The sequence below is a fragment of the Pseudomonas baetica genome (assembly GCF_051216495.1).
In the GTDB taxonomy this organism is placed as follows: domain Bacteria; phylum Pseudomonadota; class Gammaproteobacteria; order Pseudomonadales; family Pseudomonadaceae; genus Aquipseudomonas; species Aquipseudomonas baetica_B.
The window spans coordinates 1-56,843 of the sequence record NZ_JBPKAM010000032.1 but is presented as its reverse complement, the minus strand read 5'-3'; the positions used below and the strand labels follow the sequence as shown (position 1 = coordinate 56,843).

47 protein-coding genes (1 of these 47 running past the window's edge) are annotated in these 56,843 nt (G+C 60.6%); 16 read left to right on the top strand and 31 right to left on the bottom strand.

Translation table 11 applies throughout. The annotated features are described in order from the left end of the window. Positions 1–1,540: the 5' portion of an IlvD/Edd family dehydratase gene (locus ACSFE6_RS13855; protein WP_011334608.1), read on the bottom strand. 197 nt of this gene lie to the left of the window's left edge; the window shows 1,540 of its 1,737 coding nt (coding positions 1–1,540); it begins with the start codon at positions 1,538–1,540; its stop codon lies beyond the left edge, outside the window. 196 nt (positions 1,541–1,736) lie between these two features. Here ACSFE6_RS13855 and ACSFE6_RS13850 point away from each other — a divergent pair, with 196 nt between their 5' ends. From ACSFE6_RS13850 to ACSFE6_RS13810, 9 genes are all read left to right on the top strand, one after another. Then, the gene (locus ACSFE6_RS13850; RefSeq protein ID WP_435428140.1) at positions 1,737–3,059 is read left to right on the top strand and encodes an MFS transporter; all 1,323 of its coding nucleotides are present in this window, start codon (positions 1,737–1,739) and stop codon (positions 3,057–3,059) included. Positions 3,060–3,202: 143 nt separating this feature from the next. Then, positions 3,203–4,195, top strand: a complete 993-nt coding sequence (gene araD1 / locus ACSFE6_RS13845) for an AraD1 family protein (protein ID WP_435428139.1) — start codon at positions 3,203–3,205, stop codon at positions 4,193–4,195. 10 nt (positions 4,196–4,205) lie between these two features. Next, positions 4,206–5,786 (top strand): aldehyde dehydrogenase (NADP(+)), encoded by a 1,581-nt coding sequence (locus ACSFE6_RS13840; RefSeq protein ID WP_435428138.1) that lies wholly within the window; start codon positions 4,206–4,208, stop codon positions 5,784–5,786. Between the two features lie 134 nt (positions 5,787–5,920). Continuing rightward, the gene (locus ACSFE6_RS13835) at positions 5,921–6,259 is read left to right on the top strand and encodes a DUF5629 family protein (protein ID WP_435428137.1); all 339 of its coding nucleotides are present in this window, start codon (positions 5,921–5,923) and stop codon (positions 6,257–6,259) included. Continuing rightward, on the top strand, positions 6,252–7,421 hold the full coding sequence (locus ACSFE6_RS13830) for a lactonase family protein (protein ID WP_435428136.1): 1,170 nt from the start codon (positions 6,252–6,254) through the stop codon (positions 7,419–7,421). The genes ACSFE6_RS13835 and ACSFE6_RS13830 overlap by 8 nt, the downstream gene beginning before the upstream one ends. Before the next feature lie 155 nt (positions 7,422–7,576). Then, on the top strand, positions 7,577–7,756 hold the full coding sequence (locus ACSFE6_RS13825) for a hypothetical protein (protein ID WP_435428135.1): 180 nt from the start codon (positions 7,577–7,579) through the stop codon (positions 7,754–7,756). 291 nt (positions 7,757–8,047) lie between these two features. After that, a complete protein-coding gene (locus tag ACSFE6_RS13820; RefSeq protein WP_435428134.1) occupies positions 8,048–8,173 on the top strand; it encodes a hypothetical protein in 126 nt (41 codons plus the stop codon). A 115-nt stretch (positions 8,174–8,288) separates the two neighbouring features. Beyond that, positions 8,289–8,501, top strand: coding sequence for a hypothetical protein (locus tag ACSFE6_RS13815; protein WP_435428133.1), 213 nt, complete (start codon positions 8,289–8,291; stop codon positions 8,499–8,501). Then, positions 8,498–8,755, top strand: coding sequence for a hypothetical protein (locus ACSFE6_RS13810; protein WP_435428132.1), 258 nt, complete (start codon positions 8,498–8,500; stop codon positions 8,753–8,755). Before ACSFE6_RS13815 ends, ACSFE6_RS13810 begins: the two co-directional genes overlap by 4 nt. 126 nt (positions 8,756–8,881) lie before the next feature. On the opposite strand, the gene ACSFE6_RS13805 is transcribed toward ACSFE6_RS13810, so the two are convergent. From ACSFE6_RS13805 to ACSFE6_RS13765, 9 genes are all read right to left on the bottom strand, one after another. After that, complete coding sequence (locus ACSFE6_RS13805) at positions 8,882–9,478, bottom strand: glutathione S-transferase (RefSeq protein WP_435428131.1); 597 nt, start codon at positions 9,476–9,478, stop codon at positions 8,882–8,884. Next, positions 9,475–13,116: an AAA family ATPase gene (locus ACSFE6_RS13800; RefSeq protein WP_435428130.1), complete on the bottom strand. Its 3,642-nt coding sequence runs from the start codon at positions 13,114–13,116 to the stop codon at positions 9,475–9,477. Before ACSFE6_RS13800 ends, ACSFE6_RS13805 begins: the two co-directional genes overlap by 4 nt. Beyond that, positions 13,113–14,357 (bottom strand): exonuclease SbcCD subunit D C-terminal domain-containing protein, encoded by a 1,245-nt coding sequence (locus ACSFE6_RS13795; RefSeq protein ID WP_435428129.1) that lies wholly within the window; start codon positions 14,355–14,357, stop codon positions 13,113–13,115. Before ACSFE6_RS13795 ends, ACSFE6_RS13800 begins: the two co-directional genes overlap by 4 nt. Before the next feature lie 222 nt (positions 14,358–14,579). Next, on the bottom strand, positions 14,580–16,232 hold the full coding sequence (locus ACSFE6_RS13790) for a BatD family protein (RefSeq protein WP_435428128.1): 1,653 nt from the start codon (positions 16,230–16,232) through the stop codon (positions 14,580–14,582). Continuing rightward, positions 16,229–17,968 carry a tetratricopeptide repeat protein gene (locus tag ACSFE6_RS13785; RefSeq protein ID WP_435428127.1) on the bottom strand — a complete coding sequence of 580 codons (1,740 nt, stop codon included), beginning with the start codon at positions 17,966–17,968 and terminating at the stop codon, positions 16,229–16,231. The genes ACSFE6_RS13790 and ACSFE6_RS13785 overlap by 4 nt, the downstream gene beginning before the upstream one ends. Further along, entirely contained in the window at positions 17,965–19,044 is a 1,080-nt protein-coding gene (locus tag ACSFE6_RS13780) for a vWA domain-containing protein (RefSeq protein ID WP_435428126.1), read from the bottom strand. Before ACSFE6_RS13780 ends, ACSFE6_RS13785 begins: the two co-directional genes overlap by 4 nt. Then, the gene (locus tag ACSFE6_RS13775; protein ID WP_435428125.1) at positions 19,037–19,531 is read right to left on the bottom strand and encodes a DUF4381 domain-containing protein; all 495 of its coding nucleotides are present in this window, start codon (positions 19,529–19,531) and stop codon (positions 19,037–19,039) included. Before ACSFE6_RS13775 ends, ACSFE6_RS13780 begins: the two co-directional genes overlap by 8 nt. Then, complete coding sequence (locus ACSFE6_RS13770; RefSeq protein ID WP_435428124.1) at positions 19,528–20,472, bottom strand: DUF58 domain-containing protein; 945 nt, start codon at positions 20,470–20,472, stop codon at positions 19,528–19,530. Before ACSFE6_RS13770 ends, ACSFE6_RS13775 begins: the two co-directional genes overlap by 4 nt. A gap of 5 nt (positions 20,473–20,477) precedes the next feature. Next, positions 20,478–21,437, bottom strand: coding sequence for an AAA family ATPase (locus ACSFE6_RS13765; protein WP_175392177.1), 960 nt, complete (start codon positions 21,435–21,437; stop codon positions 20,478–20,480). A 491-nt stretch (positions 21,438–21,928) separates the two neighbouring features. Between ACSFE6_RS13765 and ACSFE6_RS13760 the strand changes: the two genes are divergently transcribed. After that, on the top strand, positions 21,929–23,320 hold the full coding sequence (locus ACSFE6_RS13760; protein WP_435428123.1) for a hypothetical protein: 1,392 nt from the start codon (positions 21,929–21,931) through the stop codon (positions 23,318–23,320). Positions 23,321–23,518: 198 nt separating this feature from the next. Here the strand turns inward: ACSFE6_RS13760 and ACSFE6_RS13755 are convergent, their stop codons facing one another. Then, positions 23,519–23,872: a hypothetical protein gene (locus tag ACSFE6_RS13755; RefSeq protein WP_435428122.1), complete on the bottom strand. Its 354-nt coding sequence runs from the start codon at positions 23,870–23,872 to the stop codon at positions 23,519–23,521. 505 nt (positions 23,873–24,377) lie between these two features. On the opposite strand from ACSFE6_RS13755, the gene ACSFE6_RS13750 reads away from it, so the two are divergent. Beyond that, entirely contained in the window at positions 24,378–29,264 is a 4,887-nt protein-coding gene (locus ACSFE6_RS13750; RefSeq protein ID WP_435428121.1) for an NAD-glutamate dehydrogenase, read from the top strand. Between the two features lie 170 nt (positions 29,265–29,434). On the opposite strand, the gene ACSFE6_RS13745 is transcribed toward ACSFE6_RS13750, so the two are convergent. From ACSFE6_RS13745 to ACSFE6_RS13730, 4 genes are all read right to left on the bottom strand, one after another. Beyond that, positions 29,435–30,145 carry an ATPase gene (locus ACSFE6_RS13745; RefSeq protein WP_435428120.1) on the bottom strand — a complete coding sequence of 237 codons (711 nt, stop codon included), beginning with the start codon at positions 30,143–30,145 and terminating at the stop codon, positions 29,435–29,437. Between the two features lie 227 nt (positions 30,146–30,372). Further along, complete coding sequence (locus ACSFE6_RS13740; RefSeq protein WP_435428119.1) at positions 30,373–30,792, bottom strand: cupin domain-containing protein; 420 nt, start codon at positions 30,790–30,792, stop codon at positions 30,373–30,375. Positions 30,793–31,009: 217 nt separating this feature from the next. Then, positions 31,010–31,303 (bottom strand): antibiotic biosynthesis monooxygenase family protein, encoded by a 294-nt coding sequence (locus ACSFE6_RS13735; protein ID WP_435428118.1) that lies wholly within the window; start codon positions 31,301–31,303, stop codon positions 31,010–31,012. A 124-nt stretch (positions 31,304–31,427) separates the two neighbouring features. After that, positions 31,428–32,861, bottom strand: a complete 1,434-nt coding sequence (locus ACSFE6_RS13730) for a PLP-dependent aminotransferase family protein (protein ID WP_435428117.1) — start codon at positions 32,859–32,861, stop codon at positions 31,428–31,430. A gap of 209 nt (positions 32,862–33,070) precedes the next feature. On the opposite strand from ACSFE6_RS13730, the gene ACSFE6_RS13725 reads away from it, so the two are divergent. The 3 genes from ACSFE6_RS13725 to ACSFE6_RS13715 all read left to right on the top strand — a co-directional run bounded on the left by ACSFE6_RS13725 (position 33,071) and on the right by ACSFE6_RS13715 (position 35,254). Beyond that, entirely contained in the window at positions 33,071–33,511 is a 441-nt protein-coding gene (locus ACSFE6_RS13725) for a carboxymuconolactone decarboxylase family protein (protein WP_435428116.1), read from the top strand. Between the two features lie 73 nt (positions 33,512–33,584). Then, positions 33,585–34,565 carry a LysR family transcriptional regulator gene (locus ACSFE6_RS13720; protein WP_435428115.1) on the top strand — a complete coding sequence of 327 codons (981 nt, stop codon included), beginning with the start codon at positions 33,585–33,587 and terminating at the stop codon, positions 34,563–34,565. Positions 34,566–34,738: 173 nt separating this feature from the next. Continuing rightward, positions 34,739–35,254, top strand: coding sequence for a GNAT family N-acetyltransferase (locus tag ACSFE6_RS13715; RefSeq protein WP_435428114.1), 516 nt, complete (start codon positions 34,739–34,741; stop codon positions 35,252–35,254). A 25-nt stretch (positions 35,255–35,279) separates the two neighbouring features. On the opposite strand, the gene ACSFE6_RS13710 is transcribed toward ACSFE6_RS13715, so the two are convergent. Together ACSFE6_RS13710 and ccoN are read right to left on the bottom strand one after the other, a co-directional pair. Further along, complete coding sequence (locus ACSFE6_RS13710) at positions 35,280–35,501, bottom strand: cbb3-type cytochrome c oxidase subunit 3 (RefSeq protein ID WP_435428113.1); 222 nt, start codon at positions 35,499–35,501, stop codon at positions 35,280–35,282. Continuing rightward, positions 35,501–36,928, bottom strand: a complete 1,428-nt coding sequence (gene ccoN / locus ACSFE6_RS13705) for a cytochrome-c oxidase, cbb3-type subunit I (protein ID WP_435428112.1) — start codon at positions 36,926–36,928, stop codon at positions 35,501–35,503. Before ccoN ends, ACSFE6_RS13710 begins: the two co-directional genes overlap by 1 nt. A gap of 331 nt (positions 36,929–37,259) precedes the next feature. Between ccoN and ACSFE6_RS13700 the strand changes: the two genes are divergently transcribed. Both ACSFE6_RS13700 and ACSFE6_RS13695 read left to right on the top strand, forming a co-directional pair. Beyond that, the gene (locus tag ACSFE6_RS13700; protein ID WP_435428111.1) at positions 37,260–38,933 is read left to right on the top strand and encodes a nitrite/sulfite reductase; all 1,674 of its coding nucleotides are present in this window, start codon (positions 37,260–37,262) and stop codon (positions 38,931–38,933) included. Then, a complete protein-coding gene (locus tag ACSFE6_RS13695) occupies positions 38,930–39,409 on the top strand; it encodes a DUF934 domain-containing protein (protein ID WP_435428110.1) in 480 nt (159 codons plus the stop codon). Before ACSFE6_RS13700 ends, ACSFE6_RS13695 begins: the two co-directional genes overlap by 4 nt. A gap of 123 nt (positions 39,410–39,532) precedes the next feature. On the opposite strand, the gene ACSFE6_RS13690 is transcribed toward ACSFE6_RS13695, so the two are convergent. The 14 genes from ACSFE6_RS13690 to ACSFE6_RS13625 all read right to left on the bottom strand — a co-directional run bounded on the left by ACSFE6_RS13690 (position 39,533) and on the right by ACSFE6_RS13625 (position 56,618). Then, positions 39,533–41,902 (bottom strand): tetratricopeptide repeat protein, encoded by a 2,370-nt coding sequence (locus ACSFE6_RS13690; RefSeq protein ID WP_435428109.1) that lies wholly within the window; start codon positions 41,900–41,902, stop codon positions 39,533–39,535. 206 nt (positions 41,903–42,108) lie between these two features. Further along, positions 42,109–44,622 (bottom strand): fused MFS/spermidine synthase, encoded by a 2,514-nt coding sequence (locus tag ACSFE6_RS13685; protein ID WP_435428108.1) that lies wholly within the window; start codon positions 44,620–44,622, stop codon positions 42,109–42,111. Positions 44,623–44,815: 193 nt separating this feature from the next. Continuing rightward, positions 44,816–46,390: an arylsulfatase gene (locus ACSFE6_RS13680; protein WP_435428107.1), complete on the bottom strand. Its 1,575-nt coding sequence runs from the start codon at positions 46,388–46,390 to the stop codon at positions 44,816–44,818. Positions 46,391–46,463: 73 nt separating this feature from the next. Then, positions 46,464–47,492, bottom strand: a complete 1,029-nt coding sequence (locus ACSFE6_RS13675; RefSeq protein WP_435428106.1) for an HAD family hydrolase — start codon at positions 47,490–47,492, stop codon at positions 46,464–46,466. Further along, positions 47,489–48,910 carry a hypothetical protein gene (locus tag ACSFE6_RS13670; RefSeq protein ID WP_435428105.1) on the bottom strand — a complete coding sequence of 474 codons (1,422 nt, stop codon included), beginning with the start codon at positions 48,908–48,910 and terminating at the stop codon, positions 47,489–47,491. Before ACSFE6_RS13670 ends, ACSFE6_RS13675 begins: the two co-directional genes overlap by 4 nt. Continuing rightward, a complete protein-coding gene (locus tag ACSFE6_RS13665; RefSeq protein WP_435428104.1) occupies positions 48,907–50,487 on the bottom strand; it encodes a VWA domain-containing protein in 1,581 nt (526 codons plus the stop codon). The genes ACSFE6_RS13670 and ACSFE6_RS13665 overlap by 4 nt, the downstream gene beginning before the upstream one ends. A gap of 1 nt (position 50,488) precedes the next feature. Beyond that, the gene (locus ACSFE6_RS13660; protein WP_435428103.1) at positions 50,489–51,481 is read right to left on the bottom strand and encodes a vWA domain-containing protein; all 993 of its coding nucleotides are present in this window, start codon (positions 51,479–51,481) and stop codon (positions 50,489–50,491) included. Continuing rightward, positions 51,468–52,049, bottom strand: a complete 582-nt coding sequence (locus ACSFE6_RS13655; protein WP_435428102.1) for a DUF4381 domain-containing protein — start codon at positions 52,047–52,049, stop codon at positions 51,468–51,470. Before ACSFE6_RS13655 ends, ACSFE6_RS13660 begins: the two co-directional genes overlap by 14 nt. Continuing rightward, a complete protein-coding gene (locus tag ACSFE6_RS13650) occupies positions 52,046–52,990 on the bottom strand; it encodes a DUF58 domain-containing protein (protein WP_435428101.1) in 945 nt (314 codons plus the stop codon). Before ACSFE6_RS13650 ends, ACSFE6_RS13655 begins: the two co-directional genes overlap by 4 nt. After that, on the bottom strand, positions 52,990–53,970 hold the full coding sequence (locus tag ACSFE6_RS13645; RefSeq protein WP_435428100.1) for an AAA family ATPase: 981 nt from the start codon (positions 53,968–53,970) through the stop codon (positions 52,990–52,992). Before ACSFE6_RS13645 ends, ACSFE6_RS13650 begins: the two co-directional genes overlap by 1 nt. 8 nt (positions 53,971–53,978) lie before the next feature. Continuing rightward, positions 53,979–54,926 carry a SphA family protein gene (locus tag ACSFE6_RS13640; protein WP_435428099.1) on the bottom strand — a complete coding sequence of 316 codons (948 nt, stop codon included), beginning with the start codon at positions 54,924–54,926 and terminating at the stop codon, positions 53,979–53,981. Positions 54,927–54,938: 12 nt separating this feature from the next. Continuing rightward, positions 54,939–55,118 carry a hypothetical protein gene (locus ACSFE6_RS13635; RefSeq protein ID WP_435428098.1) on the bottom strand — a complete coding sequence of 60 codons (180 nt, stop codon included), beginning with the start codon at positions 55,116–55,118 and terminating at the stop codon, positions 54,939–54,941. 10 nt (positions 55,119–55,128) lie between these two features. Then, entirely contained in the window at positions 55,129–55,920 is a 792-nt protein-coding gene (locus tag ACSFE6_RS13630; RefSeq protein ID WP_435428144.1) for a hypothetical protein, read from the bottom strand. Between the two features lie 278 nt (positions 55,921–56,198). Further along, positions 56,199–56,618 carry a YciI family protein gene (locus ACSFE6_RS13625; RefSeq protein WP_435428097.1) on the bottom strand — a complete coding sequence of 140 codons (420 nt, stop codon included), beginning with the start codon at positions 56,616–56,618 and terminating at the stop codon, positions 56,199–56,201. Positions 56,619–56,843: the final 225 nt, after the last annotated feature.

The window sequence follows — 56,843 nt, the reverse complement described above, 5'->3', positions numbered from 1 at the left end:
CGCAGTCGAGCTCGATCCAGTCACCTTCCTTCACCGCAGCCAACGGTCCGCCAGCCGCCGCTTCCGGTGCGACGTGCAGGACCACTGTGCCGTAAGCCGTGCCGCTCATGCGCGCGTCGGAGATGCGCACCATGTCGGTCACACCCTGGGCCAGCAGTTTGGCAGGCAGACCCATGTTGCCGACTTCGGCCATGCCCGGATAACCCTTCGGCCCGCAGTTTTTCATCACCAGGATCGAGTTGGCGTCGACGTCCAGTTCAGGGTCGTTGATCCGTGCCTTGTACATGTCGAAGTTCTCGAACACCACCGCGCGTCCGCGATGCTGCATCAGCTCTGGGGTGGCAGCGGAAGGCTTGAGCACGGCGCCCAGTGGCGCCAGGTTGCCACGCAATACACAGATCCCGCCGTCGGCGCGGATCGGATTGTCGAGGGTGCGAATGACTTCGTCTTCACCGTAAATCGGTGCGTCCTTAGTGTTCTCGCCGATGGATTTGCCGTTGACGGTCAAAGCGTTCGGATTCGGAATCAGATTGGCTTCGCCGAGGCGGCGCAGCACCGCCGGCAAACCGCCGGCGTAGTAGAACTCTTCCATCAGGAAGCGCCCGGACGGTTGCAAGTCGACGATGGTCGGCATACCGCGACCGATGCGGGTCCAGTCGTCCAGATCCAGTTCCACGCCGATGCGCCCGGCGATAGCCTTGAGGTGGATCACCGCGTTGGTCGAGCCGCCAATCGCGGCATTGACCCGGATGGCATTCTCGAAGGCTTCCTTGGTCAGGATCTTCGACAATTTCAAGTCTTCGCGAACCATTTCCACCGCACGCATGCCGGACATGTGCGCCAACACATAGCGACGTGCATCGACTGCCGGAATCGCCGCGTTGTGGGGTAGGGAAGTGCCGAGCGCTTCGGCCATGCAGGCCATGGTCGAGGCAGTGCCCATGGTGTTGCAGGTACCGGCCGAGCGGGACATGCCGCCCTCGGCCGCCAGGAAGTCATCAATGGTGATGGTGCCGGCCTTGACCTGTTCGCTGAGCTGCCACACGACGGTGCCCGAACCTATGTCCTTGCCCTTGTGCTTGCCGTTGAGCATCGGCCCGCCGGTCACGACGATGGCCGGTACGTCGCAACTGGCGGCGCCCATCAACAACGCCGGGGTGGTCTTGTCGCAACCGGTCAGCAGCACCACGCCATCGATCGGGTTGCCGCGAATGGCTTCTTCCACGTCCATGCTCGCCAGGTTGCGGGTGAGCATGGCCGTGGGGCGCAGGTTGGATTCGCCGTTGGAGAACACCGGGAATTCCACCGGAAACCCTCCGGCTTCGATCACCCCGCGTTTGACATGCTCGGCTATCTGGCGGAAATGCGCGTTGCACGGGGTCAGTTCCGACCAGGTATTACAGATGCCGATGATCGGCTTGCCGTGGAACTGATGGTCGGCGATGCCCTGATTCTTCATCCAGCTGCGGTACATGAAGCCGTTCTTGTCGGCGGTGCCAAACCATTGGGCGGAGCGCAGGGTGGGTTTCTTATCAGACATGATCGATTCTCTTATTGTATGACTATATTGTTCGAGCTGAGGCGTAACATAAGCGCAAAATTGCCAGTTTGGAAGAGTTGATTGATTAAATAGTAATACTATATAGTCGTTTTCAGCGGAGGGATGGCCCTCACGGTTTGCCGTGAGAGGCGTCCCCCCCGAGGTTCTATAAAAACAACAATCGGAGACCGATCCCATGAGCCAGGAACTGCGGCTTATTCGTCGCATCACGCTGAAACTGATTCCCTTCCTGATCCTGCTGTACCTGATCGCCTACGTGGATCGCTCCGCAGTGGGCTTCGCCAAATTGCACATGGGCGCTGACATCGGCCTGGGTGATGCGGCCTACGGCCTGGGTGCAGGCTTGTTCTTCATCGGTTACTTCCTGCTGGAGATCCCCAGCAACCTGATGCTCGATCGCTTCGGTGCGCGGCGCTGGTTCGCGCGGATCATGGTCACCTGGGGCGCCATCACCATCGGCATGGCGTTCGTCCAGGGACCGAACAGTTTCTATCTGATGCGTTTTCTGCTCGGCGCGGCGGAAGCGGGGTTCTTCCCGGGCGTTCTGTACTACATCACCCAATGGTTCCCGGTGCGCCATCGCGGCAAGATCCTCGGGCTGTTCATCCTGTCGCAACCGATCGCGATGATGATCACCGGTCCCGTGTCCGGTGGTTTGCTCGGCATGGACGGCGTGCTGGGGCTTCACGGCTGGCAGTGGCTGTTCATCGTCATTGGCACCCCGGCGATCCTGCTGACCTGGCCGGTGCTGCGCTGGTTGCCGGACGGCCCGCAACAGGTGAAATGGATGGACCAGGCTGAAAAGGACTGGCTGACCGGCGAGCTGAAAAAAGACCTTGAACAGTACGGCCAGACTCGCCACGGCAATCCGTTGCATGCGCTCAAGGACAAGCGTGTATTACTGCTGGCGCTGTTCTACCTGCCGGTGACCCTGAGCATTTATGGCTTGGGCCTGTGGTTGCCGACCCTGATCAAACAGTTTGGCGGCAGCGATCTGGTGACCGGGTTCGTGTCATCGGTGCCCTACATTTTCGGGATCGTCGGCCTGTTGATCATCCCGCGCAGCTCCGACCGCCTGAATGATCGCTACGGCCACCTGGCGGTGCTCTATGTGCTGGGCGCCATTGGCCTGTTCCTCAGTGCCTGGCTGTCGTTTCCGGTGCTGCAATTGATGGCGCTGTGCCTGGTGGCGTTCGCACTGTTTTCTTGCACCGCCGTGTTCTGGACCTTGCCTGGTCGGTTCTTTGCCGGCGCCAGTGCGGCGGCGGGGATTGCCCTGATCAATTCGGTGGGCAACCTCGGCGGCTACATCGGCCCGTTCGTGATCGGCGCGCTCAAGGAGTACACCGGCAACCTGGCGTCAGGCCTGTACTTCCTGTCTGGGGTGATGGTGTTCGGGCTGGTGCTGACCGGCGTGGTGTACCGCAAGCTGGAAAAGAAGCATGTGTTACCGGCGGATGAGTTTGCGGCCAGTGCGCGGGGCGCTTCCCGCACCTGATGACATACACCGGCCCATTGTGGGAGCGAGCCTGCTCGCGATGGGGCCGCCACATTCAACATATTGGGTGACTGATACACCGCTATCGCGAGCAGGCTCGCTCCCACAGGGATAGCGGTGTTTGATTAGACAGGAGACATTTCATGCGTTTGGTTCAATTCGAATTGAGTAACGGCGAGCGCCGGGTAGGTGTTGTCGAAGGTGGGCTGGTGCGTGAAGTGCAAGATACACGCACGGTTCGAGATCTGGCGCTGGCGGCGATCGAGGCGGGCGTCAATCTGGAGCAGCAGGTGCGGGCCCTCGGACTGGGCATCAGCCACGATTACGCCGGGCTGCTGGCGCAATTGCGCATTCTACCGCCGCTGGATCACCCGGACCCGGCGCATATGCTGGTCAGCGGTACGGGCCTGACGCACCTGGGCAGCGCTTCGGCCCGGGACAAGATGCATCAGCAGGCCGGCGACGAAGCCGCCATGACCGACACCATGCGCATCTTCAAGTGGGGCGTGGAGGGTGGCAAACCGGCAGCGGGCCAGGCCGGCGTGCAGCCGGAATGGTTCTACAAGGGCGATGGCAGCATCGTCGTGCGTCCGGGCAAGCCATTCCCGTTACCGCCGTTTGCCGAAGATGCCGGCGAGGAGCCGGAGCTGAGCGGCCTGTACGTCATCGGTCATGATGGCAAACCGTATCGCCTCGGCTTTGCCGTCGGCAACGAGTTCTCCGATCACGTGATGGAGCGCAAGAGCTACCTGTACCTGGCTCACTCGAAACTGCGCAGTTGCAGTTACGGTCCGGAACTGCGGGTCGGCGACTTGCCCCAGCATCTGGCGGGCACCAGCCGCATCCTGCGCGACGGCGAGGTGCTGTGGCAGAACGAGTTCCTCAGTGGCGAGGCCAACATGTGCCATAGCCTGGCGAACCTGGAATTCCACCATTTCAAATACAGCCAGTTCCTGCGTCCGGGGGATGTACACATTCATTTCTTCGGCACCGCGACCCTGTCCTTCGCCGATGGCGTACGCACGCAGCCGGGCGATGTGTTCGAGATCAGCCAGGCCGAGTTCGGCGCGCCGCTGGTCAATGGCATCGCACCGGTTGAAGCAGCGTTCGAACCCGGCACTGTCGCCGCACTTTGAGGAGCTATCCATGACCCGGATTCTTGGTCACAACTACATAGGTGGTCAGCGCAGTGCGTTGGGCAGCGTCAAATTGCACAGTGTCGACGCCGAAACCGGCGAGGCGCTGCCCCATGATTTCATCCAGGCCACGCCGGAAGAAGTCGATGCCGCCGCCAAGGCTGCCGCTTTGGCATATTCCGCCTATCGCAGCCTGAGCGCCGAGCGTCGCGCGCAGTTTCTTGATGCGATCGCCAATGAACTGGATGCACTGGGTGATGAGTTCGTGACGCTGGTCTGTCGCGAAACCGCGTTGCCGGCCGCACGGATCATCGGTGAACGCGGGCGTACCAGTGGTCAGATGCGCCTGTTCGCCAATGTGCTGCGCCGTGGCGATTTCTACGGCGCGCGGATTGACCGGGCCTTGCCTGATCGCCAGCCGCTGCCACGACCAGATTTGCGTCAATACCGCATCGGACTCGGCCCGGTGGCGGTGTTCGGCGCCAGTAACTTTCCGCTGGCATTTTCCACCGCCGGTGGCGATACCGCAGCGGCCCTGGCTGCCGGCTGCCCGGTGGTGTTCAAGGCCCACAGCGGCCATATGGCGACCGCCGAATGTGTGGCCGATGCGATCCTGCGCGCCGCGGAGAAGACCGCGATGCCGACCGGTGTGTTCAACATGATCTACGGCGGCGGGGTCGGTGAAGCGCTGGTCAAACACCCGGCGATACAGGCGGTGGGTTTTACCGGTTCGCTCAAGGGCGGTCGGGCGCTGTGCGACATGGCGGCGGCACGTGCGCAACCGATCCCGGTGTTCGCCGAGATGTCGAGCATCAATCCAGTGATCGTGCTGCCCGAGGCTGTGCAAGTGCGCGCGGAAACCATCGCCCGTGGCCTGTCGGCTTCGGTGGTGCAGGGTTGTGGTCAGTTCTGCACCAACCCCGGCCTGGTGATCGGCATTCGTTCGCCGCAATTCACGGCATTCCTGAAACAGCTGGCCGACATGATGGCCGATCAACCGGCGCAAACCATGCTCAACACCGGGACATTGAGCAGCTATGGCCGGGGCGTGCAGAAGCTGCTCCAGCATCCCGGCATCGAGCATCTGGCAGGCCAGCAACAGCACGGTCGTCAGGCGCAGCCTCAGCTGTTCAAGGCCGATGTCAGCCTGTTGATCGAAGGCGATGATGTGCTGCAAGAGGAGGTCTTCGGTCCTGCCACCGTGGTGGTCGAGGTGGCGGATCAGGCACAACTCAGCGCGGCGTTGAACGGATTGCACGGTCAATTGACGGCGACGATCATCGGCGAGCCAGCGGATTTCGAGCAGTTTGGTGAGCTGACGGCGTTACTGGAGCAGAAGGTCGGGCGGATCCTGCTCAACGGCTATCCGACCGGCGTGGAGGTGTGTGATTCGATGGTTCATGGCGGGCCGTATCCGGCGACGTCCGATGCGCGTGGCACGTCGGTGGGGACGCTGGCCATCGATCGTTTCCTGCGCCCGGTGTGCTTCCAGAACTACCCGGACAGCCTGCTGCCGGACGCGCTGAAAAACGCCAATCCGCTGCGTATCCAGCGTCTGGTGGATGGCAAGCCGTCGCGAGATGCGATTTAAAAGTCAGTCATAAAACCTGTGGGAGCGGGCTTGCCCGCGATAGCAGTCTGTCAATCGACATCAATGTTGACTGGGCCGACGCTATCGCGGGCAAGCCCGCTCCCACAGGTTAGTGTGGAACCATCCTATAGTGCATGAGCTATCATTGCGTTTTTACCACTCAAAGACTGATTGCCATGACCGCTGTAACAGACACCTTGCTCAATGCCCTCGAACACTGCGGAATGGTGGAGATCGATGGGCTGCATGCCTTCGAATTCGCCCTCGATGTCGACGATAACCTGCATATCGAATGCATGGATGGGCGTGCGGCCAAGCACTGGGAGTTCACACCGGCGCAGGTCCAGGCCGCGACCTTCGACAGCACACTGCAAAGCTGGTTGATCACCGGTGATTCTGGCGAACACCGTCTGGTCTGCCTCGGCGACGTCATCAGTGGCGATAACGAAGACGACGAACAAGAGGATGCGTAACCTCTGGCCGCTGCTGATCGCCGGCAGCATCGGTGCGATGGGCATTCAGAACGCCTCGGCTGAGGACTATCAACTGTTGGTGGGGTCGTACACCGCAGGACATAGCCAGGGCATTTACCGACTGAACTTCGACAGCGCAACCGGGCAGATCAACGGCAAACCGCTGCAAGTGATCAACAGCGAAAACCCATCGTGGCTGACATTGAGCAAGGATCAGCAGCGCCTGTTCGTGGTCAACGAAAATGGCCCGGGCCAGTCCGATCCGGTTGGGCGGGTCAGCAGTTATGCCATCGATCCCAAGACCCATGAACTGAGCCTGATCAATCGGGTGCAGAGCCTGGGCAACGAGCCGACTCACTCGAGCCTCAGCCTTGATGGCAACCACTTGTTTGTCAGCAACTACTCAGTGGCCGAAGACCCAGGCGGCACTCTGGCGGTGTTGCCGGTGGCCAGCGATGGCGTGCTGAAACCCGTGGTGCAGATGAGCAGCCATCCGGCCAGCCGGGTCAATCCCGAACGGCAGATGTCGGCGCATGTGCATTCGACGATCCCATCGCCCGATGGCCAGTACGTGTTCTCCAACGACCTGGGGGCAGACCGGGTTTTTGTCTACCGTTTCGACCCCAAGGCCAATCCTGAACTGCCATTGACCCCGGCCACGCCGTCATTTGTCCAACTGCCCCCCGGCAGCGGTCCGCGTCATCTGCTGTTCAGCGCCGATGGCAAGCACGCTTGGTTGACCATGGAAATGAGCGCCCAGGTAGCAGTATTCGATTATCGCGATGGCAAGCTTGAGCAGACGCAAATGGTCGACCTGGCCGCCGGTCAGCCAGTATCGGACAAGGCCGCCGCGGCGTTACATGCCTCAGCGGATGGCAAATTCCTCTACGTCAGCAACCGTGGCACCGCCAATCAGTTGCAGGTGTTTACCATCGACCCGTTAAACGGGCATCTCAAGGAACTGCAACGACGTTCGGTAGAGGGGGATCACCCACGGGAGTTTGCGCTCGATCCCAGTGGCAAATTCCTGTTGATCGCCAACCAGAAAAGCAACCAGATTGTCGTCGTCGAGCGCGATGCCAAGACCGGTTTGCTAGGCAAAACCGTACAAAAACTACCGATGGACGCCCCGAGCGACCTGAAGTTTCTGCTGCGACAATAGACCGCAGGCCCCGGTTCGCGGGGCCTGTAGCTTTCTATCAATGAGCCTGATATGTGGTAGTGCTACAAAAGATTTCAAGGCGCCATTCCTCGAAGGTTAAGTTTGCTTCACGGCCCCACCGGGCAAGCAAGCCAACTGACTTCGAGGATTACCCCATGAACTTCAATCTCTTCTCCGTCATCGCCGCATCCGCCATCTCTGCCTCCGTTGCCCTGCCTGCCAGCGCCAACGTTGAAATCAGCGACAAGAAATCCCACACCCAGAGCTACACCCAGAAATACCTGCAACAGAGCGCCAACTTCTACGCCGCGCTGGATCACAAAGCCCAGCACTGAGCGTTTCTCTCCGCAATTGCTGTAGCAGTTGGTGTAGGAGCGAGCTCTGCTCGCGATGGAGGTCCAGGCGCCGCAGGCAATCAGGCTGCCCGCGTCATCGTTGACGACCATCGCGAGCAAAGCTCGCTCCTACACGGACGCAGGCTTCGCCCGCTGTTACACATGTCGCTCCTGCATAACGCATTTGCGACACCTTCACATCGCCATTCATCTACTGCTTGATATCACATGGCCATGAGTTTAACTTTGACGCTGATTTTTTGACTCCTTCTCAAGAAAAGGATCGATAACATGGCGATGCGTCTTGCAGTGGTGCTGCTGTTCCTCTATTCCACCCCCATCCTTTCCGCCGCCGAGCCCATTTCCGGGGAGCCCGATGCTGCCCGCGAGCGTCTGATGAGTTTTATTGAAGGCTGAAATAGCCTGGCTCAATGATCAACGAAGCTGATAGTTGCTATAGACAGGCGTGGTTGGTTATCGGTGCTTTTTTGATCGATTCTGTGGACTCTGAAACATGTCCACGGAGTTCAACATGGCCAGCGCAATCATCACCTCTGCCAAACGCGGCGCCTATGTGGCTATCGGTCTTTACCTGGTCATGGTGCTGGTTGTCAGTCTTTCGCCCCAGTCGCAACAAACCGTCGAACCGCCGATTCATGTGGCACACCCTGGTATCCAGTTTGAACACCGCGCCCAGCAGGCGATGGCGGATCAGATTGAACTCGCGGGAGTGGGCGGAGCATGAACCGTTGCAAACTTCTGGTCATCGCCTTCCTGGCGTTCATCACCAATGGATTTTCCCTGCTGGGGATCGGGCACGGTTCGATAGGTGGGGTTGCTCGTGCCATCGAGGCCAATCACAACATCGCGCGCAATATCGAGATAGCCAAAGCCATGGGGATGCTGGCTGGCAATCCACCAGTCGAACCCGAAAGCGGGTTTTTCGGACCATTCCATGTCGATTGCTCGGTGATTGGCATGTGTGAAGTGTTGGCCTGAAGAAATAAAACACCTCCTGTAGGAGCGAGCATGCTCGCGATGGACTTGAAGTCACCGCTGGGTGTCAGATGCCCAGCGTCATCGTTGACGACCATCGCGAGCATGCTCGCTCCTACAGAAAAGCGGTTATTTCTTCATGATTGAAGTGAACAGGTCAGACTCAAGAAACCGCTGCAACCACTCCTGCAAATGACGATACGGCGTCTGCGCAAACCACTCGCGGTCGACATGGGCGAACTGCCGTACGAACGGCATTAACGCCACGTCAGCCAGGCAGGGGTGATCGGCCAGCAAGTAATCACGACCCTCCAGCAACTCATCCAGCTTGCGCAGGAACATTTCGCCTTCGGCGCGATAAAACGCCATCGGTTGCTCGGGGTAGCGTTCGGCATATTTGTAGCGGTTCAGCTGCACCTTGAAGGTCTGGTCGTTCTCTTCGATCAACGCCGTCATGGCGAGCTGTCCTTGTGGATCGTCCTTGAGCAACCAGTCCTGCGGGTCGTTCTGCGCCAAGGCCCAGCGCATGATGTCCAGGCTTTCATCGATGACCCGGCCTTCGACGCTCAGCACCGGCACCGTGCCTTTGCCCGACAGCGCGAGCATCTCGGCAGGCTTGGCCTTCAGGCTGACTTCGACGATATCCACGGCAACCCCGGCGTAACGCAGGGCCATGCGTGCCCGCATCGCGTACGGGCAACGGCGGAAAGAGTAGAGCGTGATCATTTCACCTCCAGGGTGCTGAGGCCGTTGCCTTGGCGCTGGACCTGAATTTGCACCGGGATCCGCTCATGCATTTCCTGCACGTGGGAAATCACCGCGACCTTGCGCCCTTGAGCCTGCAATCCGTCGAGGGCGTCCATGGCCAGTTGCAGGGATTCCGGGTCCAGGCTGCCGAAGCCTTCGTCGATGAACAGCGATTCGATCTTCAGCGTGCTCGATGCCATGGAGGCCAGGCCCAGGGCCAAGGCCAGCGAGACCAGGAAGGTTTCGCCACCGGACAACGAATGCACCGAACGCAGTTCGTCGCCCATTTCGGTGTCCATCACCAGCAAACCGAGCATGCTGCCGCCCCGTTTGAGGCGATAGCGCCGCACCAGTTGGCGCAATTGCACGTTGGCATGGTGCACCAGCAGGTCGAGGTTGTAGGCCTGGGCGATCTTGCGGAAAGTGTCGCCGGTGGCCGAGCCTATCAATGCACTCAGGCGCGCCCAGCGTTGATATTCGCTGTAGGCCCCGGCCATTTGCTGCGCCAGTGCCTGATTGGCGTTCTGCCGGCGCTGGTCCTCGGCCTGCTCGGCGCGCAGTTCGGCGCAACGCTGTTCGCTGACGCCGCATTGATTGTGCAATTCACTCAGTGCGTTATCGAGTTGCCCGGCGTCGAGGTTTCCGTTGTGCTGCGCCTGGTGATCGAGCAAACGCTTGTCGCGCTCTTGCAGCAGAACGCGGGCCTGCTCGATGGCTTTTTCGCTGCTTTGCAAACGCTGGCGCAGCTCGCTGAGCTGGGCATCATCGACGCGCAGCAAGTCCTCCAAGCCGCCGTCATCCAACTCCGGATGACGGCTGCGCCAATCGTCGATTTTGCCCGCCAGTTCCCGGTTTTCACCTTCCAGCGAGTGCAAGCGCTCATGCAGCGCCTTGAGTTCAGCGGCGATGCGCACCTGTTGCGTGTGCACGCCTTGCAATGTCTGGGCGGTCGTGGATTCGGCGCTGCGTGCCGTTTCCACGGCTTGTTCCAATTGCTGTTGCCAATGCTCGACGCTGCTGTGTTCGCCGAGCAATTGCCCAAGGCTGTGCTGGCTCGTCTGCTGTTGTTCAGAAAGGGTTTTGAAGCGCTGGTCGGCGGCTTGAAATTGCTGCTCGCGCGTCTGCTGCCGATCCTGTTCCTTCTCCAGGTGTTGCTGGCGTTGTTGCTGTTCGGCCAGCTCTTCCTTCTGTTGATCGAGTTGCGCCAGGCGCTCGGTGATTTGCCGGTCGAGCTGCATGAAGGTGGCGGCCGGCTCCAGGCGCAGCGCTTGCAGAGTCTCGGCCGGTAGCAGGTTGGCGAGGGCGGCGAGTTCTTCGTCCAGACGTTGACGGTCGTTGCCTAGCTCGCGCTGTTGATTGTCCAGGTGCTGAGCTGCTTGTTGATGCGCGGTTTCGGCCTGGCGCAGCTGCTGGGTCAGGCGCGCGGCGTCCTGTTGCAGGGTGAGCAGGGCAGTCTGACGTTGCTCGTCCTGGGTGATGCTTTGATTCAATTGGCTGTTTTGCCGGGCGAGCCAGGCGTCGCGTTTGTCAACGTCCTGATCCATCAGCTGCGCTGCCAACGGGTGCGCTTGCAGGCTTGGCGTCAGGGCTTGCTGCTGGGTCGCCAGTTGCTCCTGTTGTTGCAAGAGTTCCTTTTGCCGGGCAATCAGGCCACCGACATCGGCACGCAGGTCGGTGAGCTTTTCCTTGAGCTGGTCGACGGCTTTCTGGGCATTGGCCAGTTCGCCTTCATCAAAGCGGCCGAGGCTTTGCAGCAAAGCTTCAGGCTGATGATATGGATGTTCGTGGCTGCCACAGACCGGGCACGGCTGATCATCCTGCAACTGCGCGCGCAACTCCTCGACACTGGCGCTACGTGCCAGACGCTGGCGCTCCAGCAGTTCGCGAGTGACGTTCAGGGCCTGCTCGGCAACTGTCAGTTCAGCCTTGGCCTGGACCCCGTCCTGGGTCAGGCGTTCGCGCTCCTGCTGCGTAGTGAGCTGGCGTTGTTGCAGCTCGGTGCCGCGTTTATCCAGATCCTGCTGGCTGGCCCATAACCGCGTCAGGTCTTCAACGGCACGCAGTTGTTTGCGGTTGTCCTGCAACAGGCTGCCGAGAATGCCGACCTGCTCGGCGATGGCCTCCGGTTCGGTGTCGGCCTCCTTGAACAGGACGTCCAGTTGCTGTTTCTGCGCGGCCAGTGCTTGCGCGGTACCCGTGGCGTTCTGTTCGAGGCTGGTTAGCTCGGCCTGGCCCTGGTTTAGTCGATTGCCGATCAACACCAACTGTTGCAGGCGTTCGCGGTAAGCATTCCAGGCATCGCTCAATGGTGCCAGATGGGCGCTTTGGTCGAGCTCAGCGGCCATACGCTGCAAGTGTTCGGCGACCTGGGCCTGCCGGTCGAGCAGGGCTTGAATCTCGCTCTGGCCCTGGGCAAAGGCTTGTTCGGCGTTCTGCCTGGCCTCGGCACCGAGGGCGGTGTCCTTGACCAGGCGGGCGAGGGTACTTTGTTCTTCGAAGGCCTGACGCAACAAGGGTGCACTGTCGGTTTGCCACTGTTGCGCTTCGCCAAGCGCCATTCGGGCGGCACCGAGTGCCTGTTCCAGTTGCATCTGGCGCTCACCGAGCTCACCGTTCTGCTGCGTGTGCCCGGCAATTTGCGCCGCCAGTGGCGTCAGCAGCGCATCGATTTCGGCCTTGCGGGCGAACTGGTGCCGCTGCGGCGCCAGTTGCTCCAGGCGAGACAGTTTCAGCTGTTCGCCGGCCAAGCTTTCCCAATGTAATTGCGCCGATTGCAATTGCTCGGTGGCGCTTTGCTGCGCGTCCTGCAACAGCCGCAATTCCTTGAGCCAGGTGTGCTGCAACTCAAGCTGCCTGAGCTGCGCCTGCTGCAATTTCAGCTGTTGTTGTGCCGCGTTGAAACGCTCATCCAGTTCCGCCCGGGCCTCGGGGGCTAGGGGGGTGACACCACTGGCCTGGTCCTGCAGCAGCTTGTGGGCTTCGCGGGCTTCCTTGGTCTTGTCGAAGGCGCGGCGGCCCAGACGGGTGTAAAGCGCGGTGTCGGTGAGTTTTTCCAGCAGCTCGCTGCGCTCGTTGTCATCGGCCTTGAGGAAGGCGCTGAACTCGCTTTGCGCCAACAGCACGGCGCGGGTGAACTGTTCGAAGTTCAGTCCTAAAACGGCTTCGATCCGGTTTTTGAATTCAAGCTTCTGGCTGGCGAGCAGTTGATCCTGGTCGATGTCGCGCAAGCTCTGGCGGCTGGCTTGCAATCGGCCACCTGCTTTGTCCCGGGCGCGGTTGGCTTCCCAGCGCGCACGATAGCGACAGCCGTCGATGCCGACGAAATCGACTTCGGCATAGCCTTCACCGGTGCCACGACGCAACAGCGTGCGGGGGTCGCCGGTGCCGATGTCACCATCGATATCCGGTGCCTTGGCCGATGGCTGGACAGCGTTGAGCCGCGGGACGCTGCCGAACAGCGCCAGGCAAAGTGCATCGAGCAAGGTGCTCTTTCCGGCGCCGGTTGGCCCGGTGATCGCGAACAGACCGGCGCTGGCCAGCGGTTCGGCGGTGAAGTCGATCTCGAAGGGCCCGGCCAGCGAGGCGAGGTTTTTCAGGCGGATGGCGAGGATCTTCATGGCTGTTCGCTCTCCATCTGCACTTCTTGCAACAGCTCGGCAAAGTCCTTGAGGGTTTGCTCGTCAACCTCGCGGCCGTAGCTGTCCTGCCAGGCACGACTGAACAGTTCCTGGGGCGTGAGTTGGTCCAGTTCGATCAACGTCGCTGCGTCATCGGCGCTATCACGGCTGCCGTTGCCGGCGTATTCGGCGGCGATGCGTACCAGGCGCACGGCTTTGCCTTGCAGGGCGGTTTCCACTTGGTGGCGCAAGTCCGGCTGCGGTTCGTCGAGGCGCACCCGCACCTCCAGCCAGGGTTGGCGCTGGTAATCGGCCAGCAGATCGATGTTTGGCAGATCCGCCAGTTGCAGCAGGATGTCTGCCAGGGGCGCAGGACCAAGGCGCTGCAGATTCACCGCGCGGGGAATGAGTTTTGGCACAACGCTGACCAGGGTTTCACCGTCGAGGGTGATGTCGAGAATCTGGTGCTGGTAAGCGATTTCGGAAAACGACAGCGGAATGGGTGAGCCGCTGTAGCGAATGCGCTCCTCGCCGTTGACCTTCTGCGGTTTGTGCAGGTGGCCGAGGGCGACATAGCTGATGCTTGGCCCGAACAGACTGGCGGGCAGGGCTTCCGCGTTACCGATGATCAGGCTGCGTTCGGAGTCTTCCGACACCGAGCCGCCCGCCATGTGCGCGTGGCTGATGGCGATCAGTGCCTGGCCCTTCTTGCGTTTGGCGTTGGCCGCTTCGATCAGCCATTCGTGGACCTGGCCGATGCCGCGCAGGTAGTTGTCACCCAAGTGCGCACCGGTGACTTCGGCCGGGCGCAGGAAGGGCAGCGCCAGGCACCAGGCGACGGTTTTACCCTTGGCGTCTGGCAGCGGCAACAGCAAGCGTTCGGCGTCTAGCTTCCCATCGTCCAGCCACAGCACCCGGCCCAGCGCATGGGTGCGCAAACGGCGCATCAGTGGTGCGGGCAGTTCGATCCGCGAACCGGAGTCGTGGTTGCCGGCGATCATCACGATGGTCAGCTTCGGTTGTTGCTCGTGGGCGCTGACGATGAAGTCGTACAGGCGTTCCTGGGCTTTGACCGGCGGGTTGACCGTGTCGAAGATATCGCCGGCGATCAGCAGCACATCCGGCTGGTCGACTTTGAGTTGGCGCAGCAGCCAGTCGAGAAAACAGCCGTGTTCGAAATCGCGATCCTGGCCGTGCAGGTTCTGCCCCAGGTGCCAGTCGGAGGTGTGAAACAGACGCAAGGCGAACTCCGCTACATGAAAGGTGATGGCCGCAAGAAAAATGACAGCGGCGAAAGGGGAGAGAGTTTACTGGCAAATACACTCGCGGACGTAAACGATTAACTGTGGGAGCGAGCCTGCTCGCGAAGAGGCCCTCATCCTTCAACATCCATGCTGACTGACCCACCGCTTTCGCGAGCAGGCTCGCTCCCACAGGTTTTACGCCTTGGCTGGCTTGGAGTACTACTTGGGATAAAGCGGCGGCAAGCCGCTGTCGCCCGTCGGGTCCTGAACCCGTTCGGCCATCGGAATCGTGCGAATCGCCCGCCACAGTTCTTCGCCTTGCCAGTGCTGGCCGGTTTCGCTGTACAGCGCGCCGTTCAAGCCATCCAGGGCATCCGACAGCGGCACGAAGCGGGCGGCCATGTCGGCCAGGGTTTCCGGTTGCTGGCGAGCCCAGGCATCGAGGGCCTGGCGGGTGGCGTGCGAGTCGTTGGCCTGGCAGGCGCGTTTTAGGTCGTCGAGTACGGTGCGCGGGCTCGGGCCGGTTTGTGCCGCGCGCTGGACTGCCGGTTGCCGGCGCGCTCGCCACCACAGGCCAAAACCCAGCAGGGTGGTGCACGCCAGCATCAGGGTGCTGAGCTTCCAGCGCCACAGGGTTTCGCTGTCGGCTGTCGCATTGATGGGCGCGGTGCCGGCCGGGGTGTCGACCATCAGGCTGGGGTTCGCCGCCACCTGCAAGGATCTGGCCGGCAGGCTGCTGTGTTCCAGGTGATCTTCGAAGGTGTTCCACCAGACCACTTCGACCGACGGCAACTCAATTGAACCGCTACGGGACGGTACCAGCGCTTCGCGGTCCTCGCGATTGCCCACCAGCCCGCGTTCGCTGTTCTGGTTGGCCAGCACCGGCTGATCCGGATAACGGCGCAGGCCATTGACCTCGGTGCCGGGCAGTGGCGGCAGTTGCGTACTGGCCAGGCCTTCGGCTCTCACCGTGAGGCTGCGGGTCAACGAGTCACCGACCTGCACGTGTTCCGGTTCCGGATTCCAGGTCTCGCTGAGGGTCAGGTTGCGCGCCGGCAACCAGGGCACGTCGGCGGGGTAGGTGATGGGTTTGGCCTTGACCGTCAGCAAGATTTCCTTGGAGCTGATACGCATCAGCTTCCCGGACTTGGGTGCCTGTGACGTGGCGTCCTGGGCGGGTTGCGCCTCCACTAGCGCGGCGTTGAATACCTGCCCCGGAATGATCAACTCACCGCTGTGTTGCGGGTAAATTGCGTAGCGCATTTCAATCACGCCGTGACGCACGCCGTTGATGTCTTTTTCGTAGGTGCGCGATTCACCCAGCTGTTCGATACGCGCATCGGGTATCTGCAGCGGCGGCAGGCTGCTGTCGTCGTACAGCGACACGGAATGGTAAATACGCAAGGTCAGGACCGCCTGAGCCTGCACATACACGCTGGTTTGGTCGAGACTGGCGTCGATGAACACCGGGGCCAGCTTGTTCGAATTCTCCTGGGCTTCACTCTCAACCACCTGCACGGTGATTGGTTGGCTCTGAATCTCGCCCAGTTTCAATGACGGGATAACCACTGTGCCGTTTTGTAGAGGCAGCAGGGTGACGATCCAGCGGGTGGTGGCGCGGTTATCGCCGTCGAGGGTGTTCAACTGGTTGACCTGGCGGGTACCGCGTACTTCGAACAGGGGCTCCAGCGGCGTCAGGTCCGGCTTGCCGAACTGTGTCACGTCGTTGGATTCCAGGATCAGCTCGATTGTCTCCCCGGAGTTCAGGCGCGTGCGGTCGACACTGGCGACCAGCTCGGCTGCCTGGGCCTGAACGGTGCACAGCAGCAGGGCGGGCAGCGGGGCGAACATGAAAGCGGTGAAGCGGGTCATCGAGTTTTTTCCTGATCCTGATGTTGTTGCTGTTCGTACCAGAATTTGCGTCTGAGCAGTTCCCCCGGGTCATCAGGGATCTGCCGCAGCCATTGCTCCAGCGCTTGCTGCTGTTCGCCTTCGATGCTGTCGGAGGCCGGGCGCATGGGCGGCGTGGTGTGTTGCTCATCCCCCAATTCGCTGCCAGGGACGTCGTTGGTACCCGGTTTTGGCGGCGTTTTGGGCGATTGTTCGGTGTCAGTGCCAACCTGTTGGTCAACGGTTTCCGGCTCGCCCGTACTCTGCGCCTGGCTTGCAGTCCCCGGTGGCGGTTCTTGCGGCGGTGCCTGCGGTTCTTCGTTGGCAGTTTTATCCGGCTCGGCGGCGGGCGGGTTGGCTTTCTGTTTGAGCAGGCTTTCCACCAAAGCCTTGTTGGTCAGCGCGGGACGCAAGTCCGGTTGACGCTCAAGTGCCTGATCGTAGGCATCCAGCGCAGCCTCCAGCTCACCGCTTTTGGCCAGGGCATTGCCACGATTGTAGTGGGCGTGGGCGTCAGTGCCTTCGGCGAACCGCTGGGCGGCGCCGTTGTAGTCGCCGGCCTCATAGAGGGCCACGCCTTGCCATTGACGGTCCTCGAAATGCTGTGCGGCCTCGGCCGGGCGTTTCTGCTTGAGCAGGTGCAGGCCCTGTTGGTCGGGGCGCAGCCACAAGTCCTGGAATTCGAAGGCATGGCTCGGCTGTGGCAGTGCCAGCAGCAGCGGCAGGCAGAGCAACCAGCCGCGACGACCGGCACAGGCGGCCAACAGTAGAAGTGGCAATAGAAGCCAGTAACCCTGGTCGGCCCAGGTATCCAGGCGCAGGGTCTGGCCGTCGTTGCGCAGGTTGCGCGGGCCATCGAGCAGGCCCAGGCCACGCAGGTCGGCGTCGCTCAGGCGTGCATGGCGATAGCGCCCGTCCAGATCGTTGGCAAAGGCTTTCAGGCCGGCCTCGTCCAGATGCGGCACCAGAATCGCCCCTTGTTCGTCCTTGAGGAAACTACCGTCCTCCTGGGTGATCGGCGCGCCTTCGGCGGTGCCGATACCCAGCATCAGCAATTGCGTTGATTTGCCACTCAGCGCATGACGAATCCCCAGGCGCTCCTGTTCTGTCAGGGATGAGCCGATCAGCAGGATCCGGCCATCGCCGAGAGCAGCTTGCTCCAGCAGCGCCAGGGCCTTGCTTACCGCCAGATCGGCGCGGTGTCCGGGTTCGGGCATCAACGATGGCTTGAGTGCATCGAGCAGGTTGCCGCTGGTGGACAGGTCGTCCGACAGTGGCACCAGCGTATGCGCACTGCCGGCGTAGACGACGATGGCGGTCTGCGCGTCGCTGCGGATTTTCAGCAGGTCGAAGAGCTTGCGCCGGGCCTGTTCCAGGCGGTTGGGCTGAACGTCGGTGGCGAGCATTTCCGGGGTCAGCTCCAGGAGCACCACCAACGGGTCGGCGGGTTTCTGGCTGACTTGCTCGACACGCTCCCAGGCAGGTCCGAGCAGCGCGAAAATCGTCAGTAGCCACGCCACGCCCAGGGCCACCCAAGGCAGCTTGCTGTCGCGTCCACTGCCACCTCTGAGCAAGGTCGAATGGAAAGCGGGCGGCAGGATCATCTGCCAGCGTCCGGCACGCTTTTGTCGGTGCCAGAGCTGCCAGAGCAACCAGCCGAGCAGGGGCAACAACACTAGCCACCAGGGGCGGAACCAGTACGGCCAGAGCGCGCTCATCGGCGCCTCCGCAGACGCAGGCGCTTCAGACGCTGGCGCCAGTCAGGCAGTTGCGTTTGCAAAAACAGTTCCTTGGTAAACAGACGCTGGAACGGGTTGTCCGGCCAGAGCACGCGGGCCACCAGCAGCATGCTCAGCAACAGCGCCATCGCCAGCGGCCAATGATACAGCGCCTGGGCCGGTCGGGCCTGGGTCGGTTGCTGGGTCACCGGCTCCAGCCGGTCGAGGGTCTCCTTGATCGCTTGCAGTTCCTTGCCATCACGCGCGCGAAAGTAACGGCCGCCGGTCACCTGTGCGATCGCTTTCAGGGACGGCTCATCAAGGTCCAGGCTCGGATTGATGCCGAGGAAGCCCAGGGTGCCACTTTCCTCCGGATCGGCACCGATGCCGATCGGGTAGATTTTCACGCTTTCCCTGGCCGCCAGGCGCGCCGCGGTGAGCGGGTCGATTTGGCCACCGTTGTTGGCGCCGTCCGTCACCAATATCAGCACGCGGCTTTGGGCCGGGCGTTGCAGCAGGCGTTTGAGACCCAGGCCGATGGCGTCACCGATGGCCGTGTTTTTGCCGGCGATGCCGATGCGCGCTTCGTCGAGCCACACGCGCACGGTGTGCCGGTCGAAGGTCAGCGGTGCTTGCAGGTAGGCCTGGCTGCCGAACAGGATCAAACCGATTCGATCGCCATCGCGGCTCTCGATGAAGTCACCGAGCAGGTGCTGGACCAGCGCAAGACGGCTGACTTCTTCGTCTTGCCACTGCATGTCGGGGAAGTCCATGGAGCCGGACACATCTACCGCCACCAGCAGGTCGCGGCCGCTGGCCGCAATCGGCAGCGGTTCGCCAAGCCATTGCGGGCGCGCAGCGGCGGTCAGCAGCATCAGCCATAGCAGCAGGAAAGGCGCCTGTTGGCGCCAGGCCGGCAGGTTGGCCCGGGCGCGGCGTCGGGTCAGGCCTTCGAGGTCGTTGAGGAAGCTGACCTTGAGCGCCGGTTCACCGCTGTCGGCCACCGGCAGCACCAGGCGCATCAGCCACGGCAAGGGCAGCAGGGCGAAGATCCATGGCCAGGCGAACTCAAACATGTTTGCGAATCCAGGTGTCGACCGCCTGGGTCAGGCCGGCGATGGCCTTGTCGTCCAGTTTGCATTCGGGTTTGTAGGCTCCTTCGACCAGCACCATCCAGCGGGTCAGGCCGGCCGCCGGGCAGCGGTTGTCGAGGAACGCCAACCATTTGCGCCCGTTGAGGGTATGGCTCTGGCTATAGGGGTAATGGTTGCGGCACAGGCGCTTGAGCAGGCCGTTGAGCTGCTGCAGCCAGGCGCCGGCAGGGGCGCCGTTGTAGGGCTTGGGCATCAGTGCCAGTTCCGCCAGCGCGGCGAGGCGCACCGGGTCCAGCGGTTGTTCGGCGCGCACGACACGGTTTTTTTTCGGCGCGAGATGTCGCAGTTTCCATAGGCCGAAGCCGATGGCGGGCAGGAGCAGCAGTAACAGCCACCAGCCCGGCGCTGGCGGCCAGAAAGCAATCGGCGGTGGAGAAATCAGCGGTTGCAGTTGTTCGAGACCGTTCATCGACCTTTCCCCGGTTTCTGAGGGTTCAGGTATTCGCGCAATTGTTCGACCATCTCGCTCTGGGTGCTTAACGGCATCATCAACACCCGCAGCTTCTGCGCCAACAGTTCCCAGCGGGCGATACGTGCTTCGGCCTGGGCGCGATAGGTCTGGCGCAGGTCGAAATTCAGCGTGTCGAGCTCCAGTTGCGCGCCGCGCTCGGCGAAACGCAGCAATCCGGCGGCGGGCAGGGCGTGATCCAGCGGGTCGGATAGCGGGAGCAACAACAGGTCACAATGGCGCGACAACAGGCTCAATTGCTGCTCGGCGCTCTCGGTCAGGGCGCGCTCATCGCAAATCACAATCACCAGGCTACCGGGGCGCGAGACTTCACGGGCGCGGCGCAGGGCAATGCCGAATGCATCGCGGTTCTCTTCGTTTTCGGTGTGCAGCGATTGATTGACCCGCACCAGTCGGTTGAGCAGTTGCAGCAGGCTCTGTTTGCTGCGTCTTGGCTTGATTTCGTAGTGCTCGTTGTCGCCGAACACCAGGCCGCCGACGCGATCGTTATGTCCCAGCGCAGCCCAGCCGATCAGACTCGCAGCCTGGGCGGCCAGTACCGATTTAAACATCAGTCCCGAGCCGAAAAATAACCGGCGGCTCTGCTCCACCATGATGAAAATCGGTCGTTCGCGCTCTTCATGGAACAGCTTGGTGTGCGGTTCCTGGGTCCGTGCGGTGACGCGCCAGTCGATGGTCCGCACGTCATCGCCGGCCTGATAGACCCGCACCTGATCGAAGTCCACGCCACGGCCGCGCAGCTTGGAATGGTGCAAGCCGATCAGCGGGCTGCGCTGGCTCGGCGTTGAGAACAGCTGCACTTCGCGCACGCGATGGCGCATTTCGATCAGCTCGGCGAGCGTGATGCGAATGCCCGGCTGGGGCGGCAGGGGGGCGTTCATCGGGGTCAAGCGACGGCTACGACGTCGAGAATCCGCTGGACCACACGGTCCTGGTCGATGCCAGCGGCTTCGGCTTCAAAGGAAAGAATGATGCGGTGGCGCAGTACATCGAACAGCACCGCCTGAATATCCTCCGGGCTGACGAAGTCGCGCCCGGCGAGCCAGGCGTGAGCCCGGGCGCAGCGGTCCAGGGCGATGGAGCCGCGAGGACTGGCGCCATAGGCGATCCATTCGGCCATTTCCGGGTCGAACTTGGCCGGGTTGCGGGTGGCCATGACCAGTTGCACCAGGTATTCCTCCACGGCATCGGCCATGTACAGGCCGAGGATTTCCTTGCGCGCGGCAAAAATCGCCTGCTGGCTGACCCGGCGTTCGGGTTTGGTTTCGCCATTCAGGGCTTCGCCCCGGGCCTGCTGCAGGATGCGGCGTTCGACGGTGGCATCGGGGAAACCGATCTTCACGTGCATCAGGAAACGGTCGAGCTGGGCTTCGGGCAGCGGATAGGTGCCTTCCTGCTCGATGGGGTTTTGCGTGGCCATCACCAGAAACAGCGGCGACAGCTCATAGGTGCTGCGCCCGACACTGACCTGGCGCTCGGCCATGGCTTCGAGCAACGCCGACTGAACCTTGGCCGGGGCGCGGTTGATTTCGTCCGCCAGCACCAGGTTATGGAAGATCGGGCCCTGCTGGAACACGAAGCTGCCGGTTTCCGGGCGATAGATTTCCGTGCCGGTGATGTCGGCCGGCAACAGGTCGGGAGTGAACTGGATGCGATGGAACTGGGCTTCGATGCCTTCGGCAAGTTCTTTGATGGCCTTGGTCTTGGCCAGGCCAGGGGCGCCTTCGACCAGCATGTGACCGTCGGCAAGCAGGGCGATGAGCAAGCGCTCGATGAGTTTTTCCTGGCCGAGAATCTGCGTTGAAAGAAAGGTTCGCAGCGCGAGCAGCGCTTCACGATGTTCCATCGATGACTGTTCCTGGAAAGGGTGACCGAAGACGTTCGTATAACGCCAGGGCTGGGGGCGTTACTTTAATCCATCGCGGGGGGCGGCGACTAACGGCATTTTGTGCAAAGTGGGGGATTTGACTGGCAAAACGGTTGAACAATTGTGCCGGTGGGAGAGCTGCGTCGTACTTTAGGGCCTCTTCGCGAGCAGGCTCGCTCCCACAGGTGGCCGGGTTCCTTCAGAAAAGACGCAATAAATTGTGGGAGCGAGCCTGCTCGCGAAGAGGTCGGTACAGCTGCTGAAAGTCAGAGCTGGCTGATGTAAGTCCCGGTCCCTTAAGCCTGATGCCAGACATGTCTGTCGATTAATTGCCGGTTTGAAGTACGAAATTTCCGATGGGCTTCAAAAGGCAGGGTTTTGAGCTGTCCTGCTGGATTTTATTGCTTTAGCTTGGCGGTTCGCAGGCAAGGGAATGCGTTGGAAATTAACGAAAAAAGGGACAAGTCAAGATGAGTCAGTATTTCCCATGGGCGGCTGAGATCAGCCACTTGTCCGAGCAACAGGTGGAGGAGATATACCAGCGCTACCTCGATGGTGAAAAAAGTGCAGCCCTGATAAGCGAGTTCAAAATTCCGGGGTATGTCCACAGTTTGTTGAAGGTACTACCGCCAATCATCAGCAAAGAGTTGACCTGTCCCTACTGCGAGTTGCCAATGTGGGCGCGTCGGCACGCAAAGGGCACCCCGGTTTCAATTCGTCAACCATTCAAATGCGTCCGTTGTGATCACTGTCATATTGCAACGGGACATGGCCGGCAAAAACGCTGTTTGTGCACTGAGTGTTCCAGGGTTCGGCAGCTGGAAATTGCCGAGCAAGCGAATCGTGAGCGGCGTGAACTGGAGAAACGCTACGGAACATTGAGTCCACCTGTCTCTTTCGAGACTTTGAGCTTCATCCAGAAATTGGTATTGCTCGCCCTTCTGGATGACGGAAGCGCCGCAGGCGACGAAAGTATTGCGTCGCTGGATGCCGTGTCGAGAGGGGAGCCCCTGTCATCCTGTGCCAGGACCAGCGAGGAACTGATTAAAGATCTTCATGAGCAAGGCGTGTTGTCAGTCGATCCGGAGTCGGATTCCAGGGCTTTTGACCGATCGTCCGGATGTGTAATCAGCAATTTTTTCGCCGTTCGCTGGCTTGCCAATGTTGCGCTGGAGCCCGGTATCCGTAGCGCCCGTGATTCGCTGTATACGGCTCTCTATCGCGAGCTGTCCGCGACCGTGCAGCCTGCGTGGAAAGGTGATCTTTATGCATTGATGTTCCGCCTCGCGAGGGAAGAGTCGCTTCAATACATTCATGTGCTGGCTAACGAAGTCAATTTTGTGTTCAGTGCCGAAGGCAGCGCGAAAACCGTGATTGGACAGCTTTTGCAGAATTTCTCGGTCAGTCACATTTACTACTTCGCTCGATTGGCCGTGAAGAATGCCGCGCATTTTTATGCGACCGGCAATTCCAGAGGGCGAGCCCACGCCTCCAATACCATTCCGCGCAGTATGCTGCGCACATCGCAGGATGCCCTTGCGCGCGATTGGCGCAAGACCGCCTATCGCGACTCTCGGGTACCGCAATCAGCCTTGCAGCGTTTGTTGTATGACGTGGTACTCAAGGACAGTGGTGCTGGATTCTCCAAGTCGCCCGGGCTCTATTGGCGAGATGAGCTAATACCACGGTTTTTTTCCGATGGCATGGCCAATAATGATCCGACAGGGCATCTGGAGCTATTTTGTCGTGAATGTGATTCGCGCAACATCGACGCCCAAATGGACAAGTTGACCGTGCAGACGATGTGTTACGACTGTGCCACTGTAAGTCGATTCCAGGCTATCGAAGACTTTATCGATTGATTGGGGCTCGCTTGATCCTGAGGGGGCTACCGTCCAGAGGCCGGGAGCACCCGACTCAACCATCGGCAACCAGGCGGCATCGTTCTCTCGGGCCTCTTCGCGAGCAGGCTCGCTCCCACATTTGACCGCGTTCCACCTGAAAGAACCACGTCACCTGTGGGCGCGAGCCTGCTCGCGAAGGCGGTTGTTCAGGCACCATCAGAGCTGGCTGATGTAAGTCCCGGTCCCCTTGAGGATGTTCTGCAAGGTTTCTTCAACCTCGGCCAGATCACTGGCATCAGTGCTGTGAGTGATCTCCAGCACATCATCCCCACTCAACGCATCGGCATCCGCTGCAGCGATTTCAATCTTCAGCAGAGTAGGGCTCAGGGTCACTTTCACCCCATCCAGGGTCGACGGCTCGCCATCGAGGGTAATCTCCAGCTCATCCTCGTCCGGGTAACGGCTCATCAGGAACATTTCGCCCTTGTCGCTGTGGCAGCAGAGCATGGCCATGTTGTCTTCTTCGTCATCGCATGGGTTGACGATCAAGAGGGCGGTGGTCATTTGCATGAGTAATTCCTGGCTCGGCGAGCGTAATAGAAGACGCACAAAAGGCGATTCTGCCAGCCCAAGGAAATTTCTGCTCGTTCGAGTGTCGAAGAGCGTGATGTGAACGGTCAATGTGTTGCTGGTCATTTCTGGTACGGGTGTACCGCAAAGCCGGACGGAAAACCGCCATTTTCCCACACGGCTGCTAGTGTTATCCGATGCCCCACCCCCAAGCTGCATACCGATGACCGAATATGTCGCAGCATCGCAAGCATGGGCCTTGCCGCACTCGTTAAGCTGCGCAACGGATGAGCACCTGTAAAGGCATTGTGCTGCCCGCAGCCCAGTCGCTTTTGCAGATGCCCATTCACGGAAGGTGAATGTGACCCGAGTGTCTCGTCCAGCTTCACCCACCTGTCACCCTGTTTCCTCTGCCCGAGAATCAGGAACAGGGTGACGGGTAGCCCCAACAGGGGTTTTGCACGCGACGCTTCCATCAATAACAAGCCCAAGCGGAGTACCACAGATGGCGTTCTTCACCGCAGCCAGCAAAGCCGACTTCCAGCACCAACTGCAAGCGGCACTGGCGCAGCACATCAGTGAACAGGCACTGCCACAAGTGGCGCTGTTCGCTGAACAATTCTTCGGCATCATTTCCCTGGACGAACTGACCCAACGTCGGCTGTCCGACCTCGCTGGCTGTACCCTTTCTGCGTGGCGCCTGCTTGAGCGCTTCGATCACGCGCAACCGCAAGTGCGCGTTTTCAACCCCGATTACGAACGTCACGGCTGGCAGTCGACCCACACCGCGGTCGAAGTGCTGCACCATGACCTGCCGTTCCTGGTGGACTCGGTGCGTACCGAGCTGAACCGTCGCGGCTACAGCATTCACACCCTGCAAACCACCGTGCTGAGCGTGCGTCGCGGCAGCAAGGGGGAATTGCTGGAAATCTTGCCTAAAGGCACCCAGGGCGATGACGTTCTGCACGAATCGTTGATGTACCTGGAAATCGACCGCTGCGCCAATCCGGCCGAACTGAACGTGCTGTCCAAAGAGCTGGAGCAGGTACTCAGTGAAGTGCGCGTCGCAGTCACCGATTTCGAGCCGATGAAGGCCAAGGTCCAGGACATCCTGACCAATCTGGACAACAGCCGGTTCAGCGTCGATGCCGACGAAAAGAGCGAAATCAAGAGCTTCCTGGAATGGCTGGTGGGCAACCACTTCACCTTCCTCGGCTACGAAGAATTCGTGGTCACCGACCAGGCTGATGGCGGCCATATCGAGTACGACCAGAACTCGTTCCTAGGCCTGACCAAACAACTGCGTGCCGGCCTGACCAACGAAGACCGGCGCATCGAAGACTACGCGGTGAATTACCTGCGCGAGCCGAAACTGCTGACGTTCGCCAAGGCCGCCCACCCAAGCCGCGTGCACCGTCCGGCTTACCCGGACTACGTGTCGATCCGTGAAATCGACGCCGATGGCAAGGTCATCAAGGAATGCCGATTCATGGGCCTGTACACCTCGTCGGTATACGGCGAGAGCGTGCGCTCCATTCCTTATATCCGCCGCAAGGTCGCGGAAATCGAACACCGCTCCGGCTTCCAGGCCAAGGCCCACCTGGGCAAGGAGCTGGCGCAGGTACTCGAAGTGCTGCCGCGCGACGACTTGTTCCAGACCCCGGTGGACGAGCTGTTCAGCACCGTGATGTCGATCGTGCAGATCCAGGAGCGCAACAAGATTCGCGTGTTCCTGCGCAAGGATCCTTACGGCCGTTTCTGCTATTGCCTGGCCTACGTGCCGCGTGACATCTATTCCACCGAGGTGCGCCAGAAGATCCAGCAAGTACTGATGGATCGCCTGAAGGCCTCGGATTGCGAATTCTGGACGTTTTTCTCCGAGTCCGTGCTGGCCCGCGTGCAACTGATCCTGCGCGTCGACCCGAAAAACCGCATCGACATCGACCCACTGCAACTGGAAAACGAAGTCATCCAGGCTTGCCGCAGCTGGCAGGACGATTACGCCGCCCTGACGGTCGAAAGCTTCGGCGAAGCCCAGGGCACCAACGTGCTGGCCGACTTCCCGAAAGGCTTCCCGGCGGGCTATCGCGAGCGTTTCGCTGCGCATTCGGCAGTGGTCGACATGCAGCACCTGCTGAACCTGAGCGAGAAGAAGCCGCTGGCGATGAGCTTCTACCAACCTCTGGCGTCGGGTCCGCGCGAACTGCACTGCAAGCTCTACCACGCCGATTCGCCATTGGCACTGTCCGACGTGCTGCCGATCCTGGAAAACCTCGGCCTGCGCGTACTGGGTGAGTTCCCGTACCGCCTGCGTCACACCAATGGCCGCGAGTACTGGATTCACGACTTCGCGTTCACCGCCGCCGAAGGCCTGGACCTGGACATCCAGCAACTCAACGACACCCTGCAGGACGCCTTCGTCCACATCGTGCGTGGCGATGCCGAGAACGATGCGTTCAACCGTCTGGTGCTGACCGCCGGTCTGCCATGGCGCGACGTGGCGTTGCTGCGTGCCTACGCCCGCTACCTGAAGCAGATTCGCCTGGGCTTCGACCTCGGTTACATCGCCAGCACCCTGAACAACCACACCGATATCGCTCGCGAACTGACCCGGTTGTTCAAGACCCGTTTCTACCTGGCGCGCAAACTGAGCAGCGACGACCTCGAGCAGCGTCTGGAACACGCGATCCTGACTGCTCTGGACGATGTTCAGGTGCTCAACGAAGACCGCATCCTGCGTCGCTACCTGGATCTGATCAAGGCGACCCTGCGCACCAACTTCTACCAGACCGACGCCAACGGCCATAACAAGTCGTACTTCAGCTTCAAGTTCAACCCGCACTTGATTCCTGAACTGCCCAAGCCTGTTCCGAAGTTCGAAATCTTCGTGTACTCGCCACGGGTCGAGGGCGTGCACCTGCGCTTCGGCAACGTCGCTCGCGGCGGCCTGCGCTGGTCCGACCGTGAAGAAGACTTCCGTACCGAAGTCCTGGGCCTGGTAAAAGCTCAGCAAGTGAAGAACTCGGTGATCGTGCCGGTGGGGGCGAAGGGCGGCTTCCTGCCGCGTCGCCTGCCGTTGGGTGGCAGCCGTGACGAGATCGCGGCCGAAGGCATCGCCTGCTACCGCATCTTCATTTCGGGTCTGCTGGACATCACCGACAACCTGAAAGAAGGCGTCCTGGTGCCGCCGGCCAACGTCGTGCGCCATGACGACGATGACCCGTACCTGGTGGTGGCCGCAGACAAAGGCACCGCGACCTTCTCCGACATCGCCAACGGCATCGCCATCGACTACGGCTTCTGGCTGGGCGATGCGTTCGCATCCGGTGGTTCGGCCGGTTACGACCACAAGAAAATGGGCATCACCGCCAAGGGCGCGTGGGTCGGCGTTCAACGCCACTTCCGCGAGCGCGGCATCAATGTCCAGGAAGACAGCATCACCGTGGTGGGCGTCGGCGACATGGCCGGTGACGTGTTCGGTAACGGCTTGCTGATGTCCGACAAGCTGCAACTGGTCGCTGCCTTCAACCACATGCACATCTTCATCGACCCGAATCCGGATCCGGCGACCAGCTTCGCCGAGCGTCAGCGCATGTTCGACCTGCCGCGTTCGGCGTGGTCGGATTACGACACCAGCATCATGTCCGAAGGTGGCGGGATCTTCTCCCGTAGCGCGAAGAGCATCGCGATTTCCCCGCAGATGCAGGAGCGTTTCGACATCAAGGCCGACAAACTGACCCCGACCGAACTGTTGAACGCCTTGCTCAAGGCGCCGGTGGATCTGCTGTGGAACGGCGGTATCGGTACCTACGTCAAGGCCAGCAGCGAAAGCCATGCCGATGTAGGTGACAAGGCCAACGATGCATTGCGCGTGAACGGCAACGAACTGCGCTGCAAAGTCGTGGGCGAGGGCGGTAACCTGGGCATGACCCAGCTGGGTCGTGTGGAGTTCGGCCTCAATGGCGGCGGTTCCAACACCGACTTCATCGACAACGCCGGTGGCGTGGACTGCTCCGACCACGAAGTGAACATCAAGATCCTGCTGAACGAAGTGGTTCAGGCCGGTGACATGACGGACAAGCAACGTAACCAGTTGCTGGCGAGCATGACCGACGAAGTCGGTGGCCTGGTGCTGGGCAACAACTACAAGCAGACCCAGGCACTGTCCCTGGCGGCGCGTCGTGCCTATGCACGGATCGCCGAATACAAGCGCCTGATGAACGATCTGGAAGGCCGCGGCAAACTGGATCGCGCCATCGAGTTCCTGCCGAACGAAGAACAACTGGCGGAACGCGTTGCCGAAGGGCACGGTTTGACCCGTCCCGAGCTGTCGGTGCTGATTTCCTACAGCAAGATCGACCTCAAGGCGCAATTGCTCGAGTCCCTGGTGCCGGATGATGATTACCTGACCCGCGATATGGAAACCGCTTTCCCGCCGACCCTGGTGAGCAAGTTCTCCGAAGCCATGCGCCGTCACCGTCTGAAGCGCGAAATCGTCAGCACCCAGATCGCCAACGATCTGGTCAACCACATGGGTATCACCTTCGTTCAGCGACTCAAAGAGTCCACCGGCATGAGCCCGGCGAACGTGGCTGGCGCCTACGTGATCGTGCGTGACATTTTCCATCTCCCGCACTGGTTCCGTCAGATTGAAAACCTGGACTACAAGGTTTCCGCCGACGTGCAACTGGAGTTGATGGACGAGCTGATGCGCCTGGGCCGTCGGGCTACGCGCTGGTTCCTGCGTGCCCGTCGCAACGAGCAGAACGCTGCCCGTGACGTCGCGCACTTCGGTCCGCACCTGGCGGCCTTGGGTCTGAAGCTCGACGAACTGCTCAGTGGCGAGATCCGCGAGACCTGGCAGACCCGATATCAGGCCTATGTTGCCGCCGGTGTGCCGGAGTTGCTGGCGCGCATGGTTGCAGGCACTACTCACCTGTACACCCTGTTGCCGATCATCGAGGCTGCCGACGTGACTGGTCAGGAGCCTGCGGACGTGGCCAAGGCCTACTTCGCCGTGGGCAGTGCCCTGGACATCACCTGGTACCTGCAACAGATCAGTGCGCTCCCGGTTGAAAACAACTGGCAAGCATTGGCCCGTGAAGCGTTCCGCGATGATGTCGACTGGCAGCAACGCGCTATCACCATCTCGGTCCTGCAACAGGGCGATGGCAAGCAGGACGTGGAAACTCGCCTGGCGCAGTGGATGGCACATCACGAAAGCACCATCGAGCGCTGGCGCGCCATGCTGGTGGAAATCCGTGCCGCCAGCGGTACGGACTACGCCATGTACGCGGTCGCCAACCGTGAGTTGGCGGGCGTGGCGTTAAGCGGGCAAGCCGTAGTGCCGCTTGCTGAGACGGTCAGCAAGGAACTGGAACCTGCGGCCTGATCAGGCGATGAATGAAAAAGCCCCGCATTGAAAGATGCGGGGCTTTTTTTCGCCTGATGTATTTGTAGAGTCTATCCAGGCCCCTTCGCGAGCAGGCCCGCTCCCACATTGGTTTTGCATTGCACATAACAACTGTGGGAGCGAGCCCGCTCGCGAAGGGGCCATTGCGTTCAATACAACTTCATGCCCGTTTTACTATCAATCATCGATACTTTATCTGTCGGGCTGGTCAATAAATTATTGAGCGACTGGTCAAACTTCTGCAGTGCCCTTACTTGTACATTCTGCTGTTCGTTAATGTCGGCAACAATCTCTTCGCTGCGTTTGTAGTCCGCCCAGACCGGGCTGAGCGCTTTAGCATCCCGGCCTTGTGCGGAACCGATGTAATTGAGATTGCGATCATAAAAGTGCGCATTGACATCCGCTTCAATGTCCGAACTGCGCGAGGTCATGAGTTGACTGCGGCTGTCGACTACCGCGACAACGTCCGGTTTGGCAGCCTTGAGGCTTTGCATGTCCGGGTACACGGTGACCGAACCGAACCGCCGTTGAAGGGAGGCCTTCACGCCATCCACGGCCATGTCAGGGTTGGACGTGGCGACATAGGCATCATGAATCGACTGCACCAGCAGGCTTTGGCCGAAACCGGTGCCGGCATTGGCCTGGTAATCCTGTAGATAGGCGCGGTTGGTCTGGGTATTGCGGCTATACACCACCCCCAGGGTCACGTCAGGTCCATTGGGAATGCGAGTTGCATTGCTGCGACCCACGGTTTCGCTGAAGATGCCGTCCAGCGGTGAAACGGCGGAAGGTGCCGTGGGTATTGAACAACCGGTTAATAAAGTCGTCAGGGTCAACGTACTGACAAGTGCAAGTTTCATGGTGTTTCTCCAGTGAAACAACATCAGTCGGAAGTTAGCTTGCCGGCAGTGGCCGGTGGTGACATCAGACTAAACCCGAAGCGAATGAATGAAATAGCCAATATCTCGACTTGTCGGGTAGCCACTAGTTTTGTTTGGTGTAAGTAAGTTCGGTTAATTGCCCGGAGAAATAAAAAGGCCCGAAACGATACTTTGGGCCTTTTTATTTATGGTTACTCGTTTAGCGATCAGTTTTTCAATGGGATCAGCACTTTTTCGTCGGGGGACAACACCATGAATACCAGCAACTTTGCCGGCTGGGTGGCGCTGGCGTTTTTCGAGACCAGATGCTCGGATCCCGCCGCTTCATACCAGTATTCGCCCGCCTTGTAGGTCACTTCTTTCTCGCCTTTCACCTGAGAAGTGATGGAACCCTCCAGAACGTAGGCCATGGCGGTGCCATCGTGCTTGTGGGCTATGGACGATTGGCCGGGCTTGTAGTCGACTTCGATCATCAGGGCTTTTTTGCCCGGGACGTTTTTCAGCATTTGATCCTGCAATACCGTGACCTTTTCCGAAGGATCGCCAGCTTCATGGGCGAATGCCGACGCGGAAACGCTCAGGGTCAGGGCAACAAGGGGAGCGGCACAGAGGCGCAATACGTTCATGGTTCATTACCTGCGGTGGATGAGTGGTCAGGAACCAATCTAGTGCGCGAGGAGGGGCAATCAAACAGCCAATATGCGGGAAGGTCAGGGGACCAATTGGCTTTAAAACTGTAGGAGCGAGCTCGCTCGCGATGGCGTCAATATCACCGCGGTTATCCAGATAACACGCGTAAACGTTGACGACCATCGCGAGCGAGCTCGCTCCTACAGGAGGGGGTTAGCGGATCGGAAAACTGTTGAAGTCGACGGCGTTGGCCAGTTGGCAATCGATCAGGTCGATGAAGCCTTGAACCTCGGGGCTGTTGAAATGCGCTTGCATGGCCGCTTCCGATTGCCAGTGGGCACTGACGGTCCAGCGATTACTGTCCTCAGGGCAGCGGTCGACCATATAGGAGTCACAGCCCGGTGTTTCGCGCAGGGTGTCGACAATCTTTTGCAGTTGCTTACCCAGGTCTTCCGAGCGGCCGGCGACGGCCTGCACCTTAACGGTATTGATCACTTTGTAGGACATTGGCTCACACTCCTGAATCAGGCCGGACGAATCCTGCTCATTGAGGGATAACGCCTATGCAGGATAGGCCTGCACACCCGGACCACCAATAGCCAATCGCCGGATAAAGCCGCAGTCCAATTCGTCAGGTTACTTGTTGCAGAATGTCTCGAAGGCGATCGAGGGCGATGTCGATGTCCAGGGTTTCAATGGCGCCGAAACCGAGGAAAAACCCTGATTTCGGGGCTTGTTGATAGAAAAAGCTGTCGATGGCGTAAAGCCCGACTTCGACCTTTTTGGCCAATTCAATCACCAGCGCCACGTCGATCGGTACTTTGCACAGGACCACCATGTGGAAACCGGCCCGGGTCGGCACGGCCTCAAGCCATGGCGAAAGATCACCGGCCATGCGCGCCAGGATCCGCTCGCGTCTGCCGGCATAAATCGTATGGCAGCGTCGAATGTGCTTGAGCAGGCAGCCTTCAGCGATGAACTTGGCCAACGCCCACTGGGGCAGGGTGGAGGTGTGCAGGTCGGTGAGCTGCTTGGCGCGCACCACTGCCTCAAGGATCGCGGGCGGCAGGATCGCGTAACCCAGGCGCAGCTCCGGCAACAGCGTCTTCGAAAAGGTCCCGACGTAGGCGACGATCCCGCGCTCATCCATGCTTTGCAGCGAATCCGTCGGTCGGCCCTCGTAGCGGAATTCGCTGTCGTAGTCGTCTTCGATGATGATGGCCCCCAGCTCATGAGCCTTGGCCAACAGCGCCACGCGTCGTTCCTGGCTCATGGGCATGCCCAGTGGGAACTGGTGCGAAGGGGTGACATAAATCAGTCGCGTGCCGACTGGGATCTTGTCCACCTGGATGCCCTCGGCATCCACCGGCACGCCGATCACCGTGGCACCGTGGGTGCCGAACAGCAGGCGTGCCGGCGGATAACCGGGGTCTTCCATGGCCACGATGCTGCCGGGGCGGGTGATCACGCGGGAAATCAGATCCAGAGCCTGTTGGGCACCGTTGCACACCACCACGTCTTCATCCTGGCAATTGACGCCACGGGAGAATGCGATGTGCCGCGCGATGGCATTGCGTAGCGCCGGAAGACCTTCGGCCTGGCTGTAAAAACCTTTTGACGCAGCGATCTGGCGCAAGGCGTGGGAGGTGCAGCGCCGCCAATCGTCCTGGGGAAACTGGCCCTTGCTGGTGGCGCCGCCGATGAAGTCATAACGCAGCGAGCCTTCCAGTGTCGGATGGCGCAGGAACACCGGCAGGTTGCGCCAGGATTCGATCACCTCGAAACCGGCCAATTCGGAAGGGTTCTGCTTGCGCTCGACTTTCGAGGCCCGGGCGTTGACGTAGGTGCCTTTGCCGATCACCCCGGTGAGGAAGTTTTCGTAGGTCAGTTGAGCGTAGGTATCGGAAATGGTCTTGCGTGAAATGCCCAACTGTTCAGCCAGCAAACGGCTGGGTGGGAGTTGCGTCCCAGCTGCCAGACGGCCTGATTCGATGGCGCTGCGCAGTTGTTTATACAGCTGGCCCGCCAGATCCTTTCGGCCGTTAATGACAACATGTAATTCCATACCGGCAGGCTCCTGCGGCGGATGATCTTGTTCGCTGTGTGCGTGGCGCAAGATTACCCGGATTCGCCAACAGGGAAGAAGTTGCCTGCGGAAAAAACGCCGAATTGGACTAGTGGGCACTGGTCTGCCCGGAAATAAAAGAATTGGATCTGGCATCAACCGACACCTGTGCCAAGCTTTGATCATTCACCTGATTCGATAGGTCCACCATGAGTCCTCGATTGGATTACTACAGCGCTTCACCCAAGGCGATGAAAGCGATGATCGCCATGGAGGCCCTGACCAGCAGTTTGAGCATCGAGCCGGCGCTGCTGCACCTGGTCAAGATCCGCGCGTCGCAGCTCAACGGCTGCGCATTCTGCACCGACATGCATTCGGTGGATGCCCGGCGCCTCGGCGAGACGGACCGGCGCCTGTATTCCATCGTGGTCTGGCGCGACAGCAACTTCTTCAACCCGCGCGAGCGCGCCGCCCTGGCCTGGACCGAGGCGGTGACACGGCTGGCGGACAATCATGTGCCGGATGACGTTTATGAAGAGGCGAGGGGGCAATTCAGCGAGGAGGAGTTGGTGGACCTGACCATGGCCGTCACCACCATCAACAGCTGGAATCGCCTGGCCGTGAGTTTTCGGCAAAGCCCCAGTACCTGATCGACTGTCACATCCGCTTCATGAACGATGCGCAGGATGAGACTCCCAGTGATAGATCGACAGGGAGTCATCGATGTCATTCATGGAAACCACCGGCCAGCAACGCCTTGCCGAGTACCGCGCGCCCCTGGATAAAACTACGTCCTGGCGCATCCGCGCAGCGCAGATCGATCCGGTGCTGGCGCAGTGCTTCAGCGTCAGCGCCCGTTGTGGCTGCTTCATGCAGGCGGCTCGCCGGCTCAATATCAAGGCGACACTGTTGCGCAAGCAATTGGCGCAGCTTGAAACGCAGTTGCAGTGTTTGTTGTTCAGCCCTTCGGACAACGGCGTCGCCCTCAGTCGCGACGGGTTGCAATTGCAGTCGCAGTTGATTGCACTGGCCCACGAACGTGACCTGCCAGTGATCGAGCAACCGCTGGTGCGCGTGGCCATTGCCGAGCCGATCCTGCACGACATCCTGGGTCGCGATCTGGTGGCGCTGTTGCGGCGCAATGCCGGTGTGCGCCTGGACATCATCACCCTCGACAGCGAATTGTCCCTGCAAGCGGTCAGTGCCGATGTGGTGGTGTGGCTGGCGGCACCTGATTCGCCGTTGCCCGGCCCGAGTTTCGCCATCAACGAGCCACGACGGCTGGCGCGGATCGATTATCTGCCGCACATCGCCAAGCGCTATTCACGGGTCGCTTCGCGTCCTGACAACCTCGAAGATCTCGCCGATTTTCTGCTCGTGCAATGGCAGCATGATCGGCAGGTCGACAGTTTGCGGCCATGGCATGATGTGGTGGACCAGCGTCTGGCTGGGGTCGTGCAGTTGCATGCCTATGAGCTGATGCAGGAGATGATCCGTTGCAGCGCGTGCATTGGCTTGCTACCCGGTTACATGAGCCGATTCGACCGTGGGTTGATCGGATTGCCGGATCTGTTCGCGCAGCCGATGCAGCGTCAGGTGTGGATAGCGGTGAACGCCGAGTCCCGGGGCGAGTCGCAAGTACAGATGATGGTGGAGCTGATCGAGAACACCTTCCACGAGCGGCGGGCGTGGTTCGAGGGTTGACGCCTATCCATCTGTGGGAGCGAGCCTGCTCGCGAAAGCGGCAGATCAGTCAATCAAGATGTCGACTGACACTCAGCCTTCGCGAGCAGGCTCGCTCCCACAGGGAGCCTCGCCAGGCTCGAGGGATGCGTTGTAGAGTAACCGGTCATGCTCGCCTCAAGGATGAATCACCCATGCCCGCCGCCGAACCCGTCATCACCCTCGAACGCCTCAACGAATCCCACATCGAAGGCATTACCGCGCTTTACCACGAACCGGTCGTCATGCGTCAGACACTGCAAATGCCGTTTCTGTCCTCCGAGATCTGGCGTAAACGCCTGGCTACGTACGACGAGCGGGTCGTGCAACTGGTGGCGCTGCATCAAGGCGCCGTCATCGGCAATATCAGCCTGGAACAGTTTTCTCGCATCCGCCGCAGCCATGCCGGCAGCTTCGGCATGGGGGTTGCGCGGGCATGGCAGGGCAAGGGCGTCGGTTCGAAGCTACTGGCCGCGGCACTTGATATCGCCGACAACTGGATGAACCTGCGCCGCGTCGAACTGACCGTGTATGCCGATAACGAAGCCGCTATCGGCCTGTATCGCAAGTTCGGTTTCGAATCCGAAGGCTTGTTGCGCGACTACGGGCTGCGTGAAGGGCAGTGGGTCGATGTCTTGAGCATGGCGCGTCTGCATTCCATGGCTAATTGATTACCCACAGGAGGAAAGCGGTGCTTCAGATTTTCAGGTTGCCCCAACCCGGATTGGGCGCTTGCGGTGCCACCGCATTAATGGTTTTCCCAGTCGCCTCCTCAACCCGCCGCGCCACTTCAGGATCATCGGCAAACGGAATCAGGCTGGCCTCTTCAAGACTTTTAGCCGTCTGGCATTTCAAGCAGTATTCAACCGCCAGCCAAAGACTCACCGCGCCCAGAACATTCAATGCGATTTCGATCATCAGGCTATCTGCGCCTCGTACTCGGCCATTTTCAGGTCGGACACCCGCACCGTCCACCAAACGTTGTACGCCATCACCAGCATGCCCGTGAGGAACAAAACGCCTCCGGCAAAACGCACGAGGAATCCCGGATGGCTGGCCTGCAACGCTTCGACGAAGGAGTAGGTCAGCGTGCCGTCGTCGTTGATCGCGCGCCACATCAGGCCCTGGGTGATGCCGTTGACCCACATCGAGGCGATGTACAGCACGGTGCCGATGGTTGCCAGCCAGAAGTGCAGGTTGATCAGCGGCGTGCTGTGCATCCGTTCACGGCCGAAGACTTTGGGCACCATGTGATAGGTCGCGCCGAAGGTGATCATCGCCACCCAGCCCAGGGCACCGGCGTGTACGTGGCCGATGGTCCAGTCGGTGTAGTGGGAGAGGGCGTTGACGGTTTTGATCGCCATCATCGGGCCTTCGAAGGTCGACATCCCGTAGAAGGCCAATGACAGCACCAAAAAGCGCAGGATCGGGTCGGTGCGCAGCTTATGCCAGGCACCCGAGAGCGTCATCATGCCGTTGATCATCCCGCCCCAGCTTGGCGCGAGGAGGATCAAGGACATCGCCATGCCCAACGACTGCGCCCAGTCCGGCAGCGCGGTGTAGTGCAGGTGATGGGGACCGGCCCAGATGTACAAGGTGATCAGCGCCCAGAAATGCACGATCGACAAACGATAGGAATACACCGGCCGGTTCACCTGCTTGGGCACGAAGTAATACATCATCCCCAGAAAACCCGTGGTCAGGAAAAAGCCCACGGCGTTGTGCCCGTACCACCACTGGACCATGGCGTCGGTGGCCCCGGAATACACCGGATAGGATTTGAACCAGCTCACGGGAATCGACAGGTGGTTGACCACGTGCAACATCGCGATGACGACAATGAACGCACCGAAGAACCAGTTGCCGACGTAGATGTGTTTGGTCTTGCGCTGCACCACGGTGGCGAAGAACACGATGGCGTAAGCCACCCAGACCACGGTCATCCACACGGCGCCGGAGAATTCGATCTCGGCGTATTCCTTGGTGGTGGTATAGCCCAGCGGCAGGCTGATCAGCATGATCACGATCACTGACTGCCAGCCCCAGAAGGTGAACGCAGCGAGTTTGTCCGAGAACAGTCGCACCTGACAGGTACGCTGCACCGCGTAATAACTGGCGGCGAATTGCGCGCTGCCGGCGAAGCCGAAAATCACCAGGCTGGTGTGCAGCGGACGCAGGCGGCCGAAACTGGTCCACGGCAGGTTGAGGTTCATTTCGGGCCACACCAGTTGCGAGGCGATCCACACGCCCATCGCCATCCCCACGACGCCCCAGATCACGGTCGCCACGACGAATTGGCGGACGACCTTGTAGTTATAGGCCTGTCCGTTGGTTGTTGTGTTCATGGTCAATGCTTCCACGGTTGCAAAGTCGGGCAACTGTAAAAACACCGGCACGCTCGAAACAGGCTCAGTAAAAGTTCATTTATGCGGATCAGATGCATAGGGCGCCCAGAACTATGCGCTGTGCTCTGATATGGTTTTTTATCGTTAATGTGAATCTGTAACGTACTGCGTCGAAAGCTCATAGTCGCGGCAATCTCTGTAGGAGCGAGCTCTGCTCGCGATGGACGTCAACGAAAACGCGAACTTCCTGGATGAACGCGTCGCCCATGGCTTCATCGCGAGCAGGCTCGCTCCTACAGGGATCTGTGCCCAATCCTGATGAGGTAGCCAGATGTATCAGTACGACGACTATGACCGGGCGCTGGTGTTCGAGCGGGTTGCGCAGTTTCGCGATCAGGTCGAACGCTTCATGGCCGGTGAGCTGAGCGAGGAAGAGTTCCTGCCGTTGCGCCTGCAAAATGGCCTGTACATGCAAAAGCACGCCTACATGCTGCGCGTGGCCATTCCCTACGGCACCCTCAATGCCCGGCAGCTGCGCACGCTGGCGAGCATCGCCCGGGACTACGATCGCGGCTACGGCCACTTCACCACCCGGCAGAACATGCAGTTCAACTGGGTCGAACTGGCCCAGGTGCCGGAAATCCTCGAACGCTTGGCTCAGGTGGAAATGCATGCGATCCAAACCTCCGGCAACTGCGTGCGCAATATCACCACCGAAGCCTTCGCCGGTGTAGCGGCAGATGAAATGATCGACCCGCGACCCTTGGCCGAGATCCTGCGGCAATGGTCGACCTTTAATCCGGAGTTCCTGTTTCTGCCGCGCAAGTTCAAGATCGCCATCTGCTCGGCCGAGCAGGACCGGGCAGCGATCATGATGCATGACATCGGCCTCTATCTTTACCCCGGCAGCGACGGGCAAATGCTGCTGCGGGTGATTGTCGGCGGCGGTCTGGGGCGTACGCCGATCCTCGGTTTGCAGATCCGTGAAGGCCTGCCGTGGCAGCACCTGCTGTCCTACGTCGAGGCGGTGTTGCGGGTGTATAACCGCCATGGTCGTCGCGACAACAAGTACAAGGCGCGGATCAAGATTCTGGTCAAGGCCCTGGGTATCGACGCCTTCGCCCGGGAAGTGGAGGAGGAGTGGCAATACCTCAAGGACGGCCCGGCGCAACTGACCCTCGATGAATTCGAGCGCGTCGCCAGTGCCTTCGTCGCGCCTTCATACCGCGTTCTGGCGGACACCAACCTCGATTACGGTACGCACCTGGCAGAGAACCCTGCGTTCGCTCGCTGGGTGCTGCGTAACGTGCAGCCGCATAAAGTACCGGGCTACGCCTGCGTGGTGCTGTCGACCAAACCCGGTGTTGCTGCGCCACCTGGCGATGTCACGGACACGCAAATGGAGGCGGTGGCCGAGTGGTCCGAGCATTTTGGCTTCGGTGAAATCCGCATCGCCCATGAACAAAACATTGTCCTGCCAGACGTGCCCAAAGCCGACCTGTTCGCGCTATGGCGCCTGGCTTGCGAACACAATCTGGGCAGCGCCAATGTCGGTTTGCTCACGGACATCATTGCCTGCCCCGGTGGCGATTTCTGTGCGCTGGCCAACGCCAAGTCGATCCCCATCGCGCAAGCGATTCAGGCCCGTTTTGACGACCTCGACTACTTGCATGACCTCGGCGATATCAGCCTCAACATCTCCGGCTGCATGAACGCTTGCGGTCACCACCATATCGGCAATATCGGCATCCTCGGGGTCGATAAGAACGGCAGCGAGTGGTACCAGATCACCCTCGGCGGCGCCCAAGGGAAAAACAGCGCGTTGGGCAAAGTCATCGGCCCGTCCTTCAGCGCTGCCGAAGTGCCCAGTGTCATCGAGCGCATCGTCGAGACCTTCGTGCGTTACCGCGAAAGCGAAGAACTGTTCATCGACACCTTCCATCGCATCGGCCTGGAGCCGTTCAAGGAGACGGTTTACCCGATAGCGCTGGAGGTGTCGGCGTGAACAACCTGTTGCGATTGGAGGAGGGCGTGGCGCGATTTGACGCTGAAGATTCGTGGACGTTGATCAGGGACGTGGAGGCGCCACTGCCAACAGGGGCATTGATTCTGCCGCTGGCCAGGTGGCTGGACAAACCCCAGCAACAGGGTGTCTGGTTGGGGCCGGACGAAGATGTGGAAAGCCTCGAACCGTGGTTCGCCCAGCTGCCCTTGATTGCGCTGGATTTTCCAAGCTTTCGCGATGGCCGCGCCTACAGCCAGGCTTATCTGTTGCGCACTCGATTGGGCTGGACCGGGGAGCTTCGCGCCATCGGCGATGTGCTGCGTGATCAACTCAGCCATATGCGCCAATGCGGTTTCGACAGTTTTGCGGTGCGCGAGGACAAATCTGCCGAGGATGCCCTGAAAGGGTTGGCGGGGATGAGTGTGTTGTACGGGCGGTCGGTGATTGAACCGCGACCACTGTTTCGGCGACGGTGACATTTACCTACCTGACCTGTGGGAGCGAGCCTGCTCGCGAAGGCGGCAGCACATTCAACATCGATGTGACTGACACACCGCTATCGCGAGCAGGCTCGCTCCCACAGAGGATCTAACCCCCGATCATTTCAACGCCGGATCCCCCATGTTCATCTTCTTCCAGCCCTGCAGCAGCACCTGGGCCTTGGGTTCTTGCCCGTTGTTGAGGTAGTACTGAATCAGCGCCAGACGCGCATCGCGGTTGGTGGGTTGCACCTTCAACAACCGTTCCAACTCTTCACACGCCGCATCGACCTGACCGCTGTCATGCAATGCCACTGCCAATACATAACCGTATTGTGCGGTCTGTGGTTCCAGCTGCGCGGCTTTGCGCAGGAACGGCATGGCTTCCTTGGATTTGCCGGCGCGCACCAGCGACAGACCTTGAGTGTGTTGCAGCAGTGCGGCGCCCGGGTGTTGTTTCAGGCCTTGGGCGAGAAGCGTCTGGGCTTCCTGGCCGCGACCATTGGCCTCCTGCCATTGCACCAGGGTCACCAGCGCCGGGTAGAAGTCGGGATCACGCTGGATCGCGGTGCGCAGCAGTTCCTCCACCTCGCCACTGCGGCCACTGGCCTGATAGAGCATGGCCAGGTTGAGGTTGGCCTCGGCTCGTTCGGCCAGGCTCTTTTGCACGGCTTCGTATTCGGTGATGGCGCTGTTCCAGCTGTCCTGAGCGGTGCCCAGGTCGTTACGCGAGCTCAACAGGTCCCGCGCCGCCGCAATACGCACAGCCTTCACCGGGTCGTTCAGTAACGGCGTCAACAGTGATGCGCGCTCCGCTGGCGGCAGGAATGCGCTGACCGCGTGCACGGCACTTTCACGCACTTGAGGTGCCGGGTTGCCCAGGTCCTTACTCGCCAGCTTCAGCGCTTGCTCGCTCGGGTACGACGGCAACTCGTTGAGCAGGGTCGCCCGTTGAATCGCCGGCAGGTTGCTGCGCTGCAGTTGCTCGAACAGGGCCTGTGCTGCGCCAGGCTGGCCGTTGCGGATCAGCCACAGGCTGTCGTCATAGCGTGGCGCTTGTGGGGTGCCGGCATTGGCGGTGTTCCACAACTTGAACTGTTCGGTGACCTTGTCGCCGGCCTTGCCCTGGTGACAGGTCAGGCAGGCGTCCGGTGTGCCGAGTTTTGCCGCTCGCTCGGGGTTGGGGATGCTGAAGCTGTGGTCGTGACGGAAGTCGTTGCCCATGTAGAACTTGCCGGGCATGTGGCAATCCACGCACTGCGAGCCGGGTTGGCCCATGGTGTGGCGGGTGTGTTCGATGGCGTCGTAGTTCTTCGCTTGCAAGCCTTTGCCATCGACACCTTCCACCGTCGTTTTGCCCGCGGTGTTGTGGCATTGCAGGCAGACACCGTTGCCCGGTGCCTTGAGTTCGGTGCTGTGGGGGTTGTGGCAATTGCTGCAACGCACACCCTTGTCGAACATTTTGCTCTGGGCGAAGGAGCCGTGTTCGAACACTTCATCCTTGATCTTGCCGTCCAGGGCGTACAACTCGCGGGTCAGGGTGCTCGGCAGGTAATCGTCCATCAAGCGTTTGCCGACGGTGAAGCCATCGCCCAGCGGCGCGCGGCGCGAGTGGCAACGGGCACAGGTTTCGATCTCGACGGTGGCGTTCTTGTCCTTGAGATCGACGGCAAAACCGGCATGGATCAGGTCGGTCTTTTTCGCCGTCCATTCCAGGTGGTTGGAGGCCGGGCCGTGGCAGGCCTGACAACCGACCCCCAGGCTGTTCCACTGGCTGTCGAAGGTGTTTTTCGCTGCATCGAAATTGCGCTTGTAGCCGGTGGTGTGGCACTCGACGCACATGAAGTTGGCGTTCTGGCTCGGTTTGCTCCAGTGCAGCGGATCCTTGAAGGTCACACCCTGGCCCGGATACAGATGAAACCAGCGGTGTTTCTCGGTATCCCAGGCCACGCCCAGGGCTTGCAAGCGCCCGTCGCCCACCTCGATCAGGTATTGCTGCAACGGTTCGATGCCAAAGGTATAGGCGACCTTGAAGTCGGCGTTCTTGCCGTCGATACCGGGGGTGTTGACCCAGAATTCGTCGCCCTTGCGCGAGAAACGGGTGGTTTCGTTTTCCGCCTTGAAGGTGACGTTGTTGAAGTCGCCGAGCATGGTTTCGGCGCTGGCGGCCTGCATGGCCAATTGGTGATGGGAACCTTGCCAGTCCTTGACCTGGGCGCTGTGACAGCCCTGGCATTGTTGCTCGTCGACCATCTTCGCCGGTGCTGTTTCAGGCGGTGGGGCCACAGGTTGCGACTTGGCGACTTGAGCGACAGGCGCGTTGACGGGTGTGTAGGCCACTGGAGCGGGCTGGCTGCTGAACAGAAACCAGCCGATACCGGCGACAGCCAAAAGCAGGATGCCGATGGTGGCGGGAAACAGGTAACGGTTGATCAGGGTCGGTTGCGAATCAGGCTTTGGGTTTACTGCTTTGTTTTTATCTTTCGGCATTGCGACTTCCGTAGTCCAGGTGCATTTGCCGTGAGGCGCGCGTTCATGCTCGATGCAGCTTTGCCGGATGAACGGCATCTGTCAAATGGATGATGTGAGGTTCAGGCCTCTTCGCGAGCAGGCTCGCTCCCACAGGGATTTTTGTTGCACCGTAGATCCACTGTGGGAGCGAGCCTGCTCGCGAAAACGGTCTGACAGACAACCGATCACTGCCCGACAAACCACCGGTAATACGGATTCCCTCCATCCCCGGCCATGACCTCGCGTATATCCCGCCCCCAGGCATCACGGTCGCCGTCATAGGCATGCAGGCTCGCCCGATAGAACTGCATCAGGCGCTGACGGTGCACGTTCATGCGCTCATTGAAGCCCGCGTCGGCATTCACCAGCGGCGGGGCGGTGTGCAGGTCGAGCAGCGCCGGCAGCACCCGGGTGATTTCCTTGGCCCGGACCCAGGGTGCGTACTCGATGCGCGGTTGATCGTCGGTCACCGGTTGCGCATCGGCGGCGAAGCGTTCCAGGCCGGCGCGATCGGTCACCCAAGTCGCGAGCAGCGCGGCGGCGGAGCCGATACCGACATCCTGCAAGGTGCTGCGCACGCTGTCCTGCTGGAAGCGCTGGTTGATTTTCGCGGCATCCAGTTCGATCGGCTCCAGCGACCCCACCAATAGCATCTCGTGGAACTCGCTGGTCCACAGGGTGGCGTAGGGGAAGACATCGAGGAAGCTGCGCACCAGCGAGCGCGAGTCGTCGATGTTCTGGGTCGGCAGCGGCAGCCACTGGGCGACCAGGCCTTGTTTCTGCAAGCGATTGGCGGCCAATTGGTAAAAGTCACGGGAGTACAGGTTGACCACGCCGGCAGCGGAAGGTGGTGGTGGCTCCAGCGTGATCAGGTCGTAGCGTTGCGGATTGCGCAGCAGTTCCTGGCGACCGTCACGCAGGCGCACATCGACGCTCGGATCAGCAGCGGCATTGAAATTACCCTTGAACAACGGCGCGGCCTTGACCACCGACGGCAGCAGCTCGGCGACAACGCGATGCTCCAGGCCCGGATAGCGGGTCAGGGCGCCGGCCGTGATGCCGGTGCCAAAGCCGATCACCAGCGCCGAACGTGGCTCGGCGTTGTGGATCAATAGCGGCAACAACGCCTGGATGCGCATGTAGCGCAGGGACGGCATGGCGTCGCCGGTGTTCGATACGCCCTGGATATACAAGCGCTGGAAGGCTTTTTGTCCTTTGCCTTGGGTCACCACGGCGACGGTGCCGCCGCGTCCTTCCTCGTAAAAGGCCAGGGTCGCGTTACGCGCGCCGGGCAGCAGGCTGGCGAGCTTGTCCACCGGCGTCAGCAGGGCCACGGCCACTGACAGCAGGCCGACTGCGATTACGCCCTGGCGTCGGCCTTTCTTGACCCCATGACCTTTGCGCACCGCAAAGTAACCGATACCGGCGGCGATGATCGCCAGCAATCCCAACGTGCGCACCAGTCCCAGCAGCGGAATCAGCACAAACCCGCAGAGCATCACGCCGATGATCCCGCCCAAGGTATTGAATGCCACCACCTCACCGACGTTGCGCCCCACATGGTCGCGACCGACGCTCAAGCGCAGGGCCACGGGGAACGCTGCACCGAGCAGCACGGTCGGCACGAACACAATGCTCAAGGCCGCCACCGCAAAGCGAGCGCTCATGCCCACCAGTTCACTGCCGCCCAGCGACAGGACCCAGGCTTCGACCACGCTTTGCGCGAGGACCAACCAGCGCCCGAGCAGGGCGATTTCCAGCAATGCCACCAGCCCGGCACCGGCAATCAGCAAACCGAAGACGCCCCAGGGATCGCGCAGGCGATCGACCCGGCGGGCGAGCAGGGCGCTACCGAGAAACAGACCGGTGAGGTAGGTCGCCAATACCACGGCGAAGGCGTAGGTGCGGGTGCTCATGAACTGCACGATGGATTGCGACCAGACCACTTCGTAACCGAGGGCCACGCCACCGGCAATCGAATAGAGCCACAGTGCCAGGCGATCCGGCGCCTTGTCGGCGTGGTGCCTGGCGGGTGCGTCTTGCGGAAGCGGACGCTGACGCTGAAACCAAAGGGCTCCGGCGGCCGCCAGCAGGTTGAGCATTGCGGCGGCCAAGGCGCTGCCGCGAACGCCGAGGGTGGCAATCAGCACGAAAGCGGCGAGCAACGTTCCGGCGATGGCGCCGGCGGTGTTTGCCGCGTAGAGGTGACCACCGGCCTTGCCCAGTTGTTGCGGATCGGCCGCCAGGGAACGCACCAGCACCGGCAGGGTGCCGCCCATCAGCAGCGCGGGAATACCGACCAGCGCGAACGGCAACACCCAGGCCAGCAGGCCGATGTGTTGTTCCAGCCAGGCAAATGGGCTGGCCGCCAGGCTCATCGCAACGGTCGCGCCGACACCCAGTATCGCCACCAGCACTTCCAGCCCGGCGTACAGCAGAACTGGTTGCTGCAAGCGGTCGGCCCAGCGGCCGAAGACCAAGCCACCCAAGGCCAGACCCGCAAAAAATGCGCTGATCCCGGTGGTGATGGCGTACACCTCGACGCCCACCACCAGTGATAGCTGTTTGATCCACAGCACCTGATACACCAATGCCGCGGCACCGGAGACGAACAGCAACAGGGCGGGGATCAACAGCGCCGGGGAGGCGGCGTGGGTGGTGGGTATGGCCGACGACTTGCTGGCGACACGTGAGGACATTGCTGATTGCCTTGTTCCGGTTAAAACATCTGCGACTGTACCGGCCTCTTCGCGAGCAGGCTCGCTCCCACAGTAGATCTTTGGTGCATCAAAAATCCCTGTGGGAGCGAGCCTGCTCGCGAATGAAGTTGACGCAGTCTCCAGTGGAAAATAAGGCCGCTCGCCGATGACGGCGAGCGGCGGTCGAGCGGTCTTACTTGGCGTTTTTCATTTTCTCTTCGATTTTCTTGTCAACTTCCTCGCGGATCTGGTCGACACTGAAGCTCGCTGGCTTCTGGCTAGGCGGGTAGTCGACGAAGGTCTGCAGGAAGGCCGCCGATCTGCGCACGCCATCGAAAATCAGATAGTCGTTCTTGGTCAGCCAATCATAGTATTGGTCAGACACGACATCGGCGCGTTCGTATGGGTCCATCCGCAGGTTGAAGATTTTAGGCACGCGCAGGCACGTGAACGGTTCGCTCCATACCTTCAGACCACCGGGAGCACGCTGCTCGCAGAAGACGATCTTCCAGTCGTTGTAACGCATGTTCACCAGTACGCCATCATCGTTAAAATAGAAGTACTCGGTACGGGCACTCTTGTCGGTCTTGCCAGTCAGGTAATCCAACTGGTTGAAACCGTCCAGATGCACCTTGAAGTTCTTCCCGCCAACATCCGCTCCCTTGAGCAGGCGTTCCTTGATATCGGTATCGCCGACAGCCGCCAGCAAGGTCGGGAACCAGTCCATTCCGGAGAACATCTGGTTCGACACTTCGCCAGGCTTGACGTGGCCCGGCCAGCGGATCATCGCCGGAACCCGGTAAGCCCCTTCCCAGTTCGAGTTTTTCTCGTTACGGAACGGAGTGGTTGCCGCGTCCGGCCAGGACCATTGGTTCGGGCCGTTGTCAGTGGTGTAGACCACGATGGTGTTGTCGGTGATTTTCAGGTCATCCAGGGTTTTGAGCAGTTTGCCGACGTCGCCGTCATGCTCGAGCATGCCGTCGGCATACTCGTTGCCCACCATGCCGCTTTGCCCCTGCATGGATTCACGCACGTGAGTGAAGGCATGCATGCGGGTGGTGTTCATCCAGACGAAGAACGGTTTGTCCGCCTTGGCCTGTTTCTCGATGAACGCCTGGGCGGCCGCCGTGGTTTCGTCGTCGATGGTTTCCATGCGCTTTTTGTTCAGCGGGCCGGTGTCTTCGATCTTGCCATCGGCAAAGCTGTGGATCACGCCGCGAGGAGAGGCCGCCTTGACGAATTCTTTGTCATCCTTCGGCCAATAAGGGCGCTCTGGTTCCTCTTCGGCATTGAGGTGGTAAAGGTTGCCGAAAAATTCATCGAAACCATGGTTGGTGGGCAGGTATTCGTCCTTGTCCCCCAAGTGGTTCTTGCCGAACTGACCCGTTGCATAGCCTTTGGCTTTGAGCGCCTGGGCAATGGTCACGTCTCTGGCTTGCAAGCCGACCGACGCGCCTGGCATGCCGACTTTGGACAGGCCCGTGCGAAGCGCGGACTGTCCGGTAATGAAGGTCGAACGCCCGGCCGTGCAGCTGTTCTCCGCGTAGTAGTCGGTGAACATCATGCCTTCTTTGGCGATGCGGTCGATGTTGGGCGTCTTGTAGCCGACCACGCCGAAAGAGTAGGCGCTGATGTTGGTCTGGCCGATGTCGTCGCCGAAAATGACAAGGATGTTGGGTTTGTCAGCGGCCCCGGCTGTCGCCGAGAACGCCATGACCGAAGCCGCCAGCAAGGCCGCCTTCGGTAACCATTTGCGTATGCCAGTCATATGACTTGCTCCTTTACTTAACTTAAGTCGCTCGGTGCGACAAACGTTCATTGCGGTCCTGCGTTACGTTTTTTTATTGCACTTGCTCGGTTGCGGCGGCATCGAAGGGGTAGATCCGGCGCCATTCGGCGGCCATGTCCACCACGGTCCAGCCACGGTTTTTGGCTTCGTCCAGGGCTTTGTCCAGTTGACCGATATGCGATTCCCGGTCGTAAGCCCATTCGCGTTTGGCGTCGGTGTGATGCACCAGCCCCATGAATCGTTTGCCTGGCCCGGCGGCGGTCCACTGCAACATTTGCAGGTCGCCATCGGAGTTGCCGAAGGCCAGAATCGGTCGGCGTCCTATCACGGCGTCAATGCTCACCGGCTTGCCCGGCCCGTCGTCGTTGTGCGCCAGTTTCGGCGTGCGCTGGATCGATGCCTTGCCATCCTTGTAATCAAACGTGGTGACAAACGTAGTGCCGATCACTTGCTCGGGTGGAATGCCGTAGACCTTTTCAGCGAAGGCGCGCATGAAGCCGGTGTCGCCGCCGGAAACGATGTAAGTCTTGAAGTCCTGGCTGCGCAGGTAGTCGAGCATTTCCAGCATCGGCTGGAAGATCATCTCGGTGTAGGGTTTGCCGGTTTTCGGGTGGCGCGCCTGACTCAGCCAGGTCTTGGCATAGTCGTCGAAGGCTTCAGTGGTCATGCCGCTGTGGGTCACGGCGATGATTTTCATCAGGCCGTCCATGCCGGTCGCCGCCAGTGCCTTGTGATCGTTTTCCAGCACGGCCTGGAATGGCTGGGTGGTCTTCCATTCCGGGTGCTGCGCTGCGGTGCGCTTGACTTCATCGAGGGCGAACAGCACCTCGAAGTACATCGGTTGCTCGCTCCACAAGGTCCCGTCGTTATCGAACACGGCGATGCGGTCTTCGGGTTTGACGAAGTCCTTGCTGCTCTGGTCGGTCACGGCCTGGACGAACTCGATGATGTGCTTTTTCGACGGGCCGTCGTTCCATGAAGGCAACGGCTCGGCTGCCTGCACCAGCAGGGGCAGGCTCAGTGCGAGCGTCAGCAAAAACTTCAATCCGTGATGCTGGCGGATCGATATCGGGTTCATCATGGAAAATCCTTCTCGTGTACAGGGTTCAGTGGACGCAATGCGGGAGCAATTGATTCTCTGTTGTGTTCGACCCGACTATGCAGCGTAGTCAAGGATTCCTTGAGTTGTTGCAATGCTTGATCTTTGCTCGGTTCACGGCCGTAACAGGCGCGCAGCAAAGCTTGCAGGCGCGGGCCGAGGCCGGTCAGTTTCAGGCCGTTGCGGGTGCGGCGGGTCCAGAGGTAGAGGGCGCTGAACTGTGGCGGTTTGCCATCCAGCTGTGGCGGGATCTGCCGCCAGGCGTAGTCGGCCGATTGCAGCCAGGCCAGGTGCCGGGCGCGACGCCGGGCCTGCCAGCCGAGGTAGGCGCGATGCACCAGTGGCCGCGCCAACCATATGAGCACTGCCGCGCCCGACAACAGTGCCAGCAGGCCAAGGGCAAATCCCGACAGGTGCAGGTTTTGCTGGCCGTGTTTTTTCAGGTCCTCGCTGATCGAGAACACTGGCCGATAAGCGTTGTTGGCCACGGCGTCGAATTCCATGGCGGGGACTTGCGCGGTGTGGGTCTGTTGGCTGCCGCTGTTCCACCATTTCACTTCGATGGCAGGCAAGGTGTAATGGCCTTCGCGGTCGATCCGGTACGTCACGCTGTCGATGCGCTGGCCACCGGTGAAGTGGCCACGGCCATCGTCCAGGGTGCTGACCTGCGGGTTTTTCGGGTAGCGACTAAGGCCGCTGACATCGCCCAGTCCTGGCGTCGGCAATGACATGGCCAGGGCGCCGTCGGCTTGCAGGGTCAATTGTCGGGTGAGGCTGTCGCCGACTTTCAATGGCGAATCCGGTTTGATGAGTTTCTGGGTGAAACGCAGACTCTGCGCCACCAGCACCGGCTCCCCGGACTTGAACCCCGGCGGTTGCGTTGCTGTGAAGTGCAGCGGTTGGCTTTGCGCACTCAGTTCCGTGGTGGCCTGGCCCGGAGTGCTGCGAACGGTGAGGGCTGGGATGTCAAAGCCTTGCGCCACATTCGGCGTGATCAGGTAGCTGAAGCGCATGCCGCTGAACGACTTGCCGTCGAGCGTTTGATTCAGGTGTTCGGCATGGCCGTCCGGTGGCATGACCAGCGCCCCCGGCAACTTCAGGTCGGGCAGGGCGGGAGCGTCGGTGAACCAGGTGTCGGTGAGGATGTCGAGTTGCAGTTGGACAACGCTGCCGACCATGGGGGAGGTGGCGGGTTGCAGGGTGGCCTGGACGCGCAGTTCGGGTTCGGCGGCGATGGTGCAGGTGCTTATCAGAACAGCGAGCAAGGTGCCAAATGCTGTGGTGATCGATCTGGCGCTATCGCTGGCAAGCCAGCTCCCACAGGTTTTTGTGAACAATCCGGAACATGTGGGAGCTGGCTTGCCAGCGATGGGAGCGACTCGGTTTAGCAGACTGATCATGGCCTGGCCCCCAACTGATCCTGCAAACTGAACTTCTGTTTGAGGAATTTCGCCGGCGATGTGCTCAGGTTCTGCAACCACTGCTCATCCGACGCCGCCTGTTGGGTGACCAGGGATTTGCTCTGGCCCTTGCCCGGTGCCTTGTCCATTTTGATTTCGTCGGGTTTGGTTTCGGGGGCGTTCTGTTCGGCGCTTTCGGTGTCTTTCTGCAAGGCGATGGCCAGGGCGAGGTTGGCCGTGGCTTCAGGGAATTGCGGTTGCAGCTTCAGCGCCTGGGTGTAGGCGGCAATGGCCTGGTCGAACTTGAAGCGACGCACATAAATGTTGCCCAGATAGAAATACGCCTGGGGTGTTTGCAGGCGGGCGAAGCTGGCCAGCGCCAGGTCGAAATCGGCGGCGTTGTAGGCGGCGATGCCTTTCCAGTACGGGTCGGAAAAATGCGCGGCGGCCTGGGGGAAGTGTTCATGTTCGAAAGCCCAGCGACCTTGCTGGTCTGGGGTGAAAAAGGCATCGGTAAGGGCGTTGGCCTGTGCCGGAGTCGGCTGCATGCCCAGGCCGACGGCCAACAGCAAACCGGGCATCCAGTTCAGGCTCCAACCCTTGCGCACACTGAAGAAGGCAATCAACAGCAGCGGCCAGCACAGCCAATAGCCGGCGTCTTTCCAATGCAATTCGCGCTGTTCATCGCTGGCGCTTTGGAAGTGTTGTTGGGCGTGCAGGTCCACCCAATCCAGATCGTCGCCATTGAGCGTCAGGCTGCCCAACGGCGCATCCAGTGCCGATGCAAGCTGCTTGAGCGCCGCCTGATCGAAACTGCCCAGTTCCGGACGCCCGTTGCTGTCGGTGCGTGGCTGGCCGCTGGCATCGCGGATGATGCCGCCGTCCTCGTTGCCGACGGCCAGGATCAGCACCTGCAGGTCGCTGCCATCCAGTTGTTTATCGAGGCCGGCCAGTGTCGAAGTGTCGGCGCCGTCAGTGATCAGCAGCAAGGTGCCGGGGGATTTTTCGGCGGCCAGCAGACGCTTGGCCTGATCGATGACCGCACCAACATTTTTCCCCGGTTTGTCGATCAGGTTGGTAGCCAGGGCCTGGATGAAGGTATCGAGCAAGGCCGGGTCATCGGTCGGCGGCAACACCAGGTGCGCGCTGCCGGCGTAGGCGATCAGGGCATTGCGCGCGCCGGCGCGGCGCTGGATCAGGTCATGGACTTTGTGTTTGGCGGCTTCCAGGCGTGTCGGTTGCACATCGGTGGCGTCCATCGACGGCGAAAGGTCAATGGCAAGGATCAGCGGCGCACGGTTTTCCAGAAAATCCGGCCGATCCTGTTCCCAGGTCGGTCCGGCGGCGGCCAGGGCGCCGGCGATCAACAGTGCGCAAACCAGATGCACCGGGCGCAGCCATTGGCGGTCCTGCGGAGTAATCAGCAGGTGTGGCAGCAAGTGCTCGGCGATGTTGCCGCGCAGACGCCGCTGCAGGTCGCGACTGCGGCGCCAGATCAGTGGCAGCAGGGCGGCGAAAGGCAGCAGCAACAGCCACAGTGGGCGCAGGAAGTGGAAGTCGCTGAGGTTGATCTCCATCTCAGGCCTCCTGCCGTTGACGCGCAAGGGACAGGTGTGGGCGCAGCAGCGCGCCCAGGTGATAGATCGCCAGCAGCGCAATCGCTGCCCCCAGCGGCCACCAGAACAGATCTTTTTTCGGCTGATGGCTGAGGGTCTTGACCTGATGCGGCGTCAGCGTGTCGAGAGTGCTGTAGACCTCGTTCAGTGCATTGCGGTCTTCGGCGCGGAAGAATTTGCCGCCGGTGGCTTCGGCAATCTGTTGCAAGCTGTCGAGGTTGACCTTGGCTTCGCCGGACGCCTGCGGGTCGCCAATGCCGATGGTGTGAATCACCACGCCTTTGGCGGCCGCCATGGCGGCGGCGTGATCCGGGGTGATGGCGCTGCTGGTGTCATTGCCATCGGTGAGCAGGATCACGACTTTTTCCTCTTCCTTGGCCTGCTCCAGCAGCTTGAGGCTCAAACCGATGGCATCGCCGATCGCGGTGTTCGGGCCGGCCATGCCGATGCCGGTGTCGTCGAGCAACAGCGACAGGCTGGCGTGATCGAGGGTCAGCGGCGCTTGCGGATAGGCACCGCTGCCGAACACGATCAGGCCGAGACGATCTTCTTTGCGCTTGTCGATAAAGCCATGCACCACGTCCTTCACCGCGGCCAGGCGATTGATTTTCTGGCCACTGGCGTCGGTGAAGTCGGTGGTTTCCATGGACTGTGACAGGTCGATGGCCAGCATCAGGTCGCGTACCGGTTGCTGGCGTTCGATGGGTTTTTCCACGTACACCGGCCGGGCCGCCGCCACCAGCAACAACACCCACACCAGCAGGTTCAACAGCAACTGCCAGCGGTTGCTGCGGGTGCCGGCCTGACTTGGCGCCTGGCCTACCGCACGGCTCATCGCCGCAAAGAACGGCACCCGCACCGCACTGCGGGCTTCGCGGTAGTCGGGCAGGTAGCGGTAACCAAAAAATGGCAATGGCAGCAGTAGCAGCAGCCAGGGGTAATCAAGCTGCCACATGATGATGCTCCACCCAGAGTTTGCAGGTGTCGAACAGGTGTTGGCGTTGTTCGGCGGGGAGGGCGCGCAGGGTGGCTTCCGGGGCGTAGGCCAGCAGTGCGAGTTGTTGGCTGAAGTCGGCGGGCAGGGGTTGTTTAACGTGTGCTTGAAGAAAGTTTTGCCAGTCTCTCCCGCCAAGCCCTGTCACCTGTGGGAGCGAGCCTGCTCGCGAAAGTGATGTGTCAGGCACCTTGGATGTTGAATGTTGGACCGCCTTCGCGAGCAGGCTCGCTCCCACAGGGGAATATTTGTTTGGCATGGAGATGGCGGTGCGTTTGAGCAGCTCAGGCAATTCGCGCAATGCACTCAAATCATCACTGCGTTTTTGCAACTGCGCCAACCGCACCAACGCCTCACGCCGATAGCGATCACGGCGCCATTGCCAGTAACGTCGGGCGGCGATGACTAAAGCGCTTAGCAGGAACAATCCGAGCAGAACCCACCAACCCCAGGTCTGCGGCGCGTAACTGACTGGCGCAGGCAGGGCTAATTCCTTGAGTTGATCGATGCTCGGGATGTTCGGATTCATCGCCGTCCCCCGGCCAACTTGCCCAGTTCGGCGCGCAATTGTTCGTGAGCTTCGGTGGCGGTGCTGAACATCATCAACGGCACTTGGCTGCGGCGCAGCAGGGTGGCGACGTCCTTGAGCCGTCCGCCGAGAAAGTCGCCCAGCGGTTGGTGTACCTGCCGACGCTCCACCGCCAGTTCCACCTGCAACTGGCCTTGAGTAACCAGCAAGCGGCCATTTTTCGGCAGGTTCAACGCCATGGGGTCGTAGACCTGCATGGCGATGACGTCGTTGTGCGCCGCCAACTGTCGCATCAGCTGCAAGGTACGCTCACCGGCGCCGGCAAAGTCGCTGACGATACAGATCAAGTGATCATGCCCGGCCAGTGCCAGGCACTGCTGCAACACCTTGTCGAGCTGGTCTTCGCCTTCAGCGTCGGGGCTGGCCGCGCTCAATTCCTGATTCTGCTGGACGATGCGGCTGCACAGCGCTTCGATCCGTTTGCGGCTGCGCAGTGGAGCGACGCTGTCGATGCGCCGGTCGTTGAACACCAGTCCGCCGACCCGGTCGCCGGCGTTGAACACCATCCAGGCCGCCAACGAACCGAGTTCGGCGGCGAGGGCAGATTTGAAACTGCGCTGGGAGCCGAAAAACATGCTCATGCGCTGATCGACCAGGATCAGCGCCGGGCGGTCGCGTTCTTCGGTAAAGGTACGCACCACCGGTTTGCCGCTGCGCAGCGATGCGCGCCAGTCGAGGTGGCGCAGATCATCGCCGGGCTGATAGCGGCGCAACTCATCGAAATTCAAGCCACGGCCACGCAAACGCGAGGCATGGTTGCCGGCGAGAATGCTGCCCTGGGGCTGGCGGGCGAGGAAACTCAGGTCACGGGCCTTGAACTCCAGCGCCATCAATTGCGCCAGAGAGACGTAGACCAGACCGTCAACTCTCTTCATAAACATCAGGCAGGAATCGCCACTTTATCGAGCAAGCGGTCGAGTACCTGATCGGCCGTCACGCCGTCGGCCACCGCGTCGTAACTCAGTTGCAGGCGATGGCGCAGCACCGGATGCACCACGGCGCGCACGTTGTCCGGCGAGACGAAATCCTGCCCCTGCAACCACGCATCGGCGCGGGCGCAACGGTCCAGGCTGATGCCGCCACGGGGGCTGGCGCCAATGGCGATCCAGCGGCCGAGGTCGGCGTCGTAGTCGGCGGGGTGGCGCGTGGCATTGATCAGGTCGATCAGGTAGCGGTCGATGGCCGGGGAAACGTGTACTGCGCTGACTTCCTGGCGCGCGGCGAAGATCACGTCCTGGGCCAGTGCGAACCCCTGTACCGCAGCGGTCTTGGCGCCCAGAGTTTGCTCCTCCTCGCGCAACAGGCGCAGTACCTGGCTTTCGTTCTCGGCGCTCGGGTAATCGAGCAGCACTTTCATCAGGAAGCGGTCCATTTGTGCTTCTGGCAATGGGTAAGTGCCTTCCTGTTCGATCGGGTTCTGCGTGGCGATCACGATGAACAACGGCGGCAACGCATGGCTGTTGCCGGCCACGGTGATCTGCCGTTCTTCCATGGCCTCGAGCAACGCGGCCTGGACCTTGGCCGGGGCGCGGTTGATTTCGTCGGCCAGGATCAGGTTGCCGAACAGGGGACCGGGCTGGAAGCGGATCTCGTTTTTGCCTTCGACCTGATGCAGCACCTCAGCACCGGTGATGTCCGAGGGCAGCAAGTCCGGGGTGAACTGGATGCGGCTCATCTTCGCGTCCAGGTGCTTGGACAGCGCCTTGACCGTGCGGGTCTTGGCCAGCCCCGGCAAGCTCTCCAGCAACAAATGCCCGTTGGCCAGCAGGCCCAGGAGGATTTGCCGAATCACCTGATCCTGACCCAACACGGCTTCGGCGATGCTGGCTTGCAGGGCATTGAGATCATTGAGTACGGTCATGGAAGCTCCTAGAAAAACGCCAGGGTCAGGTTGACGCTGAAACCGTTGCCTTCGGGCCGGTTCTTGGTGTCGAACTCCGGGATCCAGCGGGCGTTGAAATTGGCCTGTGCATCGGCAAACTTGCCTTGCCAGCCAAAGGTCGGCCCGGCACCCACTGAACGCCCGCGAAAGCCACTGCTGGCACCAGACCCGGTGTCGTCGGTGAGCTGCTGGATGTAACCGGCGGCCACACCGGCGTTCCAGCCGTTGCCAAAGCCGTGGGTCCAGAGGGCGTCGAGGGTAAAGAGGTCGCCGTTCTGGTAGTCCGTGGCGTCGTTCTCGGTATAGAACTCAAGCGTTCCGGACAGGGTGAACTCGCCACCCTTGCCATCGAGGTGGGTGAAAGCCACGGTGGGCATGAAGGTGTAGGTGTTCTGCCCGGCATTGGCCAGGCGATCATCGTTGTAGGCGCCGGTCGGCACGTAGATCGGCAGCGAGAGCGAGAGGTGGTTGACCTCGTCGAAGTGGTAACCGGCGGCGATGGGCGTGATCAGCATGTCGGCGAATTGGGTGGCTGTGTCCTCGGTGCCCAGCGTCCTGCCACGCGGTCCGGTGATGCTCGCGGTAATGTCGGTGTACTGAACCGGCACGCCGATGGCCGAAGCGTAGTTCCAGCGCCCTTTGCCGGTGTCCCAGACATGGGTGAAGTCGGCCATGGTGTAGGACACCTTCAGGTCCAGCCCGGTACTCAGGGCGCCAACGATCGGCACTTGTGCATTGCCTTTGAGCTCGCCGTCGTACCAGAAACTGCTCAGCGACATCACCCAGCCGGGTTCCGGCGGAACGATCCCGGCATTGGAAAACACTTGCAGGCCGGTCATCGGCCGACCGCCGCCACCTTCTGCCGCCATCACCAGCGGACTGCCGCCAAGCATGCACAGGGCCAAAAAAGGGTGTACTACAAAAGGCCTGAACATGCAGGGCTCCGCTTATGAGTTTTGTGGGTTTACGGGCATCGGCAACGGCATTTTCCATTGACCGTTGTTGATTTCGAGATTGGGCTGCGTTGTCACATTGCCGGGGTGGGTATCCAGGCTTTGGGCACCCACACCACAGCTGACGAACATGGTCATCAGACTGAAACCGACTGCGCGAATAGCGATGTGCATGGCAATGTCCTCACTTTCCAAAGGTGACGTTGAGGCCGGCGTACAGCGTGAACTGCGGCAGACCATCGCCCTTGTGGTCGACGGTCCACTGCGGCTCGATGAAAACGTTGAGAATATTTGACCCGTCTTTCCAGACTTTCCCACCACCCAAACCGAGTGGGATGTAGTGGGTGTCGTTCTTCAGGTCATAGGTCCAGATGCCGGTGGAACGCAGGTACCAGCCGTGTTCCAGGTTGTGGATGATCAAGGGCTGCACAGTGGCGGTTTCGACGTGTGGGCGGTCGTGATCGCCGGCGAATGAACTCTGATACTGCACGAGCGCGCCCAGCAGGCCACGCGGTGAGGCATCGATCGCCACGGCAGCCAGGCCACCCTGCCACTTGCCGGTGCCCAACTCGTCCTGATCGGCGAAGGGTGCAGTGATCATCGGGCCAACACCCAACTGCACGCCTTCGGTCTTGAGCAGAAAGATATCGAACACATTCAGATCGCCTTCACCGGTGCTATAGCCACCGTTCGGATCGGGGCGAGTGCTGATCGGCGCGGTGGCGCGCAGCAGCTGTGGCACACCGATGAAATCGTTGGGCGCAATCGGCAGCGTGCCGCGTACCAGCAGGTCATTGGTATGGATATTGGAATCGTAGTATTGCGGGGTGTAGTAATCCTGCAGGCTCATCCCCGGCGCGATGTTCAGCGGGTTATTGCTCTTGTTGGCGGTCTCGGCGTTGTCGGCGTGGGCGCAAATGAAAGGCGCAAACGAAACGGCCAAAAGAAAGGCGCGCATCCCCAATGTGTTCGACATCATTCCCCCGGTTCCCTGGTGGCTCACTTGGACGACTCGGCACTTGGCGGCCGTTACGACGTAATCTCTTTGCTATCAAGGCTGTAGGACACGTCACTTGAAGCTAGCAGCTAAATGGGGGTTAGCCAGTCGAAGGGGTTAAATCTTTGATTTTGTGTACACGGTTCTCGATTTTTTTGTGTACTAAAAAGTTAATGTGAATCAGGGGATGGGAAAACAAAAAGCCCGTCATCGGTATCAACGCGATGGCGGGCTTGCCGTTATGTGTGGCTGGATGCTCAGCACTTTTTCCCAAACGCCCGCTCTTCCTGCTCCCGCAACTCCGGTGTTAGCTCAGCACCGAAATCCTCCATCTCAAACACCTGACGAATCTCGATCTCGGCCTCAGTACCCGGCATCGGGTTCGGGCAGCGCTTGACCCATTCGATGGCTTCTTCCCTGGACTTGACCTGCCACAGCCAGTAACCGGCGATCAGTTCCTTGGTTTCGGCGAAAGGGCCGTCGATCACTGTGCGTTGGTCGCCGGAGAAACGCACACGGGCGCCTTTGCTGCTGGGGTGCAGGCCTTCGCCGGCGAGGAGGATGCCGGCCTTGGCCAGTTCTTCGTTGTAGTTGCCCATGGCGGTCAGCAGTTCGGTGCTGGGCATGATGCCGGCTTCGGAGTCCTGGCTGGCTTTTACGATGATCATGAAGCGCATGGTGTTGTCTCCGTTGGATTGGGATGGCTCAGTTATAGTCGAATGAGCATCGGCTGGATCGACAACCTTTCGTCATGAACTCCGGGTGGCAGTGGGTGAGGGGGGTACGATTTTGAGTTGTGATATCAGAGTATGTTGCGATTATTGGCTTGGGCGTGACCCTGTGGGAGCGAGCCTGCTCGCGAAAGCGGTGTGTCAGGCAAATCATGAGTGAATGTCGAACCG

What these genes read in the sequence shown, in the direction of transcription:
- ACSFE6_RS13850 (WP_435428140.1), top strand. Translation starts at nt 1,737, where the DNA reads ATGAGCCAGGAACTGCGGCTTATTCGTCGCATCACGCTGAAACTGATT.
- araD1 (WP_435428139.1), top strand. Translation starts at nt 3,203, where the DNA reads ATGCGTTTGGTTCAATTCGAATTGAGTAACGGCGAGCGCCGGGTAGGT.
- ACSFE6_RS13840 (WP_435428138.1), top strand. Translation starts at nt 4,206, where the DNA reads ATGACCCGGATTCTTGGTCACAACTACATAGGTGGTCAGCGCAGTGCG.
- ACSFE6_RS13835 (WP_435428137.1), top strand. Translation starts at nt 5,921, where the DNA reads ATGAGCTATCATTGCGTTTTTACCACTCAAAGACTGATTGCCATGACC.
- ACSFE6_RS13830 (WP_435428136.1), top strand. Translation starts at nt 6,252, where the DNA reads ATGCGTAACCTCTGGCCGCTGCTGATCGCCGGCAGCATCGGTGCGATG.
- ACSFE6_RS13825 (WP_435428135.1), top strand. Translation starts at nt 7,577, where the DNA reads ATGAACTTCAATCTCTTCTCCGTCATCGCCGCATCCGCCATCTCTGCC.
- ACSFE6_RS13820 (WP_435428134.1), top strand. Translation starts at nt 8,048, where the DNA reads ATGGCGATGCGTCTTGCAGTGGTGCTGCTGTTCCTCTATTCCACCCCC.
- ACSFE6_RS13815 (WP_435428133.1), top strand. Translation starts at nt 8,289, where the DNA reads ATGGCCAGCGCAATCATCACCTCTGCCAAACGCGGCGCCTATGTGGCT.
- ACSFE6_RS13810 (WP_435428132.1), top strand. Translation starts at nt 8,498, where the DNA reads ATGAACCGTTGCAAACTTCTGGTCATCGCCTTCCTGGCGTTCATCACC.
- ACSFE6_RS13805 (WP_435428131.1), bottom strand. Translation starts at nt 9,478, where the DNA reads ATGATCACGCTCTACTCTTTCCGCCGTTGCCCGTACGCGATGCGGGCA.
- ACSFE6_RS13800 (WP_435428130.1), bottom strand. Translation starts at nt 13,116, where the DNA reads ATGAAGATCCTCGCCATCCGCCTGAAAAACCTCGCCTCGCTGGCCGGG.
- ACSFE6_RS13790 (WP_435428128.1), bottom strand. Translation starts at nt 16,232, where the DNA reads ATGACCCGCTTCACCGCTTTCATGTTCGCCCCGCTGCCCGCCCTGCTG.
- ACSFE6_RS13785 (WP_435428127.1), bottom strand. Translation starts at nt 17,968, where the DNA reads ATGAGCGCGCTCTGGCCGTACTGGTTCCGCCCCTGGTGGCTAGTGTTG.
- ACSFE6_RS13780 (WP_435428126.1), bottom strand. Translation starts at nt 19,044, where the DNA reads ATGTTTGAGTTCGCCTGGCCATGGATCTTCGCCCTGCTGCCCTTGCCG.
- ACSFE6_RS13775 (WP_435428125.1), bottom strand. Translation starts at nt 19,531, where the DNA reads ATGAACGGTCTCGAACAACTGCAACCGCTGATTTCTCCACCGCCGATT.
- ACSFE6_RS13770 (WP_435428124.1), bottom strand. Translation starts at nt 20,472, where the DNA reads ATGAACGCCCCCCTGCCGCCCCAGCCGGGCATTCGCATCACGCTCGCC.
- ACSFE6_RS13765 (WP_175392177.1), bottom strand. Translation starts at nt 21,437, where the DNA reads ATGGAACATCGTGAAGCGCTGCTCGCGCTGCGAACCTTTCTTTCAACG.
- ACSFE6_RS13760 (WP_435428123.1), top strand. Translation starts at nt 21,929, where the DNA reads ATGAGTCAGTATTTCCCATGGGCGGCTGAGATCAGCCACTTGTCCGAG.
- ACSFE6_RS13755 (WP_435428122.1), bottom strand. Translation starts at nt 23,872, where the DNA reads ATGCAAATGACCACCGCCCTCTTGATCGTCAACCCATGCGATGACGAA.
- ACSFE6_RS13750 (WP_435428121.1), top strand. Translation starts at nt 24,378, where the DNA reads ATGGCGTTCTTCACCGCAGCCAGCAAAGCCGACTTCCAGCACCAACTG.
- ACSFE6_RS13745 (WP_435428120.1), bottom strand. Translation starts at nt 30,145, where the DNA reads ATGAAACTTGCACTTGTCAGTACGTTGACCCTGACGACTTTATTAACC.
- ACSFE6_RS13740 (WP_435428119.1), bottom strand. Translation starts at nt 30,792, where the DNA reads ATGAACGTATTGCGCCTCTGTGCCGCTCCCCTTGTTGCCCTGACCCTG.
- ACSFE6_RS13735 (WP_435428118.1), bottom strand. Translation starts at nt 31,303, where the DNA reads ATGTCCTACAAAGTGATCAATACCGTTAAGGTGCAGGCCGTCGCCGGC.
- ACSFE6_RS13730 (WP_435428117.1), bottom strand. Translation starts at nt 32,861, where the DNA reads ATGGAATTACATGTTGTCATTAACGGCCGAAAGGATCTGGCGGGCCAG.
- ACSFE6_RS13725 (WP_435428116.1), top strand. Translation starts at nt 33,071, where the DNA reads ATGAGTCCTCGATTGGATTACTACAGCGCTTCACCCAAGGCGATGAAA.
- ACSFE6_RS13720 (WP_435428115.1), top strand. Translation starts at nt 33,585, where the DNA reads ATGTCATTCATGGAAACCACCGGCCAGCAACGCCTTGCCGAGTACCGC.
- ACSFE6_RS13715 (WP_435428114.1), top strand. Translation starts at nt 34,739, where the DNA reads ATGCCCGCCGCCGAACCCGTCATCACCCTCGAACGCCTCAACGAATCC.
- ACSFE6_RS13710 (WP_435428113.1), bottom strand. Translation starts at nt 35,501, where the DNA reads ATGATCGAAATCGCATTGAATGTTCTGGGCGCGGTGAGTCTTTGGCTG.
- ccoN (WP_435428112.1), bottom strand. Translation starts at nt 36,928, where the DNA reads ATGAACACAACAACCAACGGACAGGCCTATAACTACAAGGTCGTCCGC.
- ACSFE6_RS13700 (WP_435428111.1), top strand. Translation starts at nt 37,260, where the DNA reads ATGTATCAGTACGACGACTATGACCGGGCGCTGGTGTTCGAGCGGGTT.
- ACSFE6_RS13690 (WP_435428109.1), bottom strand. Translation starts at nt 41,902, where the DNA reads ATGCCGAAAGATAAAAACAAAGCAGTAAACCCAAAGCCTGATTCGCAA.
- ACSFE6_RS13685 (WP_435428108.1), bottom strand. Translation starts at nt 44,622, where the DNA reads ATGTCCTCACGTGTCGCCAGCAAGTCGTCGGCCATACCCACCACCCAC.
- ACSFE6_RS13680 (WP_435428107.1), bottom strand. Translation starts at nt 46,390, where the DNA reads ATGACTGGCATACGCAAATGGTTACCGAAGGCGGCCTTGCTGGCGGCT.
- ACSFE6_RS13675 (WP_435428106.1), bottom strand. Translation starts at nt 47,492, where the DNA reads ATGATGAACCCGATATCGATCCGCCAGCATCACGGATTGAAGTTTTTG.
- ACSFE6_RS13670 (WP_435428105.1), bottom strand. Translation starts at nt 48,910, where the DNA reads ATGATCAGTCTGCTAAACCGAGTCGCTCCCATCGCTGGCAAGCCAGCT.
- ACSFE6_RS13665 (WP_435428104.1), bottom strand. Translation starts at nt 50,487, where the DNA reads ATGGAGATCAACCTCAGCGACTTCCACTTCCTGCGCCCACTGTGGCTG.
- ACSFE6_RS13660 (WP_435428103.1), bottom strand. Translation starts at nt 51,481, where the DNA reads ATGTGGCAGCTTGATTACCCCTGGCTGCTGCTACTGCTGCCATTGCCA.
- ACSFE6_RS13655 (WP_435428102.1), bottom strand. Translation starts at nt 52,049, where the DNA reads ATGAATCCGAACATCCCGAGCATCGATCAACTCAAGGAATTAGCCCTG.
- ACSFE6_RS13650 (WP_435428101.1), bottom strand. Translation starts at nt 52,990, where the DNA reads ATGTTTATGAAGAGAGTTGACGGTCTGGTCTACGTCTCTCTGGCGCAA.
- ACSFE6_RS13645 (WP_435428100.1), bottom strand. Translation starts at nt 53,970, where the DNA reads ATGACCGTACTCAATGATCTCAATGCCCTGCAAGCCAGCATCGCCGAA.
- ACSFE6_RS13640 (WP_435428099.1), bottom strand. Translation starts at nt 54,926, where the DNA reads ATGTTCAGGCCTTTTGTAGTACACCCTTTTTTGGCCCTGTGCATGCTT.
- ACSFE6_RS13635 (WP_435428098.1), bottom strand. Translation starts at nt 55,118, where the DNA reads ATGCACATCGCTATTCGCGCAGTCGGTTTCAGTCTGATGACCATGTTC.
- ACSFE6_RS13630 (WP_435428144.1), bottom strand. Translation starts at nt 55,920, where the DNA reads ATGTCGAACACATTGGGGATGCGCGCCTTTCTTTTGGCCGTTTCGTTT.
- ACSFE6_RS13625 (WP_435428097.1), bottom strand. Translation starts at nt 56,618, where the DNA reads ATGCGCTTCATGATCATCGTAAAAGCCAGCCAGGACTCCGAAGCCGGC.